Annotated in this window: 49 protein-coding genes (1 of these 49 only partly in view); 24 read left to right on the top strand and 25 right to left on the bottom strand. The window is 66.5% G+C overall.

The window, feature by feature from the left end; all coding sequences use genetic code 11:
• The 9 genes from ACE3TQ_RS16210 to ACE3TQ_RS16170 form a co-directional block, all read right to left on the bottom strand.
• On the bottom strand, window positions 1–603 hold the 5' portion of the coding sequence (locus ACE3TQ_RS16210) for an amidohydrolase family protein (protein WP_374583318.1). 129 nt of this gene lie to the left of the window's left edge; 603 of the gene's 732 nt are visible here — the first part of the coding sequence; its start codon is at window positions 601–603; its stop codon lies beyond the left edge, outside the window.
• Window positions 600–1,793 carry a hypothetical protein gene (locus tag ACE3TQ_RS16205; protein WP_374583317.1) on the bottom strand — a complete coding sequence of 398 codons (1,194 nt, stop codon included), beginning with the start codon at window positions 1,791–1,793 and terminating at the stop codon, window positions 600–602. The genes ACE3TQ_RS16210 and ACE3TQ_RS16205 overlap by 4 nt, the downstream gene beginning before the upstream one ends.
• Window positions 1,786–2,823, bottom strand: a complete 1,038-nt coding sequence (locus tag ACE3TQ_RS16200; RefSeq protein WP_374583316.1) for an aminotransferase class I/II-fold pyridoxal phosphate-dependent enzyme — start codon at window positions 2,821–2,823, stop codon at window positions 1,786–1,788. The genes ACE3TQ_RS16205 and ACE3TQ_RS16200 overlap by 8 nt, the downstream gene beginning before the upstream one ends.
• 7 nt (window positions 2,824–2,830) lie before the next feature.
• A complete protein-coding gene (locus ACE3TQ_RS16195) occupies window positions 2,831–4,993 on the bottom strand; it encodes an 8-amino-7-oxononanoate synthase (RefSeq protein ID WP_374583315.1) in 2,163 nt (720 codons plus the stop codon).
• Between the two features lie 10 nt (window positions 4,994–5,003).
• Complete coding sequence (locus ACE3TQ_RS16190; protein ID WP_374583314.1) at window positions 5,004–6,263, bottom strand: hypothetical protein; 1,260 nt, start codon at window positions 6,261–6,263, stop codon at window positions 5,004–5,006.
• Between the two features lie 5 nt (window positions 6,264–6,268).
• Complete coding sequence (locus ACE3TQ_RS16185; protein WP_374583313.1) at window positions 6,269–7,495, bottom strand: hypothetical protein; 1,227 nt, start codon at window positions 7,493–7,495, stop codon at window positions 6,269–6,271.
• Between the two features lie 164 nt (window positions 7,496–7,659).
• On the bottom strand, window positions 7,660–8,508 hold the full coding sequence (locus ACE3TQ_RS16180; protein WP_374583312.1) for an intradiol ring-cleavage dioxygenase: 849 nt from the start codon (window positions 8,506–8,508) through the stop codon (window positions 7,660–7,662).
• A gap of 12 nt (window positions 8,509–8,520) precedes the next feature.
• On the bottom strand, window positions 8,521–9,045 hold the full coding sequence (locus ACE3TQ_RS16175) for a hypothetical protein (protein ID WP_374583311.1): 525 nt from the start codon (window positions 9,043–9,045) through the stop codon (window positions 8,521–8,523).
• A complete protein-coding gene (locus tag ACE3TQ_RS16170; protein ID WP_374583310.1) occupies window positions 9,035–9,535 on the bottom strand; it encodes a Spy/CpxP family protein refolding chaperone in 501 nt (166 codons plus the stop codon). Before ACE3TQ_RS16170 ends, ACE3TQ_RS16175 begins: the two co-directional genes overlap by 11 nt.
• Window positions 9,536–9,662: 127 nt before the next feature.
• Between ACE3TQ_RS16170 and ACE3TQ_RS16165 the strand changes: the two genes are divergently transcribed.
• Together ACE3TQ_RS16165 and ACE3TQ_RS16160 are read left to right on the top strand one after the other, a co-directional pair.
• Complete coding sequence (locus tag ACE3TQ_RS16165; RefSeq protein ID WP_374583309.1) at window positions 9,663–10,346, top strand: response regulator; 684 nt, start codon at window positions 9,663–9,665, stop codon at window positions 10,344–10,346.
• Between the two features lie 2 nt (window positions 10,347–10,348).
• Window positions 10,349–11,917, top strand: coding sequence for an ATP-binding protein (locus ACE3TQ_RS16160; RefSeq protein ID WP_374583308.1), 1,569 nt, complete (start codon window positions 10,349–10,351; stop codon window positions 11,915–11,917).
• A gap of 3 nt (window positions 11,918–11,920) precedes the next feature.
• Here ACE3TQ_RS16160 and dcd read toward each other — a convergent pair whose 3' ends face one another.
• The 7 genes from dcd to ACE3TQ_RS16125 all read right to left on the bottom strand — a co-directional run bounded on the left by dcd (window position 11,921) and on the right by ACE3TQ_RS16125 (window position 20,024).
• Window positions 11,921–12,487, bottom strand: coding sequence for a dCTP deaminase (gene dcd / locus ACE3TQ_RS16155; RefSeq protein ID WP_374583307.1), 567 nt, complete (start codon window positions 12,485–12,487; stop codon window positions 11,921–11,923).
• 41 nt (window positions 12,488–12,528) lie between these two features.
• Window positions 12,529–13,389, bottom strand: a complete 861-nt coding sequence (locus ACE3TQ_RS16150) for an alpha/beta fold hydrolase (protein ID WP_374583306.1) — start codon at window positions 13,387–13,389, stop codon at window positions 12,529–12,531.
• A gap of 137 nt (window positions 13,390–13,526) precedes the next feature.
• Window positions 13,527–15,962, bottom strand: a complete 2,436-nt coding sequence (locus tag ACE3TQ_RS16145; RefSeq protein WP_374583305.1) for a DNA internalization-related competence protein ComEC/Rec2 — start codon at window positions 15,960–15,962, stop codon at window positions 13,527–13,529.
• A gap of 25 nt (window positions 15,963–15,987) precedes the next feature.
• Window positions 15,988–16,797: a TatD family hydrolase gene (locus tag ACE3TQ_RS16140; protein ID WP_374583304.1), complete on the bottom strand. Its 810-nt coding sequence runs from the start codon at window positions 16,795–16,797 to the stop codon at window positions 15,988–15,990.
• A gap of 12 nt (window positions 16,798–16,809) precedes the next feature.
• Window positions 16,810–17,487, bottom strand: a complete 678-nt coding sequence (gene lolD / locus ACE3TQ_RS16135) for a lipoprotein-releasing ABC transporter ATP-binding protein LolD (protein WP_374583303.1) — start codon at window positions 17,485–17,487, stop codon at window positions 16,810–16,812.
• The gene (locus ACE3TQ_RS16130; protein WP_374583302.1) at window positions 17,480–18,742 is read right to left on the bottom strand and encodes a lipoprotein-releasing ABC transporter permease subunit; all 1,263 of its coding nucleotides are present in this window, start codon (window positions 18,740–18,742) and stop codon (window positions 17,480–17,482) included. Before ACE3TQ_RS16130 ends, lolD begins: the two co-directional genes overlap by 8 nt.
• Window positions 18,735–20,024, bottom strand: a complete 1,290-nt coding sequence (locus ACE3TQ_RS16125) for a lipoprotein-releasing ABC transporter permease subunit (protein ID WP_374583301.1) — start codon at window positions 20,022–20,024, stop codon at window positions 18,735–18,737. The genes ACE3TQ_RS16130 and ACE3TQ_RS16125 overlap by 8 nt, the downstream gene beginning before the upstream one ends.
• A gap of 26 nt (window positions 20,025–20,050) precedes the next feature.
• Here ACE3TQ_RS16125 and ACE3TQ_RS16120 point away from each other — a divergent pair, with 26 nt between their 5' ends.
• Window positions 20,051–21,055 carry a hypothetical protein gene (locus tag ACE3TQ_RS16120; protein ID WP_374583300.1) on the top strand — a complete coding sequence of 335 codons (1,005 nt, stop codon included), beginning with the start codon at window positions 20,051–20,053 and terminating at the stop codon, window positions 21,053–21,055.
• Window positions 21,052–22,746: a single-stranded-DNA-specific exonuclease RecJ gene (gene recJ, locus ACE3TQ_RS16115; protein WP_374583299.1), complete on the top strand. Its 1,695-nt coding sequence runs from the start codon at window positions 21,052–21,054 to the stop codon at window positions 22,744–22,746. Before ACE3TQ_RS16120 ends, recJ begins: the two co-directional genes overlap by 4 nt.
• Here the strand turns inward: recJ and ACE3TQ_RS16110 are convergent, their stop codons facing one another.
• Genes ACE3TQ_RS16110 through ACE3TQ_RS16100 form a run of 3 tightly spaced genes read right to left on the bottom strand, consistent with a single transcriptional unit; the run spans window position 22,747 to window position 25,461 of the window.
• Complete coding sequence (locus ACE3TQ_RS16110; RefSeq protein ID WP_374583298.1) at window positions 22,747–23,187, bottom strand: DUF4440 domain-containing protein; 441 nt, start codon at window positions 23,185–23,187, stop codon at window positions 22,747–22,749. It lies immediately after the preceding gene.
• 31 nt (window positions 23,188–23,218) lie between these two features.
• Window positions 23,219–24,043: a type VI secretion system baseplate subunit TssG gene (locus ACE3TQ_RS16105; RefSeq protein WP_374583297.1), complete on the bottom strand. Its 825-nt coding sequence runs from the start codon at window positions 24,041–24,043 to the stop codon at window positions 23,219–23,221.
• Window positions 24,007–25,461 (bottom strand): type VI secretion system baseplate subunit TssF, encoded by a 1,455-nt coding sequence (locus ACE3TQ_RS16100; protein ID WP_374583296.1) that lies wholly within the window; start codon window positions 25,459–25,461, stop codon window positions 24,007–24,009. Before ACE3TQ_RS16100 ends, ACE3TQ_RS16105 begins: the two co-directional genes overlap by 37 nt.
• Window positions 25,462–25,592: 131 nt before the next feature.
• Between ACE3TQ_RS16100 and ACE3TQ_RS16095 the strand changes: the two genes are divergently transcribed.
• From ACE3TQ_RS16095 to ACE3TQ_RS16080, 4 genes are all read left to right on the top strand, one after another.
• Window positions 25,593–26,030: an MbcA/ParS/Xre antitoxin family protein gene (locus tag ACE3TQ_RS16095; protein ID WP_374583295.1), complete on the top strand. Its 438-nt coding sequence runs from the start codon at window positions 25,593–25,595 to the stop codon at window positions 26,028–26,030.
• Window positions 26,031–26,714 (top strand): RES family NAD+ phosphorylase, encoded by a 684-nt coding sequence (locus ACE3TQ_RS16090; protein ID WP_374583294.1) that lies wholly within the window; start codon window positions 26,031–26,033, stop codon window positions 26,712–26,714.
• Window positions 26,715–26,723: 9 nt separating this feature from the next.
• On the top strand, window positions 26,724–27,044 hold the full coding sequence (locus ACE3TQ_RS16085) for a DUF2288 domain-containing protein (RefSeq protein WP_374583293.1): 321 nt from the start codon (window positions 26,724–26,726) through the stop codon (window positions 27,042–27,044).
• A gap of 112 nt (window positions 27,045–27,156) precedes the next feature.
• The gene (locus ACE3TQ_RS16080) at window positions 27,157–28,677 is read left to right on the top strand and encodes a dienelactone hydrolase family protein (protein ID WP_374583292.1); all 1,521 of its coding nucleotides are present in this window, start codon (window positions 27,157–27,159) and stop codon (window positions 28,675–28,677) included.
• On the opposite strand, the gene ACE3TQ_RS16075 is transcribed toward ACE3TQ_RS16080, so the two are convergent.
• Entirely contained in the window at window positions 28,658–30,670 is a 2,013-nt protein-coding gene (locus tag ACE3TQ_RS16075; RefSeq protein ID WP_374583291.1) for a bifunctional 2',3'-cyclic-nucleotide 2'-phosphodiesterase/3'-nucleotidase, read from the bottom strand. The genes ACE3TQ_RS16080 and ACE3TQ_RS16075 overlap by 20 nt on opposite strands.
• Before the next feature lie 226 nt (window positions 30,671–30,896).
• Between ACE3TQ_RS16075 and ACE3TQ_RS16070 the strand changes: the two genes are divergently transcribed.
• The 10 genes from ACE3TQ_RS16070 (at window position 30,897) to ACE3TQ_RS16025 (ending at window position 38,133) form a co-directional block, all read left to right on the top strand.
• On the top strand, window positions 30,897–31,511 hold the full coding sequence (locus ACE3TQ_RS16070) for a PEP-CTERM sorting domain-containing protein (protein ID WP_374583290.1): 615 nt from the start codon (window positions 30,897–30,899) through the stop codon (window positions 31,509–31,511).
• A gap of 66 nt (window positions 31,512–31,577) precedes the next feature.
• Complete coding sequence (locus ACE3TQ_RS16065) at window positions 31,578–32,087, top strand: phage tail protein (protein ID WP_374583289.1); 510 nt, start codon at window positions 31,578–31,580, stop codon at window positions 32,085–32,087.
• 19 nt (window positions 32,088–32,106) lie between these two features.
• Complete coding sequence (locus tag ACE3TQ_RS16060) at window positions 32,107–32,643, top strand: phage tail protein (RefSeq protein ID WP_374583288.1); 537 nt, start codon at window positions 32,107–32,109, stop codon at window positions 32,641–32,643.
• A 14-nt stretch (window positions 32,644–32,657) separates the two neighbouring features.
• Window positions 32,658–33,179, top strand: a complete 522-nt coding sequence (locus ACE3TQ_RS16055) for a phage tail protein (protein ID WP_374583287.1) — start codon at window positions 32,658–32,660, stop codon at window positions 33,177–33,179.
• A gap of 4 nt (window positions 33,180–33,183) precedes the next feature.
• On the top strand, window positions 33,184–33,669 hold the full coding sequence (locus ACE3TQ_RS16050; protein WP_374583286.1) for a GNAT family N-acetyltransferase: 486 nt from the start codon (window positions 33,184–33,186) through the stop codon (window positions 33,667–33,669).
• A gap of 3 nt (window positions 33,670–33,672) precedes the next feature.
• A complete protein-coding gene (locus tag ACE3TQ_RS16045; RefSeq protein WP_374583285.1) occupies window positions 33,673–34,035 on the top strand; it encodes a hypothetical protein in 363 nt (120 codons plus the stop codon).
• Between the two features lie 70 nt (window positions 34,036–34,105).
• Window positions 34,106–35,210 (top strand): peptide chain release factor 2 gene (gene prfB, locus ACE3TQ_RS16040; protein WP_374583284.1). Its coding sequence is split into 2 segments (ribosomal slippage): window positions 34,106–34,186 and window positions 34,188–35,210, totalling 1,104 coding nucleotides; the frame shifts between segments, so codons are not numbered across the junction.
• A gap of 3 nt (window positions 35,211–35,213) precedes the next feature.
• Window positions 35,214–35,873 carry an HAD family hydrolase gene (locus tag ACE3TQ_RS16035; protein ID WP_374583283.1) on the top strand — a complete coding sequence of 220 codons (660 nt, stop codon included), beginning with the start codon at window positions 35,214–35,216 and terminating at the stop codon, window positions 35,871–35,873.
• A gap of 4 nt (window positions 35,874–35,877) precedes the next feature.
• Complete coding sequence (gene lysS / locus ACE3TQ_RS16030) at window positions 35,878–37,416, top strand: lysine--tRNA ligase (RefSeq protein WP_374583282.1); 1,539 nt, start codon at window positions 35,878–35,880, stop codon at window positions 37,414–37,416.
• A gap of 81 nt (window positions 37,417–37,497) precedes the next feature.
• Entirely contained in the window at window positions 37,498–38,133 is a 636-nt protein-coding gene (locus ACE3TQ_RS16025) for a hypothetical protein (protein WP_374583281.1), read from the top strand.
• On the opposite strand, the gene ppnN is transcribed toward ACE3TQ_RS16025, so the two are convergent.
• Window positions 38,134–39,504: a nucleotide 5'-monophosphate nucleosidase PpnN gene (ppnN, locus tag ACE3TQ_RS16020; protein WP_374583280.1), complete on the bottom strand. Its 1,371-nt coding sequence runs from the start codon at window positions 39,502–39,504 to the stop codon at window positions 38,134–38,136.
• A gap of 193 nt (window positions 39,505–39,697) precedes the next feature.
• Between ppnN and ACE3TQ_RS16015 the strand changes: the two genes are divergently transcribed.
• Window positions 39,698–41,203: a peptide MFS transporter gene (locus ACE3TQ_RS16015; protein WP_374583279.1), complete on the top strand. Its 1,506-nt coding sequence runs from the start codon at window positions 39,698–39,700 to the stop codon at window positions 41,201–41,203.
• 126 nt (window positions 41,204–41,329) lie between these two features.
• Here the strand turns inward: ACE3TQ_RS16015 and glpD are convergent, their stop codons facing one another.
• Genes glpD through ACE3TQ_RS16000 form a run of 3 tightly spaced genes read right to left on the bottom strand, consistent with a single transcriptional unit; the run spans window position 41,330 to window position 46,395 of the window.
• Window positions 41,330–42,859 carry a glycerol-3-phosphate dehydrogenase gene (gene glpD, locus ACE3TQ_RS16010; protein ID WP_374583278.1) on the bottom strand — a complete coding sequence of 510 codons (1,530 nt, stop codon included), beginning with the start codon at window positions 42,857–42,859 and terminating at the stop codon, window positions 41,330–41,332.
• 11 nt (window positions 42,860–42,870) lie between these two features.
• Window positions 42,871–44,148, bottom strand: coding sequence for an amidohydrolase family protein (locus ACE3TQ_RS16005; RefSeq protein ID WP_374583277.1), 1,278 nt, complete (start codon window positions 44,146–44,148; stop codon window positions 42,871–42,873).
• A gap of 18 nt (window positions 44,149–44,166) precedes the next feature.
• Window positions 44,167–46,395, bottom strand: coding sequence for an OPT family oligopeptide transporter (locus tag ACE3TQ_RS16000; protein WP_374583276.1), 2,229 nt, complete (start codon window positions 46,393–46,395; stop codon window positions 44,167–44,169).
• Between the two features lie 95 nt (window positions 46,396–46,490).
• Between ACE3TQ_RS16000 and ACE3TQ_RS15995 the strand changes: the two genes are divergently transcribed.
• From ACE3TQ_RS15995 to ACE3TQ_RS15985, 3 genes are read left to right on the top strand one after another with little or no spacing between them, the layout of a single operon-like run.
• Window positions 46,491–48,848 carry a penicillin-binding protein 1A gene (locus ACE3TQ_RS15995; protein ID WP_374583275.1) on the top strand — a complete coding sequence of 786 codons (2,358 nt, stop codon included), beginning with the start codon at window positions 46,491–46,493 and terminating at the stop codon, window positions 48,846–48,848.
• 2 nt (window positions 48,849–48,850) lie between these two features.
• Entirely contained in the window at window positions 48,851–49,861 is a 1,011-nt protein-coding gene (locus tag ACE3TQ_RS15990) for an ABC transporter substrate-binding protein (protein WP_374583274.1), read from the top strand.
• Window positions 49,861–50,631 (top strand): PP2C family serine/threonine-protein phosphatase, encoded by a 771-nt coding sequence (locus ACE3TQ_RS15985; RefSeq protein WP_374583273.1) that lies wholly within the window; start codon window positions 49,861–49,863, stop codon window positions 50,629–50,631. Before ACE3TQ_RS15990 ends, ACE3TQ_RS15985 begins: the two co-directional genes overlap by 1 nt.
• Here the strand turns inward: ACE3TQ_RS15985 and ACE3TQ_RS15980 are convergent.
• Complete coding sequence (locus tag ACE3TQ_RS15980) at window positions 50,628–52,466, bottom strand: methyl-accepting chemotaxis protein (RefSeq protein WP_374583272.1); 1,839 nt, start codon at window positions 52,464–52,466, stop codon at window positions 50,628–50,630. The two genes, ACE3TQ_RS15985 and ACE3TQ_RS15980, sit on opposite strands and share 4 nt — an antisense overlap.
• A gap of 180 nt (window positions 52,467–52,646) precedes the next feature.
• Between ACE3TQ_RS15980 and mfd the strand changes: the two genes are divergently transcribed.
• Window positions 52,647–56,081: a transcription-repair coupling factor gene (gene mfd / locus ACE3TQ_RS15975; RefSeq protein ID WP_374583271.1), complete on the top strand. Its 3,435-nt coding sequence runs from the start codon at window positions 52,647–52,649 to the stop codon at window positions 56,079–56,081.
• Window positions 56,082–56,089: 8 nt separating this feature from the next.
• The gene (gene serB, locus ACE3TQ_RS15970; protein WP_374583320.1) at window positions 56,090–56,938 is read left to right on the top strand and encodes a phosphoserine phosphatase SerB; all 849 of its coding nucleotides are present in this window, start codon (window positions 56,090–56,092) and stop codon (window positions 56,936–56,938) included.
• The last annotated feature ends 96 nt before the right edge of the window (window positions 56,939–57,034 follow it).

The following is a 57,034-nucleotide window of genomic DNA, read 5'->3' as shown; positions in this document are numbered from 1 at the left end:
GAACAGGATCTTGTGCGGCCCGGCGCGGCGCACCGCCTGCACCAGCAGGTCGAAGCGGCGCACGCCCGAGGTGTCGGCATAGATGTTGCGGTGGCGCGCCAGGTGGTCGATCACGGCCAGCTGCGCCGACCAGTCGTCGCCGAAGCTGCCCAGGTGCGGCAGGATGAAGTCGACATCCGGGTACTGGGTTGCCAGCAGTTCGGCCACCGACGCCACGCCGACCGGGTCGTACAGCACCGGCAGGCCGAAGAAGCGGGCCGCTTCGCACACTTCGCCGGTGATCGGCGCATCGTGCCGGTGCAGCTTGATGCCGGCGAAGCCGTAACGCTCCACCGCTGTGCGCACCATGGAGGCAATATGGCCGGCATCGCGCCGCGCATGCACGAAGGCGAAGCCGATATAGCGCCCGGGCTGCGCCGCCACCAGCTGCGCCACGGCCGCGTTGGCGCGGTCGTAGTCGCTGTGGAAGGCCGCCAGCAGCACCGTGCGGTCGATGCCGGCGGCGCGCGCGCGCCGGGCGTAGCGGTCCAGGGCAGCGTTGCTGTCCCATGGCCCGGTCAGGCCGTCGCCCGGCCCGGCATGGCAGTGGCAGTCGATGATCATGCCTGGCCAAAGCGCGGTGCGTGCGCGCGCAATGCATCCAGCACGGCCTTGCGCACGGCTTGCGGGCTGCCGTCGCCCGCGCCGGCCGCCTGCGCCGCGCGCCCGGCGATGCGCACGAAGCGGCGCGCCATTTCCAGCTCGCGGTCGACGCCGGGCATGCCCGCCATCTCCATTTCCAGCGCCTTGCCCAGGGCGCCGCCCAGCGCGCTGCCGAGGGCCGTGCCGACACCCGGGATCGGGATCAGCGAACCGAGGGCGCCGCCGACGAAAGGCAGGGCTTTCTTGGCGATCCCCTTCAGGATGCCGCCCAGCGGCTTGGCGACCTTCTTGATGCCTTTCCAGATGCCTTTGAACATCTTGCCCAGGAATTGCTCCAGCTCCGCCTCGCTTGCCACCGACAGCAGCTCCATGGCCAGCCCGGTTTCCTGTCCGGGCGTGAAAGGCAGGCGGCGGCACTGGCCGCAGCGGCAGGCGCTTTCATGCTCTTCGCCCAGCACTTCCAGTTCCAGTTCGCGCCGCTGGTTGGTCAGCACGCCGGGGAAGCGCGTCAGCATCACGTCGTGCAGGGTCCACTCGCGCCGCCGGCGGTCGGCCGCATCGAACAGGTCGGGCGCCACATAGGTCGAGACCTGGTCCGGCGCGATGCCCATCATGCTGGCGCAGGTGCGGTGTCTGGCCAGGCGCTCCGACATATTGTGCGACATGCCGCTGTAGCCGCGCCGCCGGCCGTTGACGGTGAACTCCAGGTAGTACAGGCCCGGGCCCTTGGTGCGCGAATGGTTCGGCGCCTGCTGCAGGTTGCCGATGAAGCGGTAGGCCGGGCGCAGGGTGCCAGGCTGGATATAGGCCAGGGCCGTGCCCAGCGTCGGCGGGGTTTCGCCCTCCTCGCCGCCGCCGTTCCCGCCGCCGTCGCCGCCATCGTCCGCAGCCGGCTCCAGGCCAGGTTCCGGGGCCGGTTCGGGCCCGGCGCCGGCCTGCGGCCAGGGTTCCGGCTCCAGCAGCGGCAAGACCGGGTACAGCGGCAGGCGGTAGGGCCACAAACCGCCGGGCGGCGCTGGGCGCGGCCCGGGGCGCGGTCCGGGCCGCGGACCGGAGCCGGGGCGGCGCTTCTTCAAACGCGGCACGGGTCGCGCACGCGGCATGCTGCGGCCGCCGCGCGGACGCCATTCGAATTCAAGCATTTCAAACATGCTGCACCTCCATGAGTTGTGCGATCGTGCGGGCGGCATGCGCCACCTCCTCCGCGCTGTGGTCGGCGCGCAGCAGCAGCGTCAGCACAGGCCTGGCCCGCGTTCCTTGCAGCAGTACTTCAATTCCCGCCAGCGAGAGCCGTGCATGCAGGTCCGGCCCGTCGCAGCCCGCTGGCAGCGCGATGCGCTGCACCGGAAAGCTGCCGCCAGCACAGGCGACTCCATAGGCGGCCATCAGGCTGCGCAGCTGGCCCACCCGCTCGCGCAGGCGCTGGCGCAAGGCATTTCCCGTGCGCCGGTTCAGCTGCAGCGCCTGCAGCGCCGCCGCCACCAGCGCCGACGAGGGCGGGCTGCAATGCACCCTGCTCTCGCTGCCGGCCATGAAGCGGCCCAGCAGCTTGCGCGGTCCCGCCAGCACGGCCAGCGGCACGCCGAAGCCCTTCGCCAGCGAGGCGCCGCACAGCACCGGCGCCCCGCCCAGCCCATGCGCCGGCACCGACCCGCCGCCGCGCGGACCCAGCACGCCCAGCGCCTGGGTGTCGTCCAGCAGCAGCAGGCCATGCCGGGCCGCCGCTATCTCGGCATAGGCGGCCAGTGGCGGCGCGGCCTCGCTGCCCGGCGTGTAGCCGTCCGCCAGCAGCAAGGGGCGCCAGCCCGCCGCCTGCCAGCGCTGCGCCAGCTGCGCGGCCTGGGCCGGGTCGCCGGCGCGGAACACCTGCACCGGCACGCCCAGGGCGGCGGCCCGTTCCACGCCCCAGCGCGCCACCGGATACGCCGCCGCATCCACCAGCACCGCGCACTGGCGACCGGCCAGCCAGCCGAACAGGTCCCAGAACAGGTGCAGCGACGACGTCAGCAGGCAGGCCGCCGCGCAATCCATCAGCCCTGCCAGCTCGGCGCCCAGCGCCACCTCGCCCGGCACCGGCGCCAGCGCCGCCGGCTTGCCGAGCGTGAGCGCGTCCCATGGCGGCAGCGTGCTGCTGGCATGCCGCATGCCAAGGTAGAGCGCACTGGTGAAGTCGGCGCCCATGGCCGCCTCACGCCACGCGCTGCTTGCCCTCCAGCCGCTGGCGCAGCAGTTCCGACGGCATCATCGCCTCCAGCTTCGGATTGGGCACCTCGGCCGTCAGGTCGACCCCGGTCACGGCGCGGTAGGCGTGCATATAGCCCTGTGCCTGCGGGCGCCAGAAGCGCGCCCAGGCAAAGGCGTCGTTCGGCTCGTACATATCGGTCCAGTGCGTGGTGCGGATCGACAGCAGCAGCATCTCGCCGAACATGGCCAGGTCGCGGAAGTGTGCCACGCTGGTGTCGCTCCAGCCTTGCACCTTCTTCATGGCGTCGACCCGGTCCATCCACGGTTCCGGATGCGCCACCATCAGGCGCGTCGGCAGGAATTCGCGGAACTCGGGGCGCGCCAGCATCCACTGCTGCATCAGCATCTCGATGCGCGAGGTGGACGGCAGGTCGCCGTACTGGTTGTGCGCCCCCTGCGACAGGATCAGGTGCACCTCCTTCAGCGCGTTCAGGATCGGGAAGGCATCGGCCTTGACGGTGGTGTCGTCGTCCTGGCGGTAGAACGGCATCAGCTGGCGCAGCAGGTTATGGAAGGCTTCGATGAACTTCGAGCGGCTGTCGGCCGGGTGGAAGTTGCGCACCGCCTTGCCGTCCAGGCGGATGCCGTAGTGGTGGTCGTACTCGTAGTTGCGGCGCACCACGGTCAGGCGGTGCTGCTCGTCCTGCACATAGCCCCACAGCAGGTTGTTCAGCGGCCGCAGCATGTCGATTTCCATATTGGCCAGCGGGTCCACGCCGGTGCCGTTGGCGTTCGAGCGCACATTCTGGAAGCGGCGCGTGATGGCGTTCATCGACTGCACCAGCATGCCCTCTTCCTGCCAGTAGGACCAGATCAGCTCCATCAGGCAGGGGTTCTGCAGGCGGTCGCGGATGAAGCCCGCGCACAGTTCCACATCGTGCGCGTGGTCATGGTCGATGTGGATGCGCACGTCGGGCAGCTTGCTGCGGATCAGCGCCAGGTAGGGCAAGGTCTTGATGTCCGGGTCGGCCGCGGTCAGGTAGCGGTTCAGCAGCTCGTCGGCCAGCACCTTGTCTTCCGGCAGGTCGCGCCGGTCCAGGTAGTCGGCGTCGTCCACCGGGCGGAAGTCCCACGGTTCGCTCAGCACGCCGCAGTTCACCATCACGTACGCCTCGGTGGCCGCTTTCAGCACGCGGTAGGAGTCGGTGTCGTTGAACGGCAGGAAGCGGCGCTTTTCCAGCGAGCGGAAGGCGCGCGCTTCCGGCGTCTTGCTGCCGCCTTCCTCGCAGAACAGGTGGTCCAGGAACTGCTTGTAGTTGTTGAAGGACAGCGCCTCGCTGCTGTTGCGGATCAGGGTCCAGTGCGCAATGGCGGGACGGAATTCCGCTTCGGTGCGCGCCGCGTGGGTGGTGATGTCGCCATTCACCGGGACCGGCGTCGAGCTGTCCACCATCACCGCTTCGGCCACGCGGAAGTAGGCGCCGTCGCTGGGGTTCGGCGTCTGGCCATCCAGCCCGCGCGGCTCCATGAAGAAGTTGGCCGCCGCGTCGACCCGGCCCACTGCGCCCAGCACGGCGCGCGACTCATAGCCGCTGCTGTCGATGGCGCTCAGGGGCGGCTCCGGCGTGGCGCGCATGCCGGGGATCGGCCGGTGCGGTTCGGGCGTGCCGCCGCCGCGATGGCGCAGGTAGTGCGTGGTGACCCACAGCGTGTCGCCCACCAGGCCATGCTCGCGCGAACGCTTGACGCCATTGGTGTAGAACATCACGTCCAGTTTGACCTCGGGCGCCAGCGCGATATCGGCCGTGCCGATACGGTCGGCGCGGCTGACCGCCGCCAGCCGGCAAAACAGCTTGCTGTCGGCCTCGAACGGGGTGACGTTATCGAGCACCACCCAGTACCAGGAGATCTCGTCCTGGCGCAGCGGCAGCTGGTCGAACGAGGCGCGGCCATCCGGCCCGGTGTGGGTGTGCTTGACCAGCAGCCCGCGCTTGATCATCGCATCCAGCTCGTTCAGGTCCGGTTCGCTGCTGTCGCTTTCGCCCCGCAGGAGCAGCAGCCTGGCATGCCCGACCGGCGCCAGGCTGCCATCGCGCAGTTGGGCCGACACCGTGACCTGGATCCGTCCATGCTCGGTGTGCGGCGCTTTTTTACCACTAGTAGCCATAACATTCTCCTCAGAGGTCGATCAAAGTATTGCGCAATGCCCAATGGGTCAGCAGGCGCGCCAGCAGGATGCTTTCATGCTCGGGACTCAGTTTGCCGTCGGCCCGCGCCTGCCCGATCACGGCGAACACCAGCACCGGCGCGGCGGCATACATGCGCTCCGGCCTGCGCTGCCACAGCCGGAACAGCAGGCCGAGGTAGGCGGGCTGGCGCTGCGCCACCGCCAGCGCCTGCGGCAGCGACGCGCCGCGCAAGGCAGCCGGGCGGTGGTTGGCCAGCAGGCCGGCCAGCGCCGGCAAGGCCGCGCGCAACTCCTGCAGCAGTTGCTGGTCGGCCGCCGGCAAGCCGTCCAGTGGATAGAAGGACTCCCACAGGCGCGCCAGGCGTTGCCACTGCGGGTGCGGGTAAAGCCGCTCGCCCATGGCGCAGCTGAGCAGGACGCGGATCCAGGGCACCGGATGCGGGTCGTCGATATTTATACGGAAGACGAAGATGCGCGGCAGGCTGACCACCCCGATCAGGCCGTGGGTAGCGGCGACGCCGACCCGCGCCACCGACCAGAAGTCGGCCACGATCTCCGAAATCCAGCGCTCCCACAGCTGCCACACGCGCGCCGGCCCGGCGCCGCCGCCCTGCAGCGACTGCAGCACAGGGCGCAGTGAGTTCACCAGGTCCAGCAGCGCCGCGCCCTGGTGCCCCACTTCATGGAACAGCGAGGAGGCGATGCTGGCCCCCACCATGCGCTCGCGCGGCACGCGGATGATGGCCACCGGGTTGCTGCCGCCGCCCGGCAGCCGGGTGCGCGCGCGGCGGATCGCGGCGCCCGGGCCCCGGTCCAGGTAGCACAGCACCGGCGGCGACTCATAGTAGCCGCCCGGGATCGCCAGCGCATCGAGCGAGGCGACATCCAGGCCGGCCAGCCAGACGCCGTTGCGGTGTTCGCTGCGCTGGGTCACCGCATCGTTGAACAGGTCGAACTGCACCAGCGCGGCATTGAACTTCATGCGCAGGAACGTGAAGCGGCGCTGCGCCTCGGCCGCCGTGGCCCGCTTGCCGCCGGCGCCGTGCAGCCAGCGCAGGAAGCCGCGCACCATGGCGCGCAGCTCGCGCCGCCCGGAGTACAGCTGGCGTTCGATCGCGCGCTGGGCGGCCGGCAGCAAGGCCGCTGCCGGCACCATCGGCTCGATCAGCGCGAAAGGCTGCACGCGGGCCAGGCGCGATAGCAGCGAACGCGCTTCCTGCGCCAGCATCCAGGCGGCGTATGGGCTCATCGCGGTCAGGCTCCGTAGATGACGATCTTGCGGCCCTGGCGCACCCAGCGTCCGCTGCCGCCGCGTGCCGCCCCCTGCTGCGCACCCTGGCTGCGGCCGGCCCCGCCCTGCTGGCCGAACTGGCCGCCTTGCTGGCCGTACTGGCCGCCTTGCTGGCCAAACTGGCCACCCTGTGCGCCGTTGCGGCCCAGCAGGCCCGGGGCGAACTGGCGCGCCGCCGCGGTCGCGGCCTGCATCGCCACCTGGCGCGGATCGCCGCCGCGCGTCTGGGCCGCGCGGCTCACGGTGTCGGCGGCCATCTTGACGAAGGTGCGGGCGCCTTCGAACTCGCGGTCCTCGCTCTGGAATTCGCCTTCCGCCTCCAGCCCCAGCGCGCTGCCGGCGGCCGATGCCAGGCCGCTGCCGATTTTGGCGCCCAGCGGGCCGCCGAAGTAGCCGCCGATCGCGCCGCCGGCCAGCGGGATGGCCTTCTTGGCCACGCCTTTCAGCGCGCCGCCGATGGCCTGGCCGACCGGGGAGCGGATCACATTGCCGGCGAAGTTGGCGGCCTTCTTCAGGAAGCTGCCCAGGAACTGGTCCAGCTCCGCTTCGTTGGTGACCGACAGCAGTTCGCTGGCCAGCTCCATTTCTTCGGCTTCGGTCAGCATGCCCTGCTGGCCGGTCTCGCCACCCCATTCCGCCTCGCCGAATTCATATTCGCCTTCGTAGTTGGAGGCTTCGTTGCCAAACTCCAGGGTGGTGCGGTCGATGTCATGCATGATGTGCTCCCTTTCTGGTGAGACTGCGGATGGAAGAGCGGATGTCCGCTCCATGATTGAAGTAAGGGCCGGCATCAGCCCCGGTGCGATGCTGCGTGCCGCAAGGGCCAGCGCGGCGCGCCTGACCTGGCGCGGGTCGCCGCGCGCCGCCTGGCGCGCCCGGCGCGATGCCAGGCCGGCAAAGCGCATGAACTGGCGCGCCGTTTCGAATTCGCGGTCTTCGGCGCTCAGTCCCTCCAGCTCCAGGCCGAGCATGCGGGCCGCAGCAGGCCCGGCCGACAGGACCTCGCTGGCCAGCGGCGCCAGCACGTCCCCCAGGGCCGGCGCTGCGCGCCGCATCCATTGCGCCAGGCGCCCTTCGCGCCGGGCCGACAGCAGTTCGGCGGCCTGCGCCAGGCTGTTGTCGCGCCATGCCGCGCCTGCGGCGGCAGGCGCCAGTTCGAGCTCAGGGCGATAACTGATCAAACGGTCCATGCCAGCTCCCTTGCCAATGCCATGACAGGGATAGTGCAAACGGCATGCCAGCGCGCTTGCCCCTGCAGCGGGCGCAGAGGGGCGAAAGGGATTTCGCGGCGCGGCGAAAAAGGCAGCGGCCCGGCGAAATTCGTTTCGCGCGGGCCGCTATCCAGTTGGAGGACTCAGGCTGCGACGGCGACGGTCAGGGTTACCACATAGCCGTCGGTGGGATTGCCGCTCATGCTGCCGAGCTGCAGCGCGTAGCCGTCGCTGAAGATATTGTCAGTGGCGAAGCTGATGCGCGACAGGTTGCTGGCGGAGCTGGCGTAGCCGGGGCTGGCGTAGGCCTCGTTCATGGTCGCCAGCGGGAACGTGAACTGCGACGTCTTGATGCGGTTGGCCGCGCTGCTGCTGTGTGCCAGGCTGCGGTACACCTCAAAGTGGATATGCGGCATGCGGCCTTCGTAGCAGCCGGGGAAGATACTGGTAAACGCCAGGTTGCCGTCCGCGTCCGCCACCTGCACGCCGCGCAGGTAGTTCTGGTCCGTGACACCTTGCGAGTACAGCGAGTAGCGCCCTTCGCGGTCGCAATGCCACAGATAGACCGCGAAGTTGCCGGCGGCCGCGCAGCTGGCATTGGCGTTGACGATCTTCAGCTTGATGGTAAGCGGTATGCCGGCGGCAGTGCCGCTGGCGCCATTGAAGCTGCTGCGGATGTCGCTGCGCACCACGCCCGCCTGCGTGAGCACGTTGACGATGCCACTGGCATTGCTGTTGGTCCCGTTGCCCGGATAGGGGCCGCCCGTCTCCTCGGGGATGGCGCTGCAGCTGCCGCTGCCGGTCGTGCCGCTGCTGGCCGCGCCTGTGCCGCCGCTGGCAACGCTGCCGTCAACGCTGCCATCGCCGCCGCAGGCCGCCAGCGGCACGGCGGCGGCACCGGCAAGCAGCCAGCGCAGCGCGCTGCGGCGGTCGCCCGCCAGGCGCATCATGGCTTCCAGGTCTTCCGCCAGGCTGTGTCCATGCACATCCATCCCGTTCCCCCTTCAAGCGGAAGTGTTGACCAGGTTGCCGCTGCTGCCCGACTGTGGCAGCTTGTCGGCCAGCGCCTGCAGGAAGCCGGCCAGCTTGCCCCCGGCATCGCTGCTGTCGACGCCCAGCGCATCCAGCAGCGCCGAGAAGGACGAGCCAAGCGCACCGCCCTGCCCGTCCTGTGCTTCGCCCTGCAGCGATGCGGCCAGGCTTTGCAAGTCGCCTGCCAGCCGCCCCGGGCCGCCACCCGGAGCGAAACCGCCTTCCGCCTGCGCCCCGTTGCCGGCGCCCTGCTCGTGCAGGGCATCCATCAGCTGCTGCAGGAAACTGCCCATGGCGCTGGCGGCATCCTCCTTGCCGGAAGCGGCGGCGTTGCCCGCACCCAGCGTCTGCAAGGCCTCGCCGATCGCATTGATGAAGCCTTCGGCACCCGGCGGCTGGCCGCCCGGCGGCGGCGCGGGCGGCGCCGGGCGCGCCTTGTCGCTGCCGGACGAAACCTGGCTGATGTAGTTGCCGCCGCCGATCGCATTAACGTTCATTGAAACCTCCGGCGCGGTGTGGACGGTTCTTGCGCTCCTCCAGCTGCTTGCGCTGCTCCGGGGTCAGCAGGGCCAGCACCTTCTGGTGGGTGCGGACGTGCGCCAGCGTGATATTGGCCTGGGCCTGGGCCGCCGCCTGCGCCAGTTTGGTGGCGGCTGCATCGTCGAATTTGTCCGCGTTGCGCATCTCATGCAAAGCTTGCATCGCCTTCTCATGGGCTCGGTGCTGTTCGCGCAGGTAAGGCGCCTGGCTGTGCATCAGCTGGAACACCTTGTCCTCCTGGCTATCCGACAAGTCCAGGCCGTGCAGGAAGTGCATGCCCGGGCCGCGCATACCGGGGCCGGGGCCGTGGCCGGGGCCGAATCCAGGCCCGCCCCCCGGTCCGGGCCCGCGCTCGCCCATTGGCGGGATGCCTTCAGCTGCGCCACCCGCCAGCGGCAACGCCAGGGCAGCGGCCAGCAGCAGCGCGCTATGTTTGCTCTTTTTCATGTCAATCCTCCAATGATGTTTGCGAGGTCCCATTCTCTGGCCGGCGCCTGTAAAGCGCGGTAAGCGGCAGGTAAAACGATGTAAAGATGGGGCGGGTCGGCGGGGCCTGTTTGTTATCATGGGTGCCATGAACAAGGTCCTGTTGATTGACGACGACGTCGAACTGGTCGGCATGTTCCAGGAATACCTGGAACAGGAAGGCTTCGATGTCAGCACTGCCCATGATGGGGAAACCGGCGCCGCTTCGGCATTGACCGGGCTATACGCCATCGCCATCCTCGATGTGATGATGCCGCGCATGAACGGCCTGGAGACCCTGCGCCGCATACGCGCCGTCAGCCGCATGCCGATCCTCATGCTGACCGCGCGCGGCGACGATACCGACCGCATCGTCGGCCTGGAGCTGGGCGCGGACGATTACGTCACCAAACCCTGCACGCCGCGCGAGCTGACCGCGCGCATCCGCGCCATCCTGCGCCGCACCCAGGCCGTCGCCGATAGCGGCAGCGGGCCGCTGGTGGTGGGCCAGCTCTCCATGTGGCCGGAGCAGCGCCGCGCCGCGTGGGCGGGCGTGCCGCTCGACCTGACCAGCACCGAATTCAACCTGCTGGAAGTATTGGCGCGCAATGCCGGCAAGCCGGTCAGCAAGAACATCCTGTCCGAGCAAGGCCTGGGACGTCCCATGGCCCGGTTCGACCGCAACATCGACGTCCACATGAGCAGCCTGCGGCATAAGCTGGGCACCATCTCCGATGGCCGTTCCTGCCTGCAGACGGTGTACCGCCTGGGCTACCAGCTGATCCGGGAGTAAGCGTGGGCCGCCTGTTCTGGAAGTTCTTCTTCTCCATCCTGCTGGCGCAGATCGCGGCCACGGCAGCGATCGGCGGCGCCGTCTGGCTGCGCAGCCGCGCCGCGGCCGAAGCCCGCCCCTCCGACATCGAGACCGGCCCGCCGGCCGAACTGGCCATCGAGTCGGCCGCCGCCACGCTCGCCTTCGGCGGCACCGACGGCCTGCGGCAACTGCTGGAAAACATGCCGCGCCATCGCGTCTTCGCGGTGGGCGACGACGGCAAGGAGCTGCTGGGCCGCGTCGCCAGCCCGGGCATGCTGGCCGATGCGCAGAAGATGCTCGCCAGCGCCGACCCGCGCGGGGTGCGCCACGTCAGCGCGCCGGACGGCAAGCGCTTCCTGCTATTCCTGCCTTCGCGCCGCCACCACGGCGGCATGGAGATGCCCGATTCGCGCGCCCTGCTGGCCGGTTCCGGCATTCCGGGCCTTGACCCGCGCGCCTACCGCCGCCCCGACAACCGGCCTCCGCCAGTGCCCGCGGGCGCCGGCTCCGCCGCAGCTGGCGCGCCACTGGATGCGGGCAGCGCCGCCTCCGCAGGTGCAGGCGGCATGCCGCTGCCGGCGCCCGGCGCGGAATTCGGGCCGGGCCCAGGGCGTGGCGGCCCCGGTGGTCCGCCGCCCCGCTTCCGCCCACTGACGCCTTTCGTGCCGATCGGCGCCGCCGTGCTGGCCAGCCTGCTGTTCGCCGCCTTGCTGGCGTGGTATTTCGCGCGCCCGATCCGCGCCCTGCGCCAGGCGTTCGACGCGGCCGCATCGGGCGACCTGGAGCCGCGCTTCGCTGGCAAGCCGCGCGCCGGCGGCGACGAGCTGACCACGCTGGGCCGCGACTTCGACCGCATGACGGCCCGCCTGCGCGCCCTGCTCGAAGGACAGAAAAACCTGCTGCATGACGTATCGCACGAGCTGCGCTCTCCGCTGGCCCGCCTGCAGGCCGCCATCGGCCTGGCCCACCAGCAGCCGGAAAAGGCCGCCGCCTCCATGGAGCGCATTGAAAGGGAAAGCGTACGGATGGACAAGCTGGTCGGCGAACTGCTCACGCTCTCGCGCCTGGAAGCCGGGGCGTTCGACGCGCCACAGCAGCAGTTCAGCATGGGCGAGCTGCTGGACGAGATCCTGCAGGACGCCCGCTTCGAGGCCGCCAGCGTCGGGCGCGAAGTCAACGCCCGCCTGGACGCGGACGCGCAGGTCAATGGACAGCCCGAACTGCTGGCGCGCGCGATTGAAAACGTGGTGCGCAACGCCATCAAGCACAGCCCGGAAGGGGGCAGGATCGAGGTGGAATCGTCGCTGGAAGGCGCATACCTGCGCGTGCGCGTGCTGGACAACGGTCCGGGCGTGGCGCAGGAAGACCTGGGGAAGATTTTCCAGCCCTTTTACCGCAGCAGCGGCGCGGCGCAGGACGTGGACGGGCATGGACTGGGGCTGGCCATCGCCCAGCAGGTGGTACAGCAGCACGGCGGCCGCATCGCCGCCGCCAACCGGGTTGGCGGCGGGCTGTGTGTGGAGCTGGCGCTCCCGGTACTGAAGACGTAAGGCTTAGGCTTTTGGCAGGGTCACGCCGTGCTGGCCCTGGTACTTGCCGTTACGGTCCTTGTACGAGATCTCGCACACTTCATCGCTCTCGAAGAACAGCACCTGGGCGCAGCCTTCGCCGGCATAGATCTTGGCCGGCAGCGGGGTGGTGTTCGAGAATTCCAGGGTCACATAGCCTTCCCACTCAGGCTCGAACGGCGTCACGTTGACGATGATGCCACAGCGCGCGTAAGTCGATTTGCCCAGGCAGACGGTCAGCACATTGCGCGGAATGCGGAAGTACTCGATGGTGCGCGCCAGTGCGAAGGAATTCGGCGGGATGATGCAGACGTCGCTCTTGATGTCCACGAAAGAGTTGGAATCGAAGTTTTTCGGATCGACGATGGTGCTGTTAATGTTGGTGAACACCTTGAATTCGTCGGCGCAACGGATATCGTAGCCGTACGACGAAGTGCCGTAGGAGATCACTTTACGGCCATCCACGGCGCGCACCTGGCCTGGCTCGTAAGGCTCGATCATGCCGTGCTGCTCCGCCATGCGGCGAATCCATTTGTCGCTTTTAATCGTCATCGCTGGGACTTTCTAGTTTAAATAATTGTGCGAATTTTACATCAGGCGCGCATGCGCTGGGGCTCTTCGGCCGGTGCGGCCGGTTGCGCCGGCGCGGCATGCAGCGTATCGCCCAGCATCTGGCGGATCAGGTCGCGCGTCATTTCCGCCGCCTGCAGCGGCATCTCCATCGGGAACAGGTGGGAGCCGCGCATCATGCGGAAATTGCGGCCCACCAGCTTGCGCGTGTGCTGCAGGCCGGCCTGCCGGTTCTCTTCCGACTTGTCGCCGGCCACATAGGCCACCGGCACCGGGAAGCCGTTCTTGACCAGGCGCCCGATATCGTGCGGCAGGGTGCGGTAGATCGCGGTTTCAGTCTCGCGCGTAAAGCGCAGCTGCACGCCTTCCGCGTGTTCGACCAGGCCATGCTCCAGGTAGTCGAGTAGCACGCCGGGCGCCCAGGCGCCGAACACTTCCTTGCTGGCGAAATGGCGCAGCGCTTCCTTCTGGCTCGGCCAGACGTTGCGGCGCTTGGCGGAAAAGCGGGCCGGCGAATAGCGGTCCGCGATGCCGCTGCCTTTGAACAGGCGCCATACCATGGCGCGCCAGCCGGCCACCACCGGCGAATCGAGCATCACCACGCAGCGCGCCAATTCCGGGCGCCGGGCGGCGGCCATCAGGCTAAGCAGGCCGCCCAGCGAGTGGCCGACCAGGATCACCGGCTCGCTGTAGCGGGCTTCCAGCTCGGCGATCAGTTCATCGACCAGTTTGCCCCAGCCGTCTTCGACCGGGTAGCGCGGATTATGGCCGTGCATATCCAGCGCCTGAATTTCAAAGTCCTTGCCCAGGTACTCAAAGAATTGGCGATAGGTCCCCGAGGGATAGCTGTTCGCGTGCGCGAAATGAACTTTCGGTTTCGTCATCAAACTATTCTAGAAGCTATGGCAACAATCGTTTTGTACAAAGCCTCTAATTATCGCTCAGGTTTTCCTGCCATGCCAGTAGCCATCGTAGCTTGCCCTGTGGAATATTTCCAATAAGAAACGACGCGGCGTTTGCCCTATTGGCCATACCAGTAGCGCGGATGCTGCCGGCGATAGGCGCCCAACGCCAGGCCGGGCCCGAGTTCAATGGTGACGGCGCCCGTTTCGTCGCTGCGCCAGATGCCGGCACCCAGGGCGCGGTAGCGTTCCACCACGTCGGCGCGCGGGTGCCGGTAGCGGTTGCGGTAGCCCAGCTGGAAGAGCGCGTGGCGCGGCTGCACGGCCGCCAGGAAGGCGGGCGTGGAGGAGGTGCCGCTGCCGTGGTGCGGCGCCAGCAGCACGTCCGCCTGCAGTTTTCCAGGCACCGTCGCCAGGAGCTCGGCTTCCTGCGCCGCTTCGATATCGGCCGGCAGCAGGATGCTGCGGCCGGCGGCCGACACCCGCAGCGTGCACCCGCGCGCATTCGGTTTCAGCGTGGGGTCGGCGTAGCTTTCCGGTGTGGGATGCAGCATTTCGAAGCGCACACCGTCCCAGCTCCACTCTTGGCCGGCGACGCAATGGTCATGGGCGCTGGCGGCGGCAACGATGTCGTGGCCGGGCGGTAGCGACGACAGCACCTTGGCCGTGCGCACCTCGCGCAGGATGGCCAGGGCGCCGCCGGAGTGGTCGCTGTCGCTGTGGCTGACCACCATCAGGTCCAGCGCGGTAATGCCGCGCGCCCGCAGGTAAGGCAGGACGACGCGGTTGCCGCCATTCGCTTCGGGGGTATAGGTCGGGCCGCTGTCGTACAGCAGGCGGTGGCTGGCGGTTTCCACCAGCAGGGCCATGCCCTGGCCGACGTCGAAAGCGATCACACGCAGCGTGCCCGGTGGCGGCGCCTGCGGCTGGGCCGCCAGCAACGGCAGCCAGCAGGCCGGGCCGAGCCAGCGCAGCGGCCAGCCGCGCGGCGCCAGCATCCAGGCCGTGCCGGCAAGGGCAAAGGCGAAGGTCGGCCAGTCCGGCGCCGGGGCCGACCAGATGGCGAGCGGCTGCGCCGCCAGCCATTGCAGCTGGTCGAGCAGGAGTTCCAGTATCCAGTGCGCGCACCGCAGCACCGGCTGCGCCAGGGGCTGCGGCAGCACGCTTCCCAGCAGCGCGAGCGGCGTGACCAGCAGGCTGATAACGGGAATGGCGACCGCATTGGCCAGCGGGCTGGCGAGGGAGACCTGTGAAAACAGCAGCATCGTCAGGGGCACCAGGCCCGCCGTCACGGCAAACTGCGTGACGGCAGCCAGCCGCAGGTTGTCCAGCTGCCGCCCGCGCCAGGTGCGCACCGGCCGGTCCCCTGCTTCGGCGCCGGCCGGTTCCGCCGTTGCGCGCACCGGTCCCATCCTGCCGATGGTGGCGTAAAGAATGACCGCCACCGCCCCGAACGACAGCCAGAACCCCGGCCACATCACCGCCCACGGATCAAGCAGCACCACCACGCCTGCAGCCAGGGCCAGCACGTGCGATATCGCCGCCATCCGGTCCAGCCACATCGCCAGCGCCACCACGGCCAGCATGTACAGCGTGCGCTGGGCCGGCACGCCGAAGCCGGCCAAAGCCACATACGCCCATGCCGCCAGCAGTCCCGCCAGTACGGCCACGCGCGGCGCCGGGAGCCTGAGCGGCAGCTGCCACGCCGGCACGAAGAACGAGCGGCGCCACAGCCAGCCCGCCAACCAGGCCGCCAGCCCCGCGATCATGGTGATGTGCAGGCCCGAGATGGATACCAGGTGGGCAATGCCGGTCCGGCTGAAAACCTGCCAGTCCTGCTGCGAGATCCCGCGCTGGTCGCCCATCGCCAGCGCCGCGATGACGCCAGCGTAGCGCCGCTCCGGCAACGCATCGCCGATACGCTCGCGTATCCAGTAGCGGGCACGCTCCACCGCGTTGTGCGGCGACGGCACAAACCCGGACAGTCGTTCGTTTGGCCCTTCGGCGCGCACATAGCCGGTGGCGCGGATGCCCTGCTCCAGCAGCCACAGCTCGTAATCGAAACCAAAGGGATTGGCATTGCCATGCGGGCGCTGGAGGCGCACTTTAAGGCGCCAGCGCTCGCCCGGCAGCAGCTCCGGCGGCGGCCGCATGGCGCCGGCGCGGCCGGCATACCAGGACAGCACAATGCGCGGCGGCACGCTGGCCGGCGACTCGACGGAAAAATTGAAGCGGGTGCTTCCTTCCTGGCGGCCCGGCAGGCTGTCCACCGTGCCGGTGACTTCGATATCCCGCCCTTCGTCGGCGCGGTCCAGGGCATGCGAAAGCGTGTTTTGCGCGACGTGCGCGGCCCAGGCGAATCCAAGCAGCGCGCCGGCCACCGCCGCCAGCCCTGCACGCAGCGCGGGCGCCGCCCGGGACGCCAGGCGCCAGTGCCACAGCGCGGCCAGCACCGCCCCGGCCACGCAGGCCAGCAGCTCGACCCCGTCCGGCAGGATGGCCTGCCGGTGCAGCCATGCCGCACCACCGACCAGGCCGAGGATTGCGCAGCGCATCTCCCCTCCCCGGCCGGTGCGCCGCTCAGGCGGCCATCAAGGCCCGCAAGCGCGGCATCACATCCAAAGCGTTGCCGGTAGTGGCCAGGGCGACGCTGTCGGCATCCTCGCCGCGCAGCTCGGCCAGCGCCGCGCCGATGCCGGCCACCTCGGCCGGCGTATTCACGCCCGGATGAACCCAGGAAGGCGCGATGTCCGGCGCATCCGTCTCCACCACGATCGACGACAAGGGCAGTTCAGCCGCCAGCCGGCGGATCTGCAGCGCCCGGGTAAAGGTCAGGTTGCCGCCAAAACCCAGCTTGAAGCCCGCGTCGATATAGGCCTGCGCCTGCTGGAAGCTGCCGTTGAAGGCATGCGCGATGCCGCCCGCCGGCCCGATCTGGCGCACATGCTTCAGCACCTGGTCCTGCGACTTGCGCACATGGCACAGCACCGGCAGGCCGAAGTCGCGCGCAATGCGCAACTGTTCGCGCAGGAAGAACACCTGCTTTTCCCGCATGTCCGGCTCGCACAGCATGGGGATGAAGAAATCCAGGCCGATCTCGCCGATCGCCACAAAACGCGGGTCCTCCATGGCCTGCGCCACCGCCTCACGCATGAAGGCCAGGTCATCCTCCACCGCATGCGGCACATAGATCGGATGGATTCCCAGCGCATACGAGGCATTCGGCGCCAGGTGGGCCAGTTCGCGCACCACGGCAAAATTGGCGCGGTCCACGGCCGGAATCACCACCATGCCGACGCCCTTCTCCCGCGCCCGCGCAGCCAGCGCCAGGGACGCGGCCTGGTCGCCGAATTCGTGCGCGTCCAGGTGGCAGTGGGTATCGATCCACATATCAGTCTCCCGTCAGGCGGGATTCAAGCCTTCGTCGGTCAGGCGCAGCATGCGGTCGCAGCGCGTCGCCAGGCCGGGATCGTGGGTCACGATCACGAAGGCCGTGCCCAGGGTGCGCGACAGCTCCAGCATCAGGTCGAACACCTGCTCCGCCGTCGTGTGATCGAGGTTGCCGGTCGGCTCGTCGGCCAGCACGCAGGCCGGCTGCGTCACCAGCGCGCGGGCCAGGGCCACGCGCTGGCGTTCGCCGCCCGACAACTCACCCGGCACGTGGGTCACGCGCTTGGCCAGGCCGACACGGGCCAGCATTTCCTGCGCTTTCTGCTCCGCGTCCGCGCGCTTCATGCGGCGGATCAGCAGCGGCATCGCCACATTGTCCAGCGCCGAGAACTCCGGCAGCAGGTGGTGGAACTGGTAGACGAAGCCCAGCTCCTGGTTGCGCAGGTTGCCGCGCTGCGTCTCGTTCAGGGACGCGAAATCCTCGCCTTTCAGCACCACATTGCCGGTGCTCGGCGTATCCAGCCCGCCCAGCAGATGCAGCAGGGTCGATTTGCCGGAGCCGGAAGCGCCGACAATGGCCACGCGCTCGCCGCGCTGCACCGACAGGTTGATCTTTTCCAGCACCTTGACGACGTACGCGCCCTGGGTGAAGGTCTTGCCGAGATTGCGGCAGCTCAGTACATCATTCATAACGCAGCGCCTCCGCAGGTTTGACGTTGGCAGCCCAGCGGCTTGGATACAGGGTCGCGGCAAACGCCAGCAGCACGGCCACCACGCCGATCACGCCGACATCGGACCAATGCATGTCCGACGGCACGGTGCTGATTGTGTAAATATCCTTCGACAAAAACTGCACTCCCAACAGGTTTTCAATAAATGGAACAATGACATCGATATTCAGCGACACCAGCACGCCGCCGCCCACGCCCAGCGCAGCGCCGAGCAGGCCGACCAGCGCACCCTGGATCATGAAGATCTTCTGGATCGATCGCGGCGAGGCGCCGATGGTGCGCAGGATGGCGATGTCGGCCTGCTTGTCCGTCACCGTCATGACCAGGGTCGAGACCAGGTTGAAAGCCGCCACCGCCACGATCAGGGCCAGCACCACAAACATCATGCGTTTCTCAGTTTGCACCGCCGCGAACCAGTTCGCATTGAGTTTTGACCAATCCCGTACAGTCAGCTCCTTCGGCACCAGTTTTTGCAGCTCCTGCGCCACTTCCGGCGCACGGTGCATGTCGGCCAGGCGCAGTCGCAGCCCGGCCGGGCCCTCCAGGCGCAGCAGCTTTTGCGCGTCCTCGATATGGATGAAGGCCATGCCCGCATCGAATTCCTGGTGCCCGGCGACGAATACGCCGGCCACCGTGAAATTGCGCATGCGCGGCACAATCCCGGCCGGGGTCACCGTGCCCTGCGGCAGCACCATGGTCACCTTGTCGCCCAGGTTCACCTGCAGGGCGCGCGCCAGGTCGATGCCCAGCACGATGCGGAATTCGCCCGGCTGCAGGTCGTTGAAGCTGCCGTAGCGCGTGGTGCGCGCCAGGTCGGACACATTCGGCTCCTGCGCCGGCAGCACGCCGCGCACCACAGCCGGGCGCAGCGCCTCGCCGCCGCGCGACAGCATGGCCTGGGCCTGCACGAACGGCGCCGTCCCTTTCACCTCGGGATTGGCCTGCAGGCGGCGCGCCAGGTCCTGCCAGTCCGGCAGGCTGGCGCCGCGCTCGAACACTTCGACGTGGGCGAGTACCGACAGCATGCGGCCCGTCACGTCCTTGCGGAAGCCGTTCATCACCGACAGGATGATGATCATCGCCGCCACGCCCAGCGCAATGCCGCTGACCGAAATCAGCGAAATGAAGGAGATAAAGCTATTGCGGCTGCTGCGTTTGCCTGCGCGCGTGTAGCGCAGGCCGACCAGCCATTCAAAGGGCAGATTCTTACTCATAACGCAGGGCCTCCGCAGGTTTAACGCGGGCAGCCCGCCAGCTTGGGTACAGCGTCGATACCAGTGCCAGCAGCACCGAGGTCAAGCCGATGGCGCCGACATCGCCCCAGCGCAGCTCGGACGGCACGGCGCTGATGAAATAGATGTCCTTGGACAGGAACTTCATGCCGAACAGGCTTTCGATGGCCGGCACGATCACGTCCACGTTCATCGCCAGCAGCACGCCGCCCGCCACGCCGATGGCCGTGCCGAACAGGCCGACCAGCGCGCCCTGCACCACGAAAATCTTCATGATCGAGAACGGCGAAGCGCCCAGCGTGCGCAGGATGGCGATATCGGCCTGCTTGTCGGTCACCGTCATCACCAGCGTCGCCACCAGGTTGAAGGCGGCCACCGCGATGATCAGGGTGAGGATGATGAACATCATGTTCTTCTGCGACTTCACGGCGGCGAACCAGCCGGCATTCAGCTTGGTCCAGTCGCGCACCACCAGCTGGCCAGGCAGCGTGGCGCGCAGCCCGTCGGCCACGGCCGGCGCCTGCTGCATATCCTGCAGGCGCAGACGCAGGGCAAACGGGCCGCTCATATTCACCAGCGGCAGGCCGTCCTCCATATGCACCAGGCCCAGGCCGGAGTCGAATTCATTGTGCCCGGCCTCGAAAATGCCGGCCACGGTGAAGGAGCGCAGGGTCGGCGCCATGTTCGACAGCGAATTCCCCTGCGACAGGGCCAACGCAACGCGGTCGCCCACCTTGGCCTCCAGCTCGCGCGCCAGTTCCGCGCCCAGGATGATGTTGTACGCGCCCGGCTGCAGCACATCCAGGCTGCCCTCCTTCATCTGCCGCCCGATATCGGAAACTTTCGGCTCCTCCGCCGGCAGGATGCCGCGCACCAGGGCCGGGCGCAGCTTGTCGCCGCCATGCACCAGCATGCCCTGCATCTCGACAAAGGGCGCCGCGCCCGTCACCTGCGGATTGCGCGCAACTGCGGCGGCCGTGGTGCGCCAGTCGGCAAAGCCGGTGCCGCTCACTTCATACAGCTCCACATGGCCCAAGACGGACACCATGCGCTCGGTCACCACTTTCTGGAAGCCGTTGTACACGGATAGCACCACGATCAAGGCCGTTACGCCAAGCGCGATGCCTGCCATCGAAATCGCTGAGATAAAAGAGATGAAACTATTGCGCCCATTGCGCCTGCCGGCGCGTGTGTAGCGCAGGCCAACCAGCCATTCAAACGGCATTTTTGTCAAATTGTTACAGTAAAACCCGCAGTTTGCCATATAAAGAGATTCCACTACAATGCCGCATGGCTTCCACAACCGTCGTACTCCCCTTCGCCCTGCCGCCCGCCGAACTGGCCCCGGAACTGAACCGCAACCTGCAGGCGCCTGCCCTGGCCGCATTACTCTCGCGCAATAACGTAGTAAAAAGGCACGCCGGCGCCGAGGATAGCCGTGTGCTGCCGCACGAATCCTGGCTGGCGCAGGCGGCCGGATTGCCGCTGGCGGACGCGGTCATGCGCGGTTTCGGCCTGGCGCCGGCGGATGGCCACTGGTTCATCGTGCACCCGGTGCATATCCAGCTGGCCCGCAACCACCTGGTGCTGGCCGACACGCGCCGGCTGCAACTGGCGGAAGCCGACGCGCGCGTACTGTTCGACCTGGCCAAGCCATTTTTCGATGAATTGGTCTGGGGCGACGCCAACACCTGGTTCATGCGCGCCGATGCCTGGCAAGGGCTGGACACGGCTTCGCCCGATGCCGCCATGGGCAGCAACCTGGCCGACTGGATGCCCGCCGGGCCTACCGCGCTGGGCTTCAAGAAGCTGCAGAACGAAATCCAGATGCTGTGGCACGAGCACCCGGTGAACGAGGCGCGCCAGCAGCGCGGCCTGGCGCCGGTGAATTCCTTCTGGATGTGGGGCGGCGCCAGCGCCACCGGCGGCGGCCACGCTGCAGGCGGCGCCGGCCAGCGCCTGGCCGTGGCGGCGACAGGCAACGCCCAGGCTCCCGCGTGGCTGCGCGCCCTGGCCGCACCGGACGCCAAGGCAGCCCCCGGCGAGCCGGGCGCGGTCGTCCTGCCGCACCTGATTCCCGCCGGCGCCGGCAACGACTGGGGCGCCTGGCTGGGCGCCATACAGCAGCTGGAACAGGAATGGTTCGCGCCCCTGCTGGCCGCCCTGAAAGACGGCCGCCTCAGCGACCTGACCCTGGTACTGACCGACCGCGACGGCTGGAAAGAAATCCGCACCAGCAAAGCAGCCCTGCGCAAATTCTGGCGCTCACAGAACCTGAAGAATCTCTCGCAATGACCCGTATCGCCATCCGTCCCTGCCCCCAGCGCGAAACCGACCTGCTGCGCCAGGGCGGCATCCACCCTGTATTGGCGCGCCTGTACGCAGCACGCGGCCTGAGCGACCCGGGCGACCTGTCCAGCGAACTGGCCGCCCTGATGCAGCCATCCGGCCTGCTGCACATCGACCGCGCCGCCGTCTTCCTTGCCGATTCCATCGCCGCCGGCAAGCGCATGTGCATCGTGGCCGACTATGACTGCGACGGCGCCACCGCCTGCGCCACCGCCCTGCGCGGCCTGCGCGCCCTGGGCGCCACGGTCGACTTCATCGTCCCCAACCGCTTCGAGTACGGCTACGGCCTGACGCCGGAGATCGTCGAGCTGACCGCGCGCGAGAAAGCGCCCGACATCATCATCACCGTCGACAACGGCATCGCCAGCATCGAAGGCGTGGAGGAAGCCAAGCGGCGCGGCATCGACGTGGTGGTGACCGACCACCACCTGCCCGGCGACGCACTGCCCGACGCCCGCGTGATCGTCAACCCGAACCAGCCCGAGTGCGGCTTCCCGTCCAAGCACCTGGCCGGCGTGGGCGTGGTGTTCTACGTCCTGCTGGCCCTGCGCGCCGAAATGCGCCGCCGCGGCCTGTTCGACGCCCAGACCCAGCCCAAGCTCGACTCCCTGCTCGACCTTGTCGCGCTGGGCACGGTGGCCGACGTGGTGCGGCTCGACACCAACAACCGCATCCTGGTGGCGCAAGGCCTGAAGCGCATGCGCGCCGGCCGCATGCACCCGGGCGTGGCCGCGCTGTTCCGCGTTTCCGGCCGCTCGCCACGCACCGCTTCGCCGTTCGACCTTGGCTTCGCGCTCGGCCCGCGCCTGAACGCCGCCGGCCGCATGGAGGATATGTCGCTCGGCATCGAATGCCTGCTGACGGACGACGAAACGCGCGCCTGGGAACTGGCGCAACAGCTGAACGACATCAACCTGAAACGGCGCGAGATCGAAGCCGAAATGCAGGATGCCGCGCTGCTGCACCTGGACGACTTCCAGCCCGCCGACCGCACCACGATCTGCGTCTTCGACGAAAGCTGGCACCAGGGCGTGATCGGCATCGTCGCCTCGCGCCTGAAAGAGCGCTTCTACCGCCCGACCATCACTTTTGCCCCGGCCGGCGACGGCATGATCAAGGGTTCCGGCCGCTCGATTCCCGGCTTCCACCTGCGCGACGCGCTGGACCTGGTGTCAAAGCGCGCCCCGGGCGTGATCGACAAGTTCGGCGGCCACGCCATGGCGGCGGGCCTGAGCCTGCGCGCCGAGGCCTTCGACCACTTCTGCGCCGCCTTTGAAGCGGTGGGCCAGGCCTGGCTCTCCGAATCGCAGCTGGAGCGCGTGGTGGAAACCGACGGCCCGCTGGAGGATGGCTGCTACACCACCCAGTTCATCGAACTGCTGGACGGCCAGGTGTGGGGCCAGGGCTTCGCGCCACCGGTGTTCTGCGACGAATTCCGCGTGGTCAGCCAGCGCATCCTGAAAGAACGCCACCTCAAGCTGATGCTGGAGAAAAACGGCGCGCGCTACGACGCCATCTGGTTCGGCCATACGGACGCGCTGGGCGAGCGCGCCCGCGTCGCCTTCCGCCTCGACGCCAATGAGTACAACGGCGTCACCCGCGTGCAGCTGCTGGTGGAGCACGCCGAGTCGGCCTGATTACTTCTTGCAGTCGCACACGCGTTCGCCCTTGTCGAACACGATGCGCCATTTGCCCGGCGCTTCCAGTCGCCAGACGGAATTGAAGCGGCTGACGATCTTGCCTTGCGGGTCGCGCACCGGGCCGGAGGAATGGGCCAGCGTGCCGGAATCGAGTACTTCGACCGCGTCGGGCTCCCAGCTGAAAGGCGCTTCCGGCTTGTCGTAGAAGGCCTTCCACTCCGCCGCCACCGCATCCTTGCCGCGGAACACCTTCGGGCCATGGATGAAAACCGCCTCCTCCGCCAGGAACGAGGCGAAGGCCTGGTGGTCGCGCTTGGCCATGGTGGCGGCGAAAGCGCGCTCGGTATCGGCCACCTGCTGTTTCAGTTCGGCGTTGCCTGGTGCTGCGAAAGCGCCGCCGCAGCCCAAGGCCAGCGCAAGAATGATCGCCTTTTTCATCGCATCTCCCCGCTTGTTGTGGTGGCCCATACTAGCAAAGGCGGTAGCGCAAGTCATCCCGCAAGCCAGCCGATCGCCCGGCCAGCAACAGCGCGTCATAGCCAAGCCGGGGGCCCGCACCCAGGCTCGCACCCTGCGCGGCGCCGGGACGCAGTAGGATACAGGCCTCCGCCCGCAGTTCGGCGCCGCCGCCGCGACTACCCGCCAGCGCGGACCAGCGCTGCGCCAGTGCCTGCGCGCCAGCCCCGCCGGGCAGGAACGCCTGCGCCGCGCCGGCATCCAGCGGGCCCACCACCACCCGCACCGCGCCATCCAGCCGCCACAGGCGCTCGCCCAGCAGCGCCCCGCTGCCGCAGCAAGCGTTGCGGCCACCCAGCGCGCTGGCCTGGCTCGCCGGCAGGACTTCCCAGCGGCCCACAAACTGTTCGACGGCCACCGGCACCCCAAGCGATAGCGCCAGCCGCTCGCCCAATGCGCGCGCCCGAAGCGGGCCACGCCGCCCCGGCAGCGCCGGCAAGGCCGTGTGCTCCGGGCGCGCCGCCCGCCACGCGGCGCAGAACATATCGATCGCCGATGCCGACAACAGGTCGAGGAACGCGCGCGCCGCCCCGCCATCCGCGCGCAACACCGCTTCGGTATAGGCGAATGGCAGCGTGCCCGCGACGCCAAGCAGCCCCACGCAAGCGGGCGTAATGTCATTCCCTTCCAGTCCGGCCACATCGCTGGCCGGGAACGCCAGGGACAAGCTGTTGCGCCAGCCCGGCGCGTGCAGGCTGGACGCCAGCTGGAAAAGGCCATAACGCCGGGCACCATCGCGATCTATTCCAGCAGGGTCGCCCCATTCCTCGCTTTGCATCGGATCAGCTCCTCGCCGGTGCGGGCGGAAACCAGCACCAGCCTGGTGAAAGTATTCAGGTGGGCGCACTCGCCAAAGAAGCGCTCCATCACCTGCGCGAACAGCAGCAGGCCGCAGCCGGCAAACGGCGCCTCGTCGATATGCAGGCGCAGCTCGGTGCCGGCCAGCGGCGCCGCGCGCGCCGGCTGCAGCAGCACCGAGCGCGCCTCCAGCGACTGCACCGCGCCGATCATGGCGTGCGCCGCCGGGCTGGGATGGATGGCCTGCGTCGCCATCAGTTCGCGCAGCGCCTGCGCGCTGGCCGGCAGCAACTCCAGCGCCAGCAGCGAGTTCAGTTGCCAGCGGCAGGCCGGTCCGCGTCCGGGCCGCGCCAGCACGCTGGCGCGCTGGGCGCAGCTGGTATCGATGGACACCACCGCGCCGTCCGGCCAGCGCCGCCCCATCGCAATCCGCCACTCATGCCCGGCCGGAGCACCCGGCGCCTGCCGGGCCACCCAGCCCTCGGCGCGCTCGCCGCCGACGGACACGCGGTCGATCGAAAAGATTTCCAGCTCCGGTGGGACGGAAACCAGGTACTCCGCCTGCCGCCCATCCAGCCTGACCGGCGCCGCCGCAGTGGGGAACAGCATGGCCGACGCTGTCCAGCCGACGCGCAGCCGGGAAGCCTCCAGTCCCGCCAGCAAGCGTAATGCCGCGTCGCTGCCGCGCCCAGCAGCCAGCGGCAGCCGCAGGGTGGCGGTTTGCCGCCCGCCGCACGGCAGCGGGAATTTCAGCCGCACCAGGTTGAAACGCTCTGGGCAAACCAGCAGTTCGCGCAGCAGCGCCAGCCCCGCATGCTCACCCGCAGGGCGCGGCAGCAGCGCTTCGCCCGGCTCCAGGCCGCACGGTGCAAAAGGCCACTCCGCCAGCCGTTGCCATTCCCCGCCGTTGAACCGGATGCCGGCATCGAGGCTCGCAGCGCCGCCTAGCAAAGCGGTCCGCAGCGCAGCGCTGAACGCCGCATCGCCATCGATATGGAGATCCACCGCGCCGCCTGGCAGCGCCCCGCTGCATTCGATATCGAGCTCGATCAGCGCGCTCCCGCTATCGCAGCCACGGCAAAGCCGGGCGGCCACAATCGCCAGCGGAGCGGCATCAGGCCCTGGTCCGATCCGGCAAGCCGGGAAGATGCGCAATTGCTGGGGAAAGTGGCATTGCAGCAGATGCTCGTCGGTCTGCCACGCGGCCCGCTGCAAAGCCAGCCCGGCGCGCGCATGCACGGACGCCACCCCTTGAACCAGCCGGTCGACATGGGCATCCGCCGCCCCGCCGCCGGCCCCGAGCTGCCCCGCCAGGCGCGGATGGCGCGCCGCCAGCGCCAGCCCATCGCGCCGGAAATGCCGCAACTGCCGCTCCAGCATAGGAAGGATTTGCTCCATCGCAAGCCTCAATCGATGATTTAGTGCAATATTGACAGCAGGCAGCGCAGCGAACTTTGATGCGCGGCAAACGGAAGCAACTTGAAATTTATGCAGAAGTGGAGTATAAAGAATCCAGAAACGGAGGAAATATGATTCCCGCCTATGCCTACCCCACTAGCGAATACGCCATCCCCGTCCCGGTTGACCTCAGCCGCAAGGACGAACGCGAACGCCTGTCCAAAGCCGCCCTCAAGGGCTTTTTCAAGCTCGTCGAGGCCTGGAAACTGCGCGACGATGACGCCCGCGAGCTGCTGGGCGGCCTGTCCAGCAGCGCCTTCTACGAATGGAAGAAGCATCCCGACCGGGTACTTGAGGTCGACCGCATCACGCGCATTTCCTACCTGCTCGGCATCTACAAATCGCTGCATATCATTTACGGCGACAAGCTGGCCGATGAATGGATGAGCCTTGCCAACCGTAACAGCATTTTCGGCGGCCGCACGCCACTGGACTACATCCTGGCCGGCGGCATCCTCGCCATGCAAACAGTGCGCCAGTTGCTCGACGCGCGTCGCGGAGGCCTGTAATTGCCGCCATTTCGCCTGCTGCGCCAATTCGACACTGTCCGCCTGATCCCTTCGCGCTTTGTCGATAAAGAAGATTCCGTGCTGTCCGCGCTGGCCGATAACGACGCCGAGCTGCAACAGCTTTTTGAACTGGATAACGCCACCAATGCCCGCCTGCGCGCCGAACACGGCGGCGCCCTCGGTATCGGCATTGAAGAACTGGTCTACTACGTCCCCAACTACCGCAGCATCAACGCCGCTTTCACCTATGCCCGCCCGCAAGGCAGCCGTTTCAACGACGGCCAGCGCGGCGCCTGGTACTGCGCCTTTGAGCATGAAACGGCGCTGGCCGAGGTGATCTTCCACAAAACTGTGGAATACGCCGAGATCGACCGCTTTGACGACAGCGTGAGCTACCAGGCCTTGCTGTCCGATTTCAGCGCCCAGTTCCACGACATCTGCGGCCAGCCGGAATACGATGCCTGCCTCGACCCCGACAGCTACGTCGCCTCGCAGCGCCTGGCGCGCGAGCTGCTGGCCGAAGGCTCGACCGGCATCATCTACCCGAGCGTACGGCGCCCCGGCGGGACCAACCTGGCCTGCTTCCGCCCCGCGCTGGTGGGCAATGTTCGCAAAGGCCCGGCCTATCGGTTAACATGGCGGGGTACGCCGGCGGCCATCGTCGAGCAGATTCCACCGATTTAAGAGTAAAACATGCAGCTGAAACCAGAGAAGGACGCGGAACTCCGCGCCAAAGTCAATCGCGAAACCGCCCGCATCCCTTGGAGCGAACTGCTCAAGCACTTCGCCCAGGGCAATGTGGTGTGGGTGGCCGATGAACTGGACCTGGTGGACGTCGCCGTCCGCATCGCGCACGACGACAAGACCAGCATTTCGGCCTGGATGACGGCAGGCCAGGTGGCCAAGGTCTCCGACGCGCAGTGCCAGCAATGGATTGCCGAAGACGCCACCCTGTGGGCCAGCGTCGTCAGCCCCTTCATCCTCGTGCAGCAGGAAAAGCGTAAGCCGCATTAAGCAAGCGGGCAGTGACATTCAGGGAGATTTGGAGGGCCATGGGACGGCTATACTCGGCCTTCCCCAACCCTCTTGCCCTCGCATGCTCCGCCCACTGCTTGCCTTAGCCTTCATGGCAGCCGGTTTCGCACACGCTGCCGATACCTTTGAATTCAAGAATGAGCCGGGCCCGCATGCGGTCGGGCTGAAAGTCGTCCAGCAATACGACCGCTCGCGTGTATATAAGCCGCGTGTCTCGCTGGTCACCGGCCAGCCGACCAGCGGTGAACGCGCGCGGCCGATGCAAATGCTGGTCTGGTACCCCGCAGGCCGGAACGGCGGCAAGCGTGTCACCTTTGAAGACTACCTCGCCACCCAAGCCACCGAGGACGATTTCACGCTCGATACGGCTGCCGTTCAGCACGCGACCGCCGGGCGTATCGCCGAGCGCAAGGCGATATTCCCGCACGCCGCCAAAGTATTGGCAAGGCCCATGTGGGCAGTGAAGAATGCGCCCGAAGCCCCGGGCAAATTTCCTGTCGTGGTCTACGCCCCGAGCTTCAGCGCGACCGCGAGCGAAAATGCAGACCTGTGCGAATACCTGGCCAGCCACGGCTACCTGGTGCTGGCCAGCAGCTCACTGGTAGCGAACAGCCGCAGCATGACCGACGATATCGAAGGCGTGGAAGCCCAGGCTGGCGATATCGCCTATCTGATTTCCCATGCTTCCAACCTGCCGCAGGCGGACACCAGCAAAATCGCGGTCGCGGGCTTCAGCTGGGGCGGCCTGGCCAATATCGCGGCGGCGGCGCGCGATGACCGCATCAAGGCCCTGGTTGCACTGGATGGTTCCGTACGCTATTACCCGCAATTGGTGGATGGCGGCAAGGAGGCGATCCGCTATGTGAGCCCGGCGCGCCTGCCGGTCCCTCTACTGTACTTCGCGCAACGCCCGCGTTCCATCGAGGCCCTGAACCAGCGCGGCAAGAGCACCTCCTACAGCCTGCTGAACCAGATGGTGTACAGCGACGTGCTGGTGGCAACCATGCATCCGATGGAACATGCGAACTTTGCGGCGGACGGCCTGCGTTTCACGCCGGACGCCGCTTTTGACGAGTACACGCGCGACGAGGTGAACGCAGCCTACCAGTGGATGTCGCGTTACACGCTGCGCTTCCTGGACGCCTACCTGAAGGGCGACGGCAAGGCCGCCGCATTCCTCGCCAATAAGCCGGGCGCCAACGGCGTGCCGCCGCATATGATCTCGCTCGATGTGCGGCGCGGCAGCGGCTCCCCGCCGACGCGCGAGAACTTTGTCGCCCAGTTGGCGGCGCGCGGCTTCGAGCACGCCTTCGCCGCCTATAACGAGATCCAGAAGCGGGGAGCGACCTTCAAACTGCAGGCGCATGACATCAATAGCTGGGGCTACGAGCTGCTGCGGGCTGGAAAGCTCAAGGAGTCGATTGCCATCTTCCGCTTTGGCACTGAGCTGGAACCATCAGACGCGAACCTGTACGACAGCCTGGGCGAGGCCCAAGCCGCGGCCGGGCTGCGCGACGATGCCATCCGCAATTACCGCCGCTCCCTTGAACTGAATCCGAAGAACGCCAATGCCGTTGAACGCCTGAAGGCGCTCAACGCGGGCCAAGGGTAAGTTCGTACAAGGCAAAGCCCTTGCCCGTCCCGTCGTCAGCCGCCAGCTCGCGTACAAAGTCCAGGCCCGCCTCGCGCGCCAGCGCCAGCTTGCCGGGCGCGGAGCGGAACACCACCGGGCCACGCGTTTTCACCGGTGCGAAGCACCAGCTGCGCGCCGAGCCGTTGGCGGCGCGCGTCAGGCGCTTCACCGTTTTCAGGTAATCGATCAGCACCGCGCGGTTATTATCCGGCGAGGCGAAAATGGTCTTGCTGCCATCCAGCCCCGGGAAGCCGCCGCCGCCGCTGGCGCGGAAATTATTCGTCGCCACGATGAATTCCTGTTCCGCGCGTACCGGCTGCCCGCGCCAGGACAGGCCCTTGATACGCTGGCCCACCGGCTGCGTCACGTCGATCTGGTAGCGCACGTCCGGGTCGGTCAGCATGTCAAAGTTAAAGCCGGGGAAGCCGGCATTCACCAATTCCTGCGGCTCGCTGCGCGCCGGGTCGATCTGGCTGAAGCGGCCGGCGGCGCGCTCCAGCCAGGCTTTCAGGCCGGCGCCGTCCACCTTCACCGCATGCAGGTCGTTGGGATACAGGTACAGGTCGGCAGCGTTGTTCAGCGCCATGCTGCCCGGTGCCACATCGGTGTAGTCGGCCACGCCGGCCGCGCCGGTTTTGAATGGCGCGGAGACCGACAGCACCGGCAGCGCTGCGTACTGTGGCAGGTTGGCCTGCACATGGCGCCGCACGTAGTCGGCCTGCGCCTGGTTCACCACCTGGATCGCCGACACGTCGCCCACATCGGCGAAATAGGCCGACATGCGGAAGTCCGTCTCGCCCACCGGCGTCTTGACGTAGGCGATGGTGGCCTCGTGCTCGGCCTTCACCAGCGCGGCAATCGCCGGGTCGGGTTCGACGAAGCTGCGGTCGGGGCGCTGGATACTGCGCGTTTCCACCCGTGCCGCAGCGGCATCGGCCACCCAGCGCCGGCCATCATGGCGCAGCGCCAGCTGGATGATGCCGAGGTGTTTGCCCCATAAGCCGGGCATCACGGTCGGCACCCCGTTCACGCGGCCCTGCGCCTTGTCCACGCCCGGCAGGTTGAAGCCGGCCGATTTGCTGGCGGCGTTCGGGAACACTTCGTGCGAATGCCCGAGCAGCAGCGCGTCGATGCCCGGCACCTGCGCCAGGTGCCAGCTGCCGTTCTCCATGGCCGGCGCATAGCCCGCGCCATCCAACCCGCCGTGCGAGATGGCCACCACCACCTCCGCGCCGCGCGCGCGCATCTCGGGGATGTAGCGCTGTGCCGTCTCGCGCCAGCCTTCGGTGCGGACGCGCCCTTCCAGCCAGCGCTTGTCCCAGCCCATGATGGCGGGCGTGGTGAAGCCAATGATGCCGACCCTGACCGTCGCCCGCGCGGGCTTGCCATCCGGCCCCGTCACACTGACCTGCTTGTCCAGGATGCGGTAGGGCTCGAACAGCGGCTTGCCGTCGCGCGCACTGACCACATTGGCCAGCACGATCGGGAAGGCCGGGCCGGCGCAGGGCTGGCTGCGCTGCTGCGTGCCATCCACGCCGAAACGGCTGCCCGTCACCTGGCCGAGGAAGCCGAGCCCCCAGTTGAATTCATGGTTGCCGACCGAGCCGCCATCGAAACCCAGCGCGTTCATCGCCTTGTGGATGGCCAGCGGCTGGCCGCAGCCGACCGGCGCTACCAGCGCCTGGTAGTCGCCCAGCGCCGTGCCCTGGATCGTATCGCCGTTATCGAGCAGCAGCGTGTTCGGGAACTCCTGGCGCGCCTGGCGGATCAGGGTGGCGGTGCGCTCCAGGCCAAGCGAGGCGTCCGGCGCCAGCTTGTAATAGTCGTAGCCGAGCACGTTGGCATGCAGGTCGGTGGTTTCCAGAATCGTGAGCGTGGCCTGGGCGCCCGCTTGCGGACCGGTGGGATGGGTGGCGCAGGCGGCCAGCATGGCGGCCGCGGGCACAAACAGGAGATAGCGCATGAACTGCATTCTTTAATGAAATTTACTGATGAATATAAGCGAGCCCAGCTGCATCAGCACTTGCAATCCACAGAATTGCAGATTGCTCTCTGGGACCGGGCGCCGCAGCTTGCAAAATTATATGAAACCTTTGCGAAAGCGCCACGTTATTGGAAAGAAATGTCCGATTGTCAATGCTCGGCCGTATGATCCACCTCAAATCCCGACGTTGTGAATAACGATAAAGGACGACATCATGAAACTGCGCGCCGCCCTCTGCGCCCTGCTCCTGGCAAGCCCCTTCGCCCACGCCGGCCCCAACCTGGTGCTGAACGGCGACTTCGAGAACCTCGACATCAGCATGTGGACCCTGGCCAGTCCCGGCGGCGGCCAGCAGGCGTTTGGCGAGGACGTCACCGGTTCGCCCCTGTCCGACGCCACCAACCGCGTCTTCGGCGACTTGAACACCACCGAACTTGGTTTCCTGCGCCAGACCATCGCCACCATCGCCGGCGCCACCTACAAGCTCACGTTCGACCTGCAGCGCTGGACCGTGGACCCGCAGTTCCCACCCGATAACCAGGCCCAGGTCAAGTTCGGCAATACCGTGGTGTTCGACGAAAGCGATATCGCCGCCGACTGGGATACCATCACCCTGACGGTCACGGCCAGCAGCGCCTCGACCATCCTCGAGTTCGGCAACTTCAACAACGACCCCATCTTCTGGAACCAGCTCGACAACATCAGCCTGGAGTTCCTGCGCGGCCCCAATGATCCTGGCGATCCGGAGCTGCCGGAGCCGGCCAGCCTCCTGCTGCTGGCGGGCGGCCTGGCCGCATTGCGCCTGGCACGCCGCCGCCCGCGCGCCTGACCCACCCCACCCACTGAAACGGCCGCAGCGCCCCGCCGGGGGCGCGCGCACCTGCAAGGAGGCTGCATGTCCGAAGCATACCTCGCCGAAGTCCGCATGACGGCGTTCAATTTCGCCCCCAAGGGCTGGGCCCTGTGCAATGGCCAGTTCCTGCCCATCAACCAGAACCAGGCCCTGTTCGCCATCCTTGGCACCACCTACGGCGGCAATGGCGTCACCACTTTCGCCCTGCCCGACCTGCGCGGCCGCGTCCCGGTCCATTTCGGGCAATCCTTCAGCCTGGGCCAGCAAGGGGGCGCCGCGACCCACACCCTGACCCAAGCCGAGACGCCGGCGCACTCGCACAACCTTGGCATATCCACCGCCGTCAGCCACCAGGCCGACCCTGCCGGCCGCGTGCTGGGCAACGTGGAAGCGGGCGCCATCAACTATTACGCACCGCACGACGCCAGCGCCCAGCTGGCGCCGAACACCGTCGCCAACGCCGGCGGCGGCCAGCCGCACGAAAACATGCAACCCTACCTGACCGTGAACTTCATCATCGCACTGCAGGGTATCTTCCCCTCCCGCGACTGACCCCTACCGGAGCCGGCACATGACCCCTTTTATCGGTGAGATTCGCATGTTTGGCGGGAACTTCCCGCCGGTGGGCTGGGCCTTCTGCAACGGCGGCCTGCTCTTGATTTCGCAGAACGAGGCCCTGTTCGCACTGATCGGCACCACCTATGGCGGCGACGGCGTGAGCACCTTTGCCCTGCCCGACCTGCGCGGCCGGGTGCCGCTGCACCAGGGCGCACTGGCCGGCAACAACTATGTCATGGGCCAGCGCGCCGGCGTGGAAAGCGTCACCCTGCTGGCCGCCAACCTGCCGTCGCACAGCCACAGCGCGTATGCCAGCACGGCCGCGCCACCGGCAACCGGCAGCGGCATCAACCTGAACGGTCCCAACGCCTACGTCCCAGCCGCACCGGCCAAGCCGAAGTTCTATGCCGCCGCCGGCTCCCCCACCGTTGCCATGTCCAGCCAGGCCATCCAGCCCAGCGGCGGCAACCAGCCGCATGACAATATGGCGCCCTTCCTGGCAATCAGCTTCATCATTGCGCTGGAAGGCATCTACCCAATCCAGGACTAGTCCAGGAGCCCAGCATGTCCGAACGATATATTGGCGAGATACGCATCTTCACCGGCAACTTTGCCCCGTCCGGCTGGGCCCTGTGCAATGGCCAGCTGCTGCCGATTGCCCAGAACACGGCCCTGTTCTCCCTGCTCGGCACCACCTATGGCGGCGATGGCAAGGTCACCTTCGGGCTGCCCAACCTGCAGGAGCGCATGCCGCTGCACGCCGGCACCGGGCCGGGCCTCACGCCGCGCGACCTGGGCGAGCAAGGCGGCAGCGCCACCACCACGCTCACCCTGCAGCAAATGCCGTCGCATGGCCACGGCATGAACGCCGCCAGCGCAACGGCCACCGTGCAGTCGCCCGCCAACGCCCTGCTGGCCAAGCCGGTAACGATCAGCGCGCCCTACCACGATGTGGCGGCCATGGCGCCGTCGGCGCCCGGCATGCTGGGCACGGCGGGCAACAGCCAGCCACATAACAACCGGCAGCCCTACCTCGCGCTTAACTTCATCATCGCGCTGACCGGCATTTTCCCGCCGCGGAGCTGAAGCCATGGCCGGACAGCTTTCCCTGCGCGCCGTCACCTCCAGCGACCAGGACTTCCTGCTGGCCCTGGTCGACAGTACGCGCGAAGACATGTCCCTGCTCGACCGCACCCTGCGCGGCATGCTGGTGCGCATGCAGCACGAAGCCCAGGTGACGGACTACCGCCGTCGATTCCCCCGCCTGGAACAGAACCTGGTCCTGGCCGACGGCGCGCCGGCCGGGCGCCTATACGTGGCGCGCGGCGGCGGCGAGATCCGCCTGGTCGACATCAGCCTGCTGCCCGCCTTCCGCCGCCAGCGCATCGGCGCCAGCCTGCTGGCCCGGCTGCAGGACGAAAGCCGGCAGACCGGCTTGCCCTTGCGCCTGCACGTCCTGCTGGGCAGCCCGGCGCTCAAGCTGTACCAGCGCCTCGGTTTCCAGCCCGGCGCCGTGGAAGGTTTGTACCAGGCCATGGAATGGCACCCGCAATCCAAAAACTTATCAAAGGATTAAGCCATGCAACGTCGAAACTTCCTGCTGGCCGCCGGCGGACTGCTGGGCGGCCCCGCCGTCGCCCGCGCCGCCGAACTGGCCGCGCTGCCGCCCACCCCAACCACCCTGCGCCTGGCCGGCTTCCGCCAGCTGGTCGGACAGGAATTCATGGCTTATCAGGGCAAACGCGGCGCCCAGCTGGGACTGGTGGCCGTGCGCGCTGGCAAGGCACTGCCGCACCAGGAACAATTCACCCTGGTGTTCGCCGGCCCGCCCGGCCTGGCGGAAGGGATTTATGAAATTGACAACCCCGGTACCGGGCGCATGGCGCTTTACCTGGAACCGGCCGGCGCCCGCTACCACGCCGAATTCAGCCTTCTGGTCTAGGCTGCCCGATGCCCCAGCCTCTGAGGTATAATTTCAGGTTCGATTTCACAACTATCCGACCTGAAAAAACATGGAAGCTGAACGCATCAATTCCCTCGCCAACCTGCTCGCGGACCTGACTACCCGCGAAGCCGAACTTCGGAGGTATCTTTGACTTCGATAAGAAGTCGGAGAAACTGGAACAGCTGAACGCCGAACTTGAAGACCCGGCGATCTGGAATGACCCGAAAAAGGCCCAGGACATGGGCCGCGAGAAAAAAGCCCTCGAAGGTGTCGTGCTCACCCTGCAGAAAGCTGCGGCCGACCTGAGCGACATGAACGAACTGTTCGAGATGGGCAAGGAAGAAGGCGACGACGATACACTCGAAGCCGTGATTGCGGACACTGCGGAAATCCAGAAAGTCATCGAACAGATGGAATTCCGCCGTATGTTCAGCAACCCGATGGACCCGAACAACTGCTTCATCGACATCCAGGCCGGCGCCGGCGGCACCGAAGCCCAGGACTGGGCCTCCATGCTGCTGCGCCAGTACCTGCGCTATTGCGAACGCAAGGGCTTCAAGGTCGAAGTGCTGGAAGTTTCCGAGGGCGAGGTGGCCGGCATCAAGACCGCCACCCTGAAAGTGGACGGCGAATACGCCTACGGCCACCTGCGCACAGAAACCGGCGTGCACCGCCTGGTGCGCAAGTCGCCGTTCGACTCCTCGGGCGGCCGCCACACATCCTTCGTGTCGCTGTTCGTGTACCCGGAAGTGGATGACTCGATCGAGATCGAGATCAACCCGGCCGACCTGCGCATCGACACCTACCGCGCGTCCGGCGCCGGCGGCCAGCACATCAACAAGACCGACTCCGCGGTGCGTATCACCCACGGCCCGTCCGGTATCGTGGTGCAGTGCCAGAACGACCGTTCCCAGCACCGCAACAAGGCCGAAGCGATGGACATGCTGAAGGCCAAGCTGTACGAGCTGGAACTGCGCAAGCGCATGAGCGAGCAGCAGTCGCTGGAAGACTCCAAGACCGACGTCGGCTGGGGCCACCAGATCCGCTCCTACGTGCTGGACCAGTCCCGCATCAAGGACCTGCGCACCAACTTCGAGACCGGCAACACCAAGGGCGTGCTGGACGGCGACCTGGACGACTTCATCTCCGCGTCCCTGAAGCAAGGCATCTAAGGTATGACGCAGCGCGCCTTCATCTTCGACATGGATGGCACCATCGTCGACAACATGGGCTACCACACCCGCTCCTGGCTGGAATTCTTCAGCCGGCGCGGCCATGCTGTCGACGAAGCGGCGTTCTTTGCCGCCACGGCCGGCCGCACCGGCCACGAGATCATGCGCCAATACCTCGGCGCAGGCCTGGCGCATGACGACGTGGCCGCCCTGATCGACGAGAAGGAAGTGCTGTACCGCGAAATCTACGCGCCGCACCTGCGCGCCGTGGAAGGCTTCGGCGCCCTGGTAAGCGCCGCGCAGGCAGCCGGCATCAGGCTGGCGATCGGCACCGCCGCCCCGCCCTGCAACGTGGACTTCACGCTGGACGGCCTGGGCGTGCGCGAACGGTTCGACACCGTCGTCGGCGCGGCCGACGTCCAACGCGGCAAGCCGGAACCCGACGTGTTCCTGCTGGCGGCCGAACGCTGCGGCGCCGATCCGGCGCACTGCATCGTGTTCGAGGACGCGCCTTTGGGCGTGGAAGCGGCGCGCCGGGCCGGCATGCGCTGCGTCGTCCTGACAACCACTTTGCCTGCTGAAGCGTTTAAGGCATTCGACAATGTGATTTGCATTGCACGCGACTTCAGCGAAATCGATATCAATAATCTGACTAAACCATAAAACCATGACTACGGAAAACCAAGTGCAAGACCAGGCGCCAGGCCAGGACGACAACAAGATCATCGCCGAGCGCCGCGCCAAGCTGGCCGCCATCCGCGAGAAACAGAGCGTCGCCTTCCCTAACGATTTCCGCCCACAGCACAAGGCTGCCGACCTGCACGTGCAGTTCGGCGAGAAAACCCGTGAAGAGCTGGAAGCAGCGCCTGTCACCGTCGTCATCGCCGGCCGTATGATGCTGCGCCGCGAAGCCGGCAAGAAGGCCGCATTCGCCACCCTGCAGGACTCCTCCGGCCAGAAAGCGGACGGCCGCATCCAGATCTACGTCACCGTGGACACCACCGGCGAAGAAGCGATGGAAGCCTTCCGCGGCTGGGACCTGGGCGACATCCTGGGCGTGACCGGCACCCTGTTCAAGACCAAGACCGACGAACTGACCGTCAAGGTCAGCGAAGTACGCCTGATCACCAAGGCCCTGCGCCCGCTGCCGGACAAGTTCCACGGCCTGTCCGACCAGGAAACCAAGTACCGCCAGCGCTACGTCGACCTGATCACCAGCGAAGAAACCCGCCGCACCTTCAAGGCGCGCACCGCCGCGATCTCCTCGATCCGCCGCTTCATGGAAGCCAACGAGTTCATGGAAGTGGAAACCCCGATGCTGCACCCGATCCCGGGCGGCGCCGCGGCCAAGCCTTTCATCACCCACCACAACGCGCTGGACATGGAAATGTACCTGCGTATCGCGCCTGAACTGTACCTGAAGCGCCTGGTGGTGGGCGGTTTCGACCGCGTGTTCGAGATCAACCGCAACTTCCGTAACGAAGGCGTGTCGGTCCGCCACAACCCTGAATTCACCATGATGGAGTTCTATGCGGCCTACACCGACTACGAATGGATCATGGACTTCACCGAGAAGGTGATCCGCCAGGCCGCCATCGACGCCAAGGGCAGCGCTGTGCTGACCTACGGCGGCCGTGAGCTGGACCTGTCCAAGCCGTTCCAGCGCCTGACCATCTGCGGCGCCATCAACAAGTACGCTCCGCACTACACCGAGGCGCAGCTGAACGACATGGAATTCCTGAAGGCCGAGCTGCTCAAGTTCGGCGTGAAGCCGTTCGCCACCTCCGGCCTGGGCGCGCTGCAACTGGCGCTGTTCGAAGAAACCGCCGAAGCGCAGCTGTGGGAACCGACCTTCATCATCGACTACCCGATCGAAGTGTCGCCGCTGGCGCGTGCATCCGATACCCGCGAAGGCATCACCGAGCGCTTCGAGCTGTTCATGGTGGGCCGCGAGATCGCCAACGGCTTCTCCGAGCTGAACGATGCGGAAGACCAGTCGGCCCGCTTCCTGGCGCAGATGAAAGCCAAGGAAGCCGGCGACGATGAAGCGATGTACTACGACGCCGACTTCATCCGCGCGCTGGAATACGGCATGCCGCCGGCCGGCGGCTGCGGCATCGGCATCGACCGCCTGATGATGCTGCTGACCGACTCGCCGAACATCCGCGACGTCCTGCTCTTCCCGCACCTGCGCAAGGAAGACTAAATTAATGGGGTACGTCCCCATTTTTTCATCTACGCCCGCGCTTGCTTGAAGTTCCGGCAAGCGCGGCGCATCATATGGCTCATGAATGCTCCCGAGCCTTCCCTTGCCGAACGCGTCACGCGCCTGGAAATCCAGGTTGCCAGCATGCACGCCGAGCTCAAGGGCCTGATCGAGACTTCCGTTGCCGAGTTGAAGGGCATGATTGCGGCGCTCTCCGCGCGTATCGACGCCCAGAACGTCCGGCTTGACGCCATGAACCAGCGCCTGGACGACCAGGCGGGCCGCTTGGGGGAGCATTCCCGCCGCATGGATTCGCTCGAGAGCTACATGCGCAAGATGAACGCCACCATTATCATCACCGGCATCAGCGTCGCGGTGAGCGTGATCTTTGGCGTCGGCGCCATCAATTCTTCGTTGATTTCCGGAATGACGGCCGCCTTCCAGACCGGCGAGGGCAGCGCGCGCTGGCGCGCAACGGTGGAGCAGAACGCCGGCGCGTTGCAAAAGGACGTCAGCGAGCTGAAGGTGACGGTCGCCGAAATGGACGCCCGCCAGCGCCGCGATACTGCGGAACTGCGCAAGGACACTGCGGAACTACGCAAGGACAGCGCGGAGCTGCGCAAGGACTATGCGGAACTGCGCGAGGAAATGCGCGCGATCCGGAAACTGCTCGAGCGCCGCGCCACGGCGCCGGCGCCCGAGCCGGGCAAACGCTGATTACTGGATCACACGGTAGCAAGGCGTGTACGCCTTGCCGGCCAGCTTCATGCGGCTTTGCGCCACGAAGGACGCCAGCAGCGCATCCATCGGCCCCATGATCTCCCTGTCGCCGTGGATCTCGAAGTGGCCATACTTCTCGATGATGCGGATGCCCTCCTCCTTCACATTGCCCGCCACCACACCCGAAAACGCGCGCCGCAGGTTGGCCGCCAGCACATGCACCGGCTGGTTCTTGTGCAGGCTCAGGTTGCGCATATTCTCGTGGGTCGGCGCGAACGGACGCTGGAACTCCTCGTCGATCTTCAGCGCCCAATTGAAGTAATAGGCGTCGGAGCGCGACTTGCGGAACTCGCGCACCTGCTTCATCCCCTCCTGCATCTCCTGCGCCACCAGCTCCGGATCATCCACAATGATCTTGTAGCGCTTCTGCGCCTCCGGCCCCAGGGTCAAGCCGATGAACTCATTGATCTGCACAAAATAGTCGCGCGAGGTCTCAGGTCCGGTAAAGATCAGCGGGAACGGGATATCCGCATTCTCCGGGTGCAGCAGGATGCCGAGGATGTACAGGATCTCCTCCGCCGTGCCCGCGCCGCCCGGGAATACGCAGATACCGTGGCCGGTGCGCACGAACGCCTCCAGCCGCTTTTCGATGTCCGGCATGATCACTAGGTCGTTCACGATCGGGTTGGGCGACTCCGCCGCGATGATGCCCGGCTCCGTGATGCCCAGGTAGCGGCCGCCCGTGAAGCGCTGCTTGGCGTGGCCGATGGTGGCACCCTTCATCGGCCCCTTCATCGCGCCGGGTCCGCAGCCGGTGCAGATATCCAGCCCACGCAGGCCAAGCTGGTAGCCCACCTCTTTCGAATAGTTGTATTCAGCGCGGTTGATCGAATGCCCGCCCCAGCACACCACCAGGTTCGGGTTCAGCTGCGGCTTGAGCACATTGGCATTGCGCAGGATATGGAACACCGCATCGGTGATCCCCTCGCTGCGCGTCAGGTCGAACTTGGGATTGCCCGTCACCTCATTGTTAACAAAGACGATATCGCGCAGCACCGCAAACAGGTGCTCGTGGATACCCTTGATCATTTTGCCGTCCACAAAAGCGATGGCCGGCGCACCCTTGATTTCCAGCTTGATCCCGCGCTCGCGCTGCAGGATGTTGATGTCAAACGACTTAAAGCGATCCAGCAGTTCCTTTCCATCGTCGATTGTGCTGCCGCAATTGAGCACCGCCAGGGCGCAGTTGCGGAACATGTTATAGAGGCCGCCCTTGCCGGAATCCAGCAATTGCACCACCTCCGACTTGGACAGGACTTCCAGCCTGCCCTCCGGAGCAATGAGAGTATCGACAACGTTGCTGTCCATGATACAAAAATCCTTTTATTAAACTTTTGGGGGACCTGCACCTTCAATATACGCCTTACTGTGCCTGAGGCGTGGCAATTCGCCAGTGCAAGCTTGGCAAACTTACCACATTGCTGCTTTGCAGCACGCGATTTTGCACTTTAAACGCTCACGGTGCATTACAATTCGGCTTTTTTTGACCAGGAGAAGCCGCATGAGCGGTCCAACCACGCAAACCACTGAGGTTCAAATCCCTGAATTCAGGCAGATCATGGGTCACCCTGCTCCGCTCTGGATGCTGTTTATGTCGGAATTCTGGGAGCGCTTTGCGTTCTACGGTATTCGTTGGGCACTTGTACTGTATATCGTGTCGCAGTTCTACGGTGGCGACGCCTCCGGCCAGGCCGCTGCCAACCTGACTTACGGCTCCTACCTGGCACTGGTCTACGCCGGCGCCCTGTTCGGCGGCTATGTGGCCGACCGCGTACTCGGTTACCAGCGCTCCATCCTGGTTGGCGCAGTCTTCATGGCGGCCGGCCTGTTCATGATCGCCATCCCCGAAGATCACATCTTCAAGCTTGGCCTGGCCACGATTATTGTTGGTAACGGCATGTTCAAACCGAACATCTCGACCATGGTCGGCAAGCTGTACGCGATTAACGACACCCGCCGCGACTCCGGCTTCACCATCTTCTACATGGGCATCAACGTCGGCGGCTTCCTGGCCCCGATCTTCACCCAGCTGCTGGCGCAGAAGATCTTCAACACCGGCGACACCCCGGCCTACAAGATCGTCTTCATCTCCGCCGGTATCGGCATGCTGATTTCGCTGTTCTGGTTCTACATCGGCCGCAAAGGCCTGAAGGGCATCGGCGAACCGGCACCGGAAGCCAAGTCCCCGATGCGCATCGTCTACGTGGCGCTGGGCGCACTGGCCGTGATCCCGGTCGTGTACTCGCTGCTGGCAGTCGGCGCCGCCGCCCTGCAAGGCGTGCTGACCGTGCTGTTCCTGATCCTGGTGGTGATGCTGATCGTGGAAGGCGTGCGCAACGGCCCTGTGGCGCGCGACAAGACCATCGCCATGATGATCATCTTCGCCTTCAACATCCTGTTCTGGTGCTTCTTCGAGCAAGCCGGTTCCTCCTTCACCTTCCTGGCCGACCAGATCGTGAACCGCAACCTGGGCTTCATGGAGTTCCCGGTAGCCTGGTTCCAGTCCGTGAACTCGCTGGCGATTATCGTGTTTGCGCCGGTCGTGGCAGCAATCTGGGTGATGCTGGGCAAGCGCAACATGAACCCATCGATCCCACGCAAATTCGGCCTCGGCCTGCTGGGTAACGGCCTGGCGTTCGGCCTGCTGATGTACGCACTGTCCTTCCTGGTCGACGACAAGGGCCTGATCCCATTCTGGACCCTGTTCATGGTGTACGTGATCCAATCGATCGGCGAGCTGTGCCTGTCCCCGATCGGCCTGTCGATGGTGACCAAGCTGGCACCGGTACGCCTGGTCGGCATGGGCATGGGCGGCTGGTTCCTGTCCACCGGCATCGGCAACAACCTGTCCGGCATCTTCGCCTCCCACGTGTCCGGCGAAAGCGGCATGTCGGTAGCGTCGGCCCTGTCCGGCTACACCTTCGGCTTCTGGTCCCTGATGGGCGCCGGCGTCCTGCTGTTCCTGATCGCCCCGCTGGTCCAAAAACTGATGCACGGCGTCAAATAAAAAAATGGGGACGTACCCCATTTTTTAAGAAAGGCAGCTTCGGCTGCCTTTTTTTATGCGTGGAAATTCGGGGTCAGGTCTGACAATCGGACAAACTATGCGCGAAGCGCATAGTTTGTCCGATTGTCAGACCTGACCCCGAATTTCGTGGGCGGCGAGCCAGGTGTCGAGGCGGGTTTCGGCGCCGGGTGGGAGGTGCAGGCCGAGCTTGCTGCGCCGCCAGAGGATGTCGGCGGCGGTCTGCGCCCATTCCTTGCGGCGCAGGTAGTTCACTTCGGCGGCGTACAGGCCGGGCAGGATCTCTTCCCCCATGTCGGCCAGGCCGTTGCAGCCATCGAGCAGTGTGTGGACCCGGGTGCCGTAGGCGCGCACGTAGCGCTTGACCAGTTCGGGCGCCAGCCAGGAGTATTTCACCTGCACGGCGGCGGCCCACTGGCAGAACTCTTGCACGGAGCGGTTCTGCGGCACGGCGCCGAACAGGTCGCCGCCGGGCAGGCAGGCCTTTTCGGTCCAGCCGCGCGCGTGCTTGCCGAGCTGCTTGCACAGCATGTCGGTGGCGTCTTCCGCCAGCTTGCGGAAGGTGGTGATCTTGCCGCCGAAGACGCTCAGGAGCGGGGCGCCCTCTTCGTCCAGCTCGAGGAAGTAGTCGCGCGTGACGGCTTTGGCGTCGGCGGCGGCGTCTTCGATCAGGGGCCGCACCCCGGAATAGGTCCACACCACATCAGCCGGGCGCACCGGTTCGCGGAAATAGTCGCTGGCCAGCTCGCACAGGTAGCGGATTTCGCTCTCGTCGATCGTGACCTTCTGTGGGTCGCCCTTGTATTCCAGGTCGGTGGTGCCGATCAGGGTGAAGTCGCGTTCGTAGGGGATGGCAAACACGATCCGGCCATCCTTGTTCTGGAAAATATAGGCCTGGTCGTGCTCGAAAATGCGGCGCACCACAATGTGGCTGCCTTTGACCAGGCGCAGGGTGCGGGCTTTCTGCACCCCGGCGGCGCCTTTCAGGAAGCTTTGCGTCCAGGGTCCGGCGGCATTGACGACGGAGCGCGCGGTGATGCGTTTCTCCGTGCCGTCGGCCTTGCGCAAGGTGGCGACCCAGTGGTCGGCGTGGCGTTCGACGCCGACGCAGGTGGTGCGGGTCAGGATGCAGGCGCCTTTGGCGCAGGCGTCCATGGCGTTCAGCACCACCAGGCGGGCGTCATCGACCCAGCCGTCGGAGTATTCAAAACCCGCGCTGAAATTGTCTTTGAGCGGCCGTCCAGCCGGGTGGCAGCGCAGGTCGATGCCGCGCGAGCCGGGCAGCAGCTCGCGCTTGGCCAGCATATCGTAGAGGAACAGTCCGGCGCGGATCAGCAGCGCCGGGCGCTGGCCGGCATTGTGCGGCATGACGAAGCGCAGCGGCCACATGATGTGGGGCGCGCTGCGCAGCAGCACCTCGCGTTCGGCCAGCGCCTTGCGCACCAGCCGGAACTCGTAATACTCCAGGTAGCGCAGGCCGCCGTGGATCAACTTGGTGGAGGCGGACGATGTGTGCGAGGCCAGGTCGTCCTTCTCGCACAGCACGACACAGAGGCCGCGGCCAGCGGCATCGCGGGCGATGCCTGCGCCATTGATACCTCCGCCAACTACCAGTACATCGCAATCCACGTCCGCCATGCTGTTCCCGGTTACTGTTTATAAACGACGCCTTCTTTCATCACAAAGCCGACTTTCTGCAGCAGGGTGATGTCTTTCAGCGGGTCGCCCGCTACTGCGACGATATCGGCAGCATAACCTGCTTCCAGCGATCCGAGGCGGTTCGACTGGCCCAGCAGGGAGGCCGCACCCAGCGTGGCGGAGCGGATCGCTTCCAGCGCCGGCATGCCCGCTTCCACCATATAGGCGAATTCCTTGGCGTTTTCACCGTGCGGGAAGACGCCGGCATCGGTGCCGAAGGCGATCTTCACGCCGGCCTTGTAGGCGCGCGCGAAGGTGCCCTGGATCTGCGGGCCGATGGCGGCGGCCTTCGGGCGCACCAGCGGCGAGTAGTAGTTCGGCTCCTTGGCCTTGTCGGCCACGTAGCGGCCGGCGCTGATGGTGGGTACGAACCAGGCACCGTTCTTCTTGAACAGGGCGATGCATTCGTCGTCCATGAAGGTGCCGTGCTCGATAGAATCGACGCCGGCTTTCAGCGCGCGCTTCATGCCTTCGGTGCCGTGGGCGTGGGCGGCAACCTTGAAGCCGTAGTCGCGGGCGGCGGCGATCAGGGCTTTCAGCTCCTCGTCGTCGAACTGGGAGTTCATGCCGCTGCTGGCCTGGCTCAGGACTCCGCCGGTGGCGGTAATCTTGATCACGTCCGCGCCTTCCTGGTAGCGGGCGCGCACAGCCTGGCGTGCCTCTTCAGGGCTGTTGATCACGCCCTCCATCGGGCCCGGCGTGCCGTGCACGTGGCGCTCTTCACGCGATTTGCCGTTGCTTGGGTCGCCGTGGCCGCCGGTGGTGGCGATGGTTTTACCGCCGGTGAACATGCGCGGGCCGACGATGGCGCCGCTGTTGATGGCGCGCTTCATGGCGATGTTCAGGCCTTCGCCCGCGCCCAGGTCGCGCACGGTGGTGAAGCCGGCTTTCAGGGTGCGCTCGGCGAAGGCCACCGAGTCGTAGGCGCGGTCGGCGGCGTCCAGCGTGAGCTGGCCACGCAGGGCTTCAACCTGGGGCTGGGTCTGGCCGGTCAGGTGCACGTGCATGTCGATGAAGCCGGGCATGCAGGACATCGCGCTCAGGTCGACATCGCCTTTGGCCTTGGTCGGCTCGATCGCCTTGACGCTGCCGTTCTCGATGTGGACCGTTACCTTTTCGCGCCAGACGCCGGCTTTCACATCCAGCAGGCGGCCGCAGTCGACCGTTTGTGTCGCCGCGCCGGCGGCCCCGGCTACCAACAGCAGGCTTGCTGCACCCAGTTTTTTCATTGCCCAGTCTCCGTTTAACTAGTTAGCTTTTTCACGCGCCACCCACAAGAGCAGCGCCATGATTACAGCATAAGGTAGCAGGGACAGCAAATCCGCGCTCGGACCGCTGAAAAATGGGTTGTATTGCTCGGCCCATTGGGTGATCGCGGCGTCGAAGCCGGTCAGCACGCCGGCGGTAATGGCGATCACGATGCCGGCCAGCGCGCCGCCCGCGATATAGCCCGAGGCGAGCAGCACCCCTTCGCTGCGGTCGCCGGCGGCCTGGCGCGCCTCCTCATCCTTGCCGGCGTATTGCGGCAGCTTGTGGTTGCGGCGGTCGGCCAGCCAGCGCAGCACGCCGCCGACGGCAATCGGCAGCGTGGCCGACAGCGGCAGGTAGACGCCGACCGCAAACGACAGCGACTGCACCCCGGCCAATTCCAGCACGATGGCAATCATCACCCCGAGCATGACCAGGGTCCAAGGCAGCTCCTGGTCGAGGATGCCTTTGATGATGTAAGACACCAGCACGGCCTTGGGCGCGTCGTACTTGCGCACTTCGCTGCCATCCGGGCGCTTGGCGTGGGTGCCGTTGATGCCGGGATCGACGAACCAGACAGCCTTGCCGTCCGGCGCCACCAGGTACTTGCCTTCCGGGCCGCCCTGCGCGTCCGCCTTTTGCCACACCTTGTAGGTGGCGCTGTCGCTGGCGGCCTGCGGGCCTTCCAGGCGCGCGGTGGCGGTCAGGCGCGCCGGGTCGGTGGCCAGGCCTGGCGCCACCTGGGCGGCCGGCACATAGACGGTGCTGGCGTTATTCAGCTGCAGCAGGATGGGGCCGAGCAGCAGCGCCGAAGCCAGCGAGCCGACCAGCATCGCATACTGTTGCAGGCGCGGCGTGGAGCCGACCAGGAAGCCGGTCTTCAAGTCCTGCGACACGGTGCCGGCGTTGGCCGATGCGATACAGACGATGGCGCCGACCGACAGCGCGGTGACGTAGTACTGGCCGCCGGTCCAGCCCACCGCCAGGAAGATCAGGCAGGTCAGCAGCAGGGTGGCCACCGCCATGCCCGACGTCGGGTTGGAGGAGGAGCCGATCTCGCCGGTCAGGCGCGACGAAACGGTGGAGAACAGGAAGCCGAACACCAGGATCAGCAAGGCGCCCAGCACATTCATATGCAGCGGCGTCGAGGCGGTGATGACGGCGATGATGGCCAGGCAGCCAATCACGACCCACTTCATCGGGATGTCCTGCTCGGTGCGGCGCGTGGCGTCGGCCTTGCTGCCCTTGCCTGCCCCGGCCAGGCCGGTGGCGATGCTGCGCCAGATCATCGGCATGGCGCGCAGCAGGGCGATGATGCCGCCCGCCGCCACCGCGCCGGCACCGATATACAGGATGTAGGCGCCGCGCACATCGTTCGGCCCCATCTCCGATATCAGCATGGTGCCTGGCGCCAGCACCGTGGTGAGCGGGTCGCCGAAGAATTTGATCAGGGGGATCAGCAGCAGGTAGGACAGCACGCCGCCCGCCGCCATGGTCAGGGCGATGCGCGGGCCGATGATGTAGCCCACGCCCAGCAACTCCGGCGACACCTCGGCGCCCACCGAACCGCCCTTCAGGGGCGCGCCCAGCACCACCTCCGGCGCATCCTTCCAGCCTTTGAACGACACGTTGAGCGCCTTGTACAGCAGGCCGACGGCAAAGCCGCCGAAGATCAGGCGCGCGCGGCGGCGTGCATCCTGCGCCGCCTGCGACTCGCCCTGCACCGGCTCGCCCGCCGCCAGGCGCGAGGAATCGCTGGCGGCCGCCTTCAGCACCTCGGCGCAGGCGGTCCCCTCCGGGAATTTCAGTTCGCGGTGCTGGTCCACGATCATGGTGCGCCGCATCGGGATCATCATCAGGATACCGAGCAGGCCGCCCAGCACGCCCACCAGCATCACGCGCGAGATTTCCAGGTCGAAGCCGAGGATCAGGATGGCCGGCATGGTCACGCCCAGGCCGAAGGCGATCGACTCGCCGGCCGAACCGGCCGTCTGCGCAATGCTGTTCTCCAGGATGCTGGAGTCCTTGCCGCCCATCTTTTTGGCCAGGCCGAAGAAGGTGATGGCGATGACCGCCACCGGGATCGATGCGCTGACGGTCAGGCCGACTTTCAGCACCAGGTACAGCGAGGAAGCGCCAAACACCATGCCCAGGACGGTGCCGAGGAACAGCGCGCGGAAAGTCATTTCCGGCAGCCGCGCCTCATCGGGAATGTAGGGACGGAACACGTAAATCCTTTTAGACTGAAACACCAAGACTATGGCATAAGGCACAACACCTGCATAGTCTATAATTGCCCGACTTCACAACCGTGAGAGCTGATTTGAGCAATCGACCTTCCTGGCTGAATCGCCGCAACATCATCCGCGCCGGGATCGGCGCCGGCGTGGCCGCCCTGGGTGGCGCTATCGCCCTGGCCTGCTACGCTGCTTTTGTCATCCGCCCCAACCTGCCCACGCTGGAGGCGGTCACCGATTACCGTCCCAAGATCCCGCTGCGCGTCTACACTGCGGACAAGGTGCTGATCGGCGAGTTTGGCGAAGAGCACCGCGATTTCACGCCGATTGCCGAGGTACCCGACCTGATGAAGAAGGCGGTCCTGGCGATTGAGGACGCGCGCTTCTATGAACACGGCGGCATCGACTGGATCCGCGCCATGGGCGCCGCCCGCGCCAACCTGCGCGGCAGCTTCCGCCAGGGCGCCTCCACCATCACCATGCAGGTGGCGCGCGACTTCTACCTGAGCAAGGACAAGTTCGTCTCGCGCAAGATCGCCGAGATCATGCTGGCCTACCGCATCGAGGACGCGCTGGACAAGGACAAGATCCTCGAGCTGTACATGAACAACATCTACCTGGGCCAGCGTTCCTACGGTTTCGCCAGCGCCGCCCAGGCCTACTTCGGCAAATCGCTGAAAGAGCTGTCGATCGCGGAAACCGCCATGCTGGCCGGCCTGCCGCAGAACCCTTCGCGCAACAACCCGGCCGTCAACCCGAAAAAGGCCCGCTCGCGCCAGCAGGTGGTGCTGAAGCGCATGTTCGAGCTGGACTACATCACCGAAGCGCAGTACGAGGCCGCGAAGAAGGAACAGCTGCACGTCAACCACCGTGGCCAGGAGTTCGACACGCACGCCGAGTACGTGGCCGAGCTGGCGCGCCAGGTGGTCTTCGCCGAGTTTAAGGAAGAGACCTACACGCGCGGCATCAACGTTTACACCACCATCCAGTCGGCCGACCAGAACGCCGCCTACGCCTCGGTGCGGCGCAACGTGGTAGCGTACGACCAGCGCCACGGCTACCGTGGTCCCGAAGCCACGATCGAACTGCCGGCCGACGAGGAAGAGCGCGGCGACGCCATCGACGATGCGCTCGCCAAGCGCGTGGTCAGCGACGGCCTGATCCCGGCAGTCGTGCTGCAGGCCAGCCCGACCCTGGTCAAGGCCGAGACCTCGGACGGCGACGTGCTGTCGATCAGCGGCGACGGCCTGAAGCTGGCCGCTTCCGCACTGTCGGATAAGGCCAAGCCGGGCACCGCGATCCGTCCCGGCGCCGTGATCCGCGTCATGCAGACCGAGAAAAAGACCTGGGCCATCACCCAGGTGCCGAAAGTGGCCGCCGCCTTCGTGGCGCTGGACGCCAACACCGGCGCCTACCAGGCCATGGTCGGCGGTTTCGACTACGGCCTGCAGAAGTACAACCACGTGACGCAAGCCTGGCGCCAGCCCGGCTCCGCCTTCAAGCCATTCATCTACTCCGCCGCCGTGGCCAAAGGTTTCGGCCCGGCCACCGTGATCGCCGACCAGCCGCTGGAAATGCCGGGCGGCGCCAACGGCGAACCGTGGAAGCCGCAGAACGACGATTTTGTATTCGACGGCCAGGTGACCATGCGCCGCTCGCTGGCCGCCTCCAAGAACGTGCCGTCGGTGCGCCTGCTGCGCGCGGCCGGCCTGGACGACACGCACGCCTTCCTGGCGCGCTTCGGCTTCGACATGCCGCGCCATCCGAAGAACTACACCATTGCGCTGGGCACCGGCGCCGTCACGCCGCTGCAGCTGGCGGGCGCCTACGCGGTGTTCGCCAATGGCGGCTACAAGGTCACGCCTTACCTGATTTCCCGCGTCACCGACGCCAAGGGGGTGCCGATCATGGACATCAAGGTCCCGCCAGCCGCCGCAGCCGGCGAGCGCGTGCTGGACGAGCGCAACGTCTTCATCATGGACAGCATGATGCGCGACGTGGCGCGCAGCGGTACCGGCGCCGCGGCAGGCCGCCTGGGACGCCCGGACCTGGCCGGCAAGACCGGCACCACCAGCGATTCCTTCGACGGCTGGTTCGCCGGTTACGGCGGCGGCGTGGTGGCCGTGGCCTGGATGGGCTACGACGAACCCAAGTCGCTGGGCGGGCGCGAATTCGGCGCCACCCTGTCGCTGCCGATCTGGATGGACTATATGCGTGCCGCCCTGCCCAAGCACCCGCCGCAGGAACGCCCGGTGCCGGAAGGCGTGGTGCAGCTGAACGGCGACTGGATCCTGGAAGAATATGCGGGCGACCCGACGGTGCGCGCGGTCGACATGGAAGCCCCCGTGCCGGAGCCGGAGGAACCGGAGCAGCCGGAGGCTCCCGCCCAGCCGGCGCCGCCCGCCGTGCCGCAGCCGGCGCAACCACCAGCCACGGGTACTTGAGCATGCGCGGCGGCGAGCCTCCGTTTACCAGGCGCCGGCTGCTGCATGCAGCCGGCGCCGCCCCCCTGGCCGCGCTGGCGGCCGCCCTGCCGGCCGCGCAGGCGCACCACGCGCGCCCGCACATCCCGCGCATTTACATGATCCTGTTCCGTGGCGAGACCGGGGTGGAAGCCGGTTTCCGCCAATGGTTCGCCGACAACAGGCTGGAAGCCGAGTTCCTGGTGCGCAGCGTCGACCTGCACGCCAGCCGCGTTTCCGGCCTGCTGGACGAGGCGCGCGCCTGGCACGCGGACCTGATCTATACCTGGGGCACGCCCGTCACCATGGCGGTGGCCGAGAAGGAGTACGAAATCCCGATCGTGTTCACCATGGTCTCGGCGCCGATCGCGTCCGGCCTGGTGCGCAACCTGGCCGCCTCGCAGCGCAACCTGACCGGCGTCAGCCACGTGGTGCCGGCGCGCCTGCAGATGAACGCCATCCGCAACTACCGCCGCTTCGACCGCATCGGCGCCATCTTCAACCCGAACGAAGTCAATGCCCGGGTCGCCGTGCGCGATATGCGCACCGAGGTGGAGCGCAGCGGCGCCGATTTCATTTGCCGCGCGGTGCCGCTGGACGATGCCGGCCAGCCGCGCGCCAATGCCATTCCCGACGTGCTGCACCAGCTGGTCGAGCAAGGGGCCCAGCTGCTGTATGTGGGTCCGGACAGCTTCCTGTCGGCGCACCGCCGCCTGCTGACCGAAACGGCCATGGCACTGGGCGTGCCGGTGTTTTCCGCCACCGAGGTGACGGTGCGCGATGGCCGCGCCCTGTTCGGCCTGGTGGCCGGCTACGGCCATGTCGGACGCCTCACCGCCCATAAGGCGGCGCAGATCCTGTACCATCGCGTCAAGCCCGGCGCCATCCCGATCGAGACGCCGGGCAGCTATTCCTATCTCGTCAACATGGATGTGGCACGCCAGCTGGGCATGATGCCGCCGGCGCGCGTGCTGCAAATCGCGGAGCAAATCTGATGATTCCACTGTCGCCGCCGGTCTTGCAGCACATGGACATGGGCCTGGCGTTCGGCCTGACCGATGCCGGCACCGTCCGCCCCAGCAACCAGGACAACCTGCTCATGCTGCCGGAGCTGAACTTCGTGGCGGTGGCCGACGGCATGGGCGGGCACGTGGGCGGCGACATCGCCAGCACCGAAGCTTTGCTGCTGGTGTGGAAGCACTTGCGCGGCCTCGGCGCACCGGCGGGCGAAGCGCAGGCGCTGCAGCAATTGCAGGCCGCCGTGCACTTTGCCAACCAGACCCTGTTCCGCAACAACGCGGCGGCCGGGCTGCAGGACGGCTACGGCATGGGCACCACCCTGTCCGGCATGTGGCGGCCGCTGGCCCACGGGCCGGCCTATGTTTTCCACGTGGGCGACAGCCGCATTTACCGCTACCGCAACGGACAGCTGGCGCAGCTGACGCGCGACCAGACTTTGTACCAGCAGGCGCTGGAAGCCGGCATGACCGGCATGCTCCCGCCGCGCAACCTGCTGCTGCAGGCCATCGGGCCGGGGGAGGACGTGCGTCCGGACGTGTTCGCGCAGCCGCTGGCGCCGGGCGACCTTTACCTGCTATGCAGCGATGGCTTGTATGGCGCTTCCTCGCAGGAGGCGCTGGCGGCGATCCTGTCCTGCGCCGGCCCCGGCAACCTGGCCGAGACCTGCGCCGCGCTGGTGGAGAAGGCCAAGCAGGACGGCAGCCGCGATAACATCACGGCCATCCTGCTGCGCTGCCCGGATTAAAACTCTTCCCAGTCGTCGCCGGCGGCTTTGCTGGCGGCCATGGCCGGGCGCCGCGCAGCCGCGCCCCCTGCTGGTGCACGCGCAGCCGCAGCAGCGGCAGCGCCGGCGTCATCGCCCTCCGGCGCGCCGGACGCAGCGCTGCCGCTGCTGCGCGGCGCGATCCTGGCCGCTGGCCGTGCCACCGCCAGCGAGCGCGCCTGCGTGGCCGGGCGCCGCGTTGGCGCCGGGGAGCCGATGGCCGCCAGCGCCGCAGCGTCCAGCTTGAACACGCTCACCACCTCCATCAGCTGTGCCGCCTGCTCCTCCAGCGCCGCCGATGCCGCCGCAGCCTCCTCCACCAGCGCAGCATTCTGCTGCGTCACGTGGTCCATCTGGCTGATCGCGGTGTTGATCTGGTCGATGCCCGAACTCTGCTCCTGCGTCGCCAGGCTGATCTCCTCGATGATGTCGGTCACGCGCTGCACGCTGGTGACCACCTCGCCCATCGTGGCGCCGGCCTCGCCCACCAGTTTGCTGCCCGCGCCCACCTTCTCCACCGAGTCGCCGATCAGCTGCTTGATCTCCTTCGCCGCCGCCGCCGAGCGCTGGGCCAGGTTGCGCACTTCCGACGCCACCACGGCAAAGCCGCGCCCCTGCTCGCCGGCGCGGGCCGCCTCCACCGCCGCGTTCAGCGCCAGGATATTGGTCTGGAAGGCGATACCGTCGATCACGCTGATGATGTCGACGATCTTGCTGGACGACTCGTTGATCGAATCCATCGTGGCTACCACGCGCGCCACCACCTCGCCGCCTTTGGCCGCCACGCTGGATGCCGTCTTGGCCAGCTGGTTGGCCTGCTGCGCATTGTCGGAGTTGTGCCGCACGGTGGAAGTCAGCTCCTCCATCGAGGAGGCGGTTTCCTCCAGCGAGCTGGCCTGCTCCTCGGTGCGGCTGGACAGGTCCATGTTGCCGTTGGCGATTTCGGTCGTGGCGCAGGCGATGGTGTCGGTACCCTTGCGCACCTGGCCCACCACGCGGATCAGGCTCTCGTTCATATCCTTCAGCGCCTGCAGCAGCTGCCCGGTCTCCTCTTTGGTGTCGACCGTGATTTCGCTGGTCAGGTCGCCCGCCGCCACGGTCTGCGCCACCTTCACGGCCGAAACGATGGGCCGGGTGATCGCCATCGCGATATACCAGGCAATGGCCACCGCCACCACCATCGCCACCAGCACCGTGATCAACATGGCCCGCTCCGCCGTCACCACCGACGCCGAGCCGATCTTGACCGATTCGCTGGCGATGTTGTCATTCAGGTCGATGATCTTGTCCAGCGTCTGCTCCGCCTTGGTGAACAAGGGCTCGGACGCGTGGAACTGCTGGAAGAACTGGGCAAACAGCTCCTTCTGCTTCGCCTCGTCCTTGTTCGACGCCAGGGCAGCGATGGTGCTGCCCAACTTGGCGTCGGCCGCCTTCCAGGCTTCCCATTCGCCGACGAACTGCTTCCACAGCACCGATTCTTCCGGCGTCTGCGGCAGCGGCTCATACTTCTTCCAGCCCGCATTCGCCTTGGCCCATGCCGCCTCACGCTCCTTCACCACCTGGGCGAAATGGGCCTGGGCCTGGTAGTCGTTCTCGTAGATGGCCGCCTGCAGGGTAGCCTTATCGACCGCGGTCTGCCCCTCGCTCATCACCAGCAAGCCGTGGATCGACGGCAGGCGCACCGCCCCGATCTCATTCACCGACTCGCCCACCTTGGAAATGCCGCTGTAGCCCGACACCCCAAGAATTGCCAGCGCCAGCATCATCACTGCCACCAGTGCGGCCAGCTTCCACTTGATCAGCAGATTCCTGAACATGAGCCCACCCTTTCTTTCACAACAAAATTATTTATCTGGTTATATTTGGAGAGATTGTCCTCTTCCCGAATGAATATCGGGCGTTCTTTACCGTGCGTCAACATATTCGTGACATGTTGAACCTCCCATGCAACAGATGGATATAATGTGGGGCCAGTCTTGTTTAAGCGTCACCTTTGCATGCCCTTTGATTTAAAAAAAGCCATCCCAAAGCCCGGCAACCGCTTCGCTTTGCCCAACCTGTTCGGCTCCGGTGACGCCTACGCCCTGGCGCAGACCGCCCTCGAATTGAAGGCGCGCGGCCAGATGCTGGCCGTGGTCGTCGCCCAGGCCAGCGACGGCCAGCGCCTGCTCGCCGAAATCCCGTGGTTCGCCAACGGCCAGTTGCGCTGCCACCTGCTGCCGGACTGGGAAACCCTGCCCTACGACGCGTTCTCGCCGCACCAGGACCTGGTGTCCGAACGCCTGGCAACCCTGCACGAGATCCAGACCGGCCAATGCGACGTCGCCATCATCCCCGCGACCACCGCGCTGGTGCGCATGGCGCCGCCCTCGTTCCTGGCCGCCTACACCTTCTTCTTCAAGCAGGGCGAGTCGCTGGACGAGGCCAAACTCAAATCGCAACTGACGCTGGCCGGCTATACCCACGTCAGCCAGGTGATGTCGCCCGGCGAGTATTCGGTGCGCGGCGGCCTGATCGACCTGTTCCCGATGGGTTCCGCCCTGCCGTACCGCCTGGACCTGTTCGGCGACACCATCGAAACCATCCGCACCTTCGATGCCGACACCCAGCGCTCGCTGTATCCGGTGAAGGAAGTGCGCCTGCTGCCGGGCCGCGAATTCCCGATGGACGAAGCCGCGCGCACCGCCTTCCGCAGCCGCTGGCGCGAAACTTTCGAAGGCGACCCGTCGCGCGCGGTCATCTATAAAGACATCAGCAGCGGCATCGCCTCCGCCGGCATCGAGTATTACCTGCCGCTGTTCTTCGACGAGACGGCCACCTTCTTCGACTACCTGCCGCAGGCGGCCACGGTGGCCATGGTGGGCGACATCGACGGCGCCATCAAACGCTTCTGGGCCGACACCGAATCGCGCTACAAGTTCCTGAAGGCCGACCGCGAACGCCCGATCCTGCCGCCGAACGACATTTTCCTGGGCGACGAACAGTTCTTCGTGCTGGCCAAGCCGCACCCGCGCGTCGCCATCTCGCGCGACATGTCGCTGCCATCGTCCGAACTGTCGGCGCCGATCCCGAACATCGCCGTCAACCGCCACCTGGACGACCCGCTGACCAACCTGCGCGCCTACCTGATGCAGTCGGGCCGCCGCGTGATGATCTGCGCCGAGACCAACGGCCGCCGCGAAACGCTGCAGCAGTACTTCGCCGAATTCGACCTGGCGCCCGCCCTGGTGGAAGGCTTCGACGGCTTCCTCGCCAGCGACGCCAAGGTGGTGCTGGGCGTGGCGCCGCTGCACGCCGGTTTCGAACTGGAAGACGGCATTGCCTTCATCACTGAAACCGAGCTGTATGCCGGCTCCGGCCGCCGCGTCGGCCGCAAGAAGCAGGAAGCCGTCACCCAGGTCGAATCCATGGTGCGCGACCTGTCCGAGCTCAAGATCGGCGACCCGGTGGTGCACGTCAACCATGGCATCGGCCGCTATATGGGCCTGGTCAGCATGGACCTGGGCGAAGGCGAGACCGAATTCCTGCACCTGGAATACGCCAAGGAGAGCAAGCTGTACGTGCCGGTCTCGCAGCTGCACGTGATCTCGCGGTACTCCGGCGCCTCGCCGGAAGACGCGCCGCTGCACACGCTCGGCTCCGGCCAGTGGGACAAGGCCAAGCGCAAGGCCGCCGAACAGGTGCGCGACACCGCCGCCGAGCTGCTCAACCTGTACGCCCGCCGCGCCGCCCGCACCGGCCACGCCTTCGAGTATTCCTCGCACGACTACGAGCGCTTCGCCGACAGCTTCGGCTTCGACGAAACGCCGGACCAGGCAGCCGCGATCATGAACGTGATCAAGGATATGACCTCCGGCAAACCGATGGACCGCCTGGTGTGCGGCGACGTCGGCTTCGGCAAGACCGAAGTGGCCCTGCGCGCCGCCTTCATCGCCGTCATGGGCGGCAAGCAGGTCGCCATCCTGGCCCCGACCACCCTGCTGGCCGAACAGCACGCGCAGACCTTTGCCGACCGTTTCGCCGACTGGCCGGTGCGCATCGCCGAAATGTCGCGCTTCCGCACCGGCAAAGAGATCGCCAACGCCATCAAAGGCATGCAGGACGGCACCCTCGACATCGTGATCGGCACCCACAAGCTGCTGTCGGACGACGTCAAGTTCGACCGCCTCGGCCTGGTCATCATCGACGAAGAGCACCGCTTTGGCGTGCGCCAGAAGGAAGCGCTGAAATCCCTGCGCGCCGAGGTGGACGTGCTGACCCTGACCGCCACCCCGATCCCGCGCACGCTGGGCATGGCGCTGGAAGGCCTGCGCGACTTCTCCGTCATCGCCACCGCGCCGCAAAAGCGCCTGGCCATCAAGACCTTCGTGCGCAGCGAAAGCGAATCCATCATCAAGGAAGCCGTGCTGCGCGAACTGAAGCGCGGCGGCCAGGTCTACTTCCTGCATAACGAAGTGGAGACCATCCAGAACCGTCTGGCCAAGCTGCAGGAAATGCTGCCGGAAGCGCGCATCGCCGTGGCCCACGGCCAGATGCACGAACGCGACCTGGAAAAAGTGATGCGCGACTTTGTGGCGCAGCGCTACAACATCCTGCTGTGCACCACGATCATCGAAACCGGCATCGACGTCCCGACCGCCAACACCATCATCATGCACCGCGCCGACAAGTTCGGCCTGGCCCAGCTGCACCAGCTGCGCGGCCGCGTCGGCCGTTCGCACCACCAGGCCTACGCCTACCTGCTGGTGAACGACGTGCAGGGCCTGAGCAAACAGGCGCAGCGCCGCCTGGACGCCATCCAGCAGATGGAAGAGCTGGGCTCCGGCTTCTACCTGGCGATGCACGACCTGGAGATCCGCGGCGCTGGCGAAGTGCTGGGCGAAAACCAGTCCGGCGAAATGCTGGAAGTCGGCTTCCAGCTCTACACCGACATGTTGAACGAAGCCGTGCGCGCCCTGAAGGCCGGCAAAGAGCCCGACCTGGCCGCCCCGCTCGCGACCACCACCGAAATCAACCTGCACACGCCGGCCCTGCTACCAGCGGACTTCTGCGGCGACGTGCACGAACGCCTGTCGATCTACAAGCGCCTGGCCAACTGCGAAACTCAGTCCAGCATCGACGACCTGCAGGAAGAACTGATCGACCGCTTCGGCAAACTACCGGATGCAGCGAAAGCGCTGGTGGAAACCCACCGCCTGCGCATTGCGGCCAAATCCGTCGGCATCGTCAAGATCGACGCCCACTCGGAAGCCGTAAACCTGCAATTCATGCCCAAGCCGCCGATTGACCCGATGCGCATCATCCACCTGATCCAGAACCAGCGCCACATCAAGCTGAATGGACAGGACAAGCTCAAGATCACCGCCAACATGCCGGACCTGGCCGCGCGCGTGAACCAGATCAAAACCGCCATTAAACAGTTGACCGCCTGATGAAAGACATGACGATGAACCTGGTGCTGCAAGGAGTCGGCGACTGCGCCGCCCGCCTGCAGCGCATCGCCGCCCTGACCGCGCCCAAGCGCGTGGTGACTGTTTCCGACAACGCCCTGCGCTGCGAAGGAATCACCTTTACCCCGGCCCTGCGCCAGACCATCGAGATTGCCGCCCAGGCAGCCCAGCTGGACACCACCTATATGATGGGGGTGCGCCGCATGGACGAATTCAAGCTGGTGGCGATGGACATGGACTCGACCCTGATCACCATCGAATGCATCGACGAAATCGCCGACATGCAGGGCCTGAAACCGCAAGTGGCCGAAATCACCGAAGCCGCCATGCGCGGCGAACTCGATTTCTCCGAAAGCCTGAAACGCCGCGTCGCCCTGCTAGAAGGCCTGGACGCCAGCGCCCTCGAGCGCGTGTATGAAGAACGCCTGCGCCTGTCGCCCGGCGCCGAACGCATGCTGCAGGCGGTGCAGGCCGCCGGCTTGAAGACGCTGCTGGTTTCCGGCGGCTTCACCTTCTTCACCGAACGCCTGAAAGCGCGCCTCGGCCTGGACTACACCCGCGCCAACGAGCTGGAAATCGTGGACGGCAAGCTGACCGGCAAAGTGATCGGCGAGATTGTCGACGCCGACGTCAAGCGCAAGTCGGTCGAACACGTATGCGCCGCCCTCGGCATCATGCCCGAGCAAGCGATCGTCATGGGCGACGGCGCCAACGACCTGAAGATGATGGGTATCGCCGGCCTCTCCGTCGCCTTCCGCGCCAAGCCCGTGGTACGCGAACAAGCCAGCGTCGCCCTCAACTACGTCGGCCTCGACGGCATCCTCAACTTGCTGAGCTGAAATTCGGGGTCAGGTCGGAGCATCCGACAAAAACATCGGGGCGCGGCCCGTTTGTTGGGGGGTGAGCCCGCACCACGAAACGTTGACGCCACGACC

Origin of the sequence: Pseudoduganella sp. (assembly GCF_041914865.1) — a bacterium.
GTDB lineage: Bacteria > Pseudomonadota > Gammaproteobacteria > Burkholderiales > Burkholderiaceae_D > Rugamonas.
Note: the sequence above shows the minus strand (reverse complement) of the source record. Positions and strands in the feature narration are given on the sequence as shown.

Coding starts and splice junctions, on each gene's coding strand:
- ACE3TQ_RS16205 (WP_374583317.1), bottom strand. CDS start 1,793: ATGTTTGAAATGCTTGAATTCGAATGGCGTCCGCGCGGCGGCCGCAGC.
- ACE3TQ_RS16200 (WP_374583316.1), bottom strand. CDS start 2,823: ATGGGCGCCGACTTCACCAGTGCGCTCTACCTTGGCATGCGGCATGCC.
- ACE3TQ_RS16195 (WP_374583315.1), bottom strand. CDS start 4,993: ATGGCTACTAGTGGTAAAAAAGCGCCGCACACCGAGCATGGACGGATC.
- ACE3TQ_RS16190 (WP_374583314.1), bottom strand. CDS start 6,263: ATGAGCCCATACGCCGCCTGGATGCTGGCGCAGGAAGCGCGTTCGCTG.
- ACE3TQ_RS16185 (WP_374583313.1), bottom strand. CDS start 7,495: ATGGACCGTTTGATCAGTTATCGCCCTGAGCTCGAACTGGCGCCTGCC.
- ACE3TQ_RS16180 (WP_374583312.1), bottom strand. CDS start 8,508: ATGGATGTGCATGGACACAGCCTGGCGGAAGACCTGGAAGCCATGATG.
- ACE3TQ_RS16175 (WP_374583311.1), bottom strand. CDS start 9,045: ATGAACGTTAATGCGATCGGCGGCGGCAACTACATCAGCCAGGTTTCG.
- ACE3TQ_RS16170 (WP_374583310.1), bottom strand. CDS start 9,535: ATGAAAAAGAGCAAACATAGCGCGCTGCTGCTGGCCGCTGCCCTGGCG.
- ACE3TQ_RS16165 (WP_374583309.1), top strand. CDS start 9,663: ATGAACAAGGTCCTGTTGATTGACGACGACGTCGAACTGGTCGGCATG.
- dcd (WP_374583307.1), bottom strand. CDS start 12,487: ATGACGATTAAAAGCGACAAATGGATTCGCCGCATGGCGGAGCAGCAC.
- ACE3TQ_RS16150 (WP_374583306.1), bottom strand. CDS start 13,389: ATGACGAAACCGAAAGTTCATTTCGCGCACGCGAACAGCTATCCCTCG.
- ACE3TQ_RS16145 (WP_374583305.1), bottom strand. CDS start 15,962: ATGCGCTGCGCAATCCTCGGCCTGGTCGGTGGTGCGGCATGGCTGCAC.
- ACE3TQ_RS16140 (WP_374583304.1), bottom strand. CDS start 16,797: ATGTGGATCGATACCCACTGCCACCTGGACGCGCACGAATTCGGCGAC.
- lolD (WP_374583303.1), bottom strand. CDS start 17,487: ATGAATGATGTACTGAGCTGCCGCAATCTCGGCAAGACCTTCACCCAG.
- ACE3TQ_RS16130 (WP_374583302.1), bottom strand. CDS start 18,742: ATGAGTAAGAATCTGCCCTTTGAATGGCTGGTCGGCCTGCGCTACACG.
- ACE3TQ_RS16125 (WP_374583301.1), bottom strand. CDS start 20,024: ATGGCAAACTGCGGGTTTTACTGTAACAATTTGACAAAAATGCCGTTT.
- ACE3TQ_RS16120 (WP_374583300.1), top strand. CDS start 20,051: ATGGCTTCCACAACCGTCGTACTCCCCTTCGCCCTGCCGCCCGCCGAA.
- recJ (WP_374583299.1), top strand. CDS start 21,052: ATGACCCGTATCGCCATCCGTCCCTGCCCCCAGCGCGAAACCGACCTG.
- ACE3TQ_RS16110 (WP_374583298.1), bottom strand. CDS start 23,187: ATGAAAAAGGCGATCATTCTTGCGCTGGCCTTGGGCTGCGGCGGCGCT.
- ACE3TQ_RS16105 (WP_374583297.1), bottom strand. CDS start 24,043: ATGCAAAGCGAGGAATGGGGCGACCCTGCTGGAATAGATCGCGATGGT.
- ACE3TQ_RS16100 (WP_374583296.1), bottom strand. CDS start 25,461: ATGGAGCAAATCCTTCCTATGCTGGAGCGGCAGTTGCGGCATTTCCGG.
- ACE3TQ_RS16095 (WP_374583295.1), top strand. CDS start 25,593: ATGATTCCCGCCTATGCCTACCCCACTAGCGAATACGCCATCCCCGTC.
- ACE3TQ_RS16085 (WP_374583293.1), top strand. CDS start 26,724: ATGCAGCTGAAACCAGAGAAGGACGCGGAACTCCGCGCCAAAGTCAAT.
- ACE3TQ_RS16080 (WP_374583292.1), top strand. CDS start 27,157: ATGGCAGCCGGTTTCGCACACGCTGCCGATACCTTTGAATTCAAGAAT.
- ACE3TQ_RS16075 (WP_374583291.1), bottom strand. CDS start 30,670: ATGCAGTTCATGCGCTATCTCCTGTTTGTGCCCGCGGCCGCCATGCTG.
- ACE3TQ_RS16070 (WP_374583290.1), top strand. CDS start 30,897: ATGAAACTGCGCGCCGCCCTCTGCGCCCTGCTCCTGGCAAGCCCCTTC.
- ACE3TQ_RS16065 (WP_374583289.1), top strand. CDS start 31,578: ATGTCCGAAGCATACCTCGCCGAAGTCCGCATGACGGCGTTCAATTTC.
- ACE3TQ_RS16060 (WP_374583288.1), top strand. CDS start 32,107: ATGACCCCTTTTATCGGTGAGATTCGCATGTTTGGCGGGAACTTCCCG.
- ACE3TQ_RS16055 (WP_374583287.1), top strand. CDS start 32,658: ATGTCCGAACGATATATTGGCGAGATACGCATCTTCACCGGCAACTTT.
- ACE3TQ_RS16050 (WP_374583286.1), top strand. CDS start 33,184: ATGGCCGGACAGCTTTCCCTGCGCGCCGTCACCTCCAGCGACCAGGAC.
- ACE3TQ_RS16045 (WP_374583285.1), top strand. CDS start 33,673: ATGCAACGTCGAAACTTCCTGCTGGCCGCCGGCGGACTGCTGGGCGGC.
- ACE3TQ_RS16035 (WP_374583283.1), top strand. CDS start 35,214: ATGACGCAGCGCGCCTTCATCTTCGACATGGATGGCACCATCGTCGAC.
- lysS (WP_374583282.1), top strand. CDS start 35,878: ATGACTACGGAAAACCAAGTGCAAGACCAGGCGCCAGGCCAGGACGAC.
- ACE3TQ_RS16025 (WP_374583281.1), top strand. CDS start 37,498: ATGAATGCTCCCGAGCCTTCCCTTGCCGAACGCGTCACGCGCCTGGAA.
- ppnN (WP_374583280.1), bottom strand. CDS start 39,504: ATGGACAGCAACGTTGTCGATACTCTCATTGCTCCGGAGGGCAGGCTG.
- ACE3TQ_RS16015 (WP_374583279.1), top strand. CDS start 39,698: ATGAGCGGTCCAACCACGCAAACCACTGAGGTTCAAATCCCTGAATTC.
- glpD (WP_374583278.1), bottom strand. CDS start 42,859: ATGGCGGACGTGGATTGCGATGTACTGGTAGTTGGCGGAGGTATCAAT.
- ACE3TQ_RS16005 (WP_374583277.1), bottom strand. CDS start 44,148: ATGAAAAAACTGGGTGCAGCAAGCCTGCTGTTGGTAGCCGGGGCCGCC.
- ACE3TQ_RS15990 (WP_374583274.1), top strand. CDS start 48,851: ATGCGCGGCGGCGAGCCTCCGTTTACCAGGCGCCGGCTGCTGCATGCA.
- ACE3TQ_RS15985 (WP_374583273.1), top strand. CDS start 49,861: ATGATTCCACTGTCGCCGCCGGTCTTGCAGCACATGGACATGGGCCTG.
- ACE3TQ_RS15980 (WP_374583272.1), bottom strand. CDS start 52,466: ATGTTCAGGAATCTGCTGATCAAGTGGAAGCTGGCCGCACTGGTGGCA.
- mfd (WP_374583271.1), top strand. CDS start 52,647: ATGCCCTTTGATTTAAAAAAAGCCATCCCAAAGCCCGGCAACCGCTTC.
- serB (WP_374583320.1), top strand. CDS start 56,090: ATGACGATGAACCTGGTGCTGCAAGGAGTCGGCGACTGCGCCGCCCGC.